The organism is Pseudomonas sp. Z2-11 (assembly GCF_054161305.1).
The window spans coordinates 3,359,757-3,417,427 of record NZ_CP096395.1; the positions used below are offsets into that span (position 1 = coordinate 3,359,757).

The 57,671-nt window shown below is 54.5% G+C and carries 44 protein-coding genes and 9 pseudogenes (2 of these 53 cut by a window edge); 37 read left to right on the forward strand and 16 right to left on the reverse strand.

Annotated elements, in window-relative coordinates; translation table 11 throughout:
- The 3 genes and pseudogenes from M1E16_RS14780 to M1E16_RS14790 form a co-directional block, all read left to right on the forward strand.
- Positions 1 to 422, forward strand: the end of a protein-coding gene (locus M1E16_RS14780; RefSeq protein WP_458127686.1) for a helix-turn-helix domain-containing protein. The gene continues 553 nt to the left of window position 1, outside the view; 422 of the gene's 975 nt are visible here — the last part of the coding sequence; its start codon lies beyond the left edge, outside the window; its stop codon occupies positions 420 to 422.
- Positions 423 to 1,409: 987 nt separating this feature from the next.
- Positions 1,410 to 2,441, forward strand: a pseudogene (locus M1E16_RS14785) (cache domain-containing protein); the annotation flags it as partial.
- A gap of 366 nt (positions 2,442 to 2,807) precedes the next feature.
- A pseudogene (locus M1E16_RS14790) lies at positions 2,808 to 3,347 on the forward strand (methyl-accepting chemotaxis protein); the annotation flags it as partial.
- A gap of 509 nt (positions 3,348 to 3,856) precedes the next feature.
- Here M1E16_RS14790 and M1E16_RS14795 read toward each other — a convergent pair.
- Positions 3,857 to 4,042, reverse strand: a complete 186-nt coding sequence (locus M1E16_RS14795; RefSeq protein ID WP_458127687.1) for a group II intron maturase-specific domain-containing protein — start codon at positions 4,040 to 4,042, stop codon at positions 3,857 to 3,859.
- 280 nt (positions 4,043 to 4,322) lie between these two features.
- Here M1E16_RS14795 and M1E16_RS14800 point away from each other — a divergent pair, with 280 nt between their 5' ends.
- From M1E16_RS14800 to M1E16_RS14810, 3 genes are all read left to right on the forward strand, one after another.
- Entirely contained in the window at positions 4,323 to 4,934 is a 612-nt protein-coding gene (locus tag M1E16_RS14800) for a hypothetical protein (RefSeq protein WP_458127688.1), read from the forward strand.
- Positions 4,935 to 5,412: 478 nt separating this feature from the next.
- Positions 5,413 to 5,541 carry a hypothetical protein gene (locus M1E16_RS14805; RefSeq protein WP_458127689.1) on the forward strand — a complete coding sequence of 43 codons (129 nt, stop codon included), beginning with the start codon at positions 5,413 to 5,415 and terminating at the stop codon, positions 5,539 to 5,541.
- Between the two features lie 30 nt (positions 5,542 to 5,571).
- Positions 5,572 to 6,051, forward strand: coding sequence for a molybdopterin-dependent oxidoreductase (locus M1E16_RS14810; protein WP_458127690.1), 480 nt, complete (start codon positions 5,572 to 5,574; stop codon positions 6,049 to 6,051).
- 473 nt (positions 6,052 to 6,524) lie between these two features.
- On the opposite strand, the gene ptrR is transcribed toward M1E16_RS14810, so the two are convergent.
- On the reverse strand, positions 6,525 to 7,406 hold the full coding sequence (gene ptrR / locus M1E16_RS14815; protein WP_458130332.1) for a putrescine utilization regulator PtrR: 882 nt from the start codon (positions 7,404 to 7,406) through the stop codon (positions 6,525 to 6,527).
- 101 nt (positions 7,407 to 7,507) lie between these two features.
- Here ptrR and M1E16_RS14820 point away from each other — a divergent pair, with 101 nt between their 5' ends.
- Complete coding sequence (locus tag M1E16_RS14820; protein WP_458127691.1) at positions 7,508 to 8,899, forward strand: aldehyde dehydrogenase family protein; 1,392 nt, start codon at positions 7,508 to 7,510, stop codon at positions 8,897 to 8,899.
- Between the two features lie 98 nt (positions 8,900 to 8,997).
- Positions 8,998 to 10,278, forward strand: a complete 1,281-nt coding sequence (locus M1E16_RS14825; protein WP_458127692.1) for an O-acetylhomoserine aminocarboxypropyltransferase/cysteine synthase family protein — start codon at positions 8,998 to 9,000, stop codon at positions 10,276 to 10,278.
- Between the two features lie 155 nt (positions 10,279 to 10,433).
- Here M1E16_RS14825 and M1E16_RS14830 read toward each other — a convergent pair whose 3' ends face one another.
- Both M1E16_RS14830 and M1E16_RS14835 read right to left on the reverse strand, forming a co-directional pair.
- Positions 10,434 to 11,294, reverse strand: coding sequence for a DMT family transporter (locus M1E16_RS14830; RefSeq protein WP_458127693.1), 861 nt, complete (start codon positions 11,292 to 11,294; stop codon positions 10,434 to 10,436).
- Positions 11,295 to 11,485: 191 nt separating this feature from the next.
- A complete protein-coding gene (locus tag M1E16_RS14835; RefSeq protein WP_250963332.1) occupies positions 11,486 to 12,373 on the reverse strand; it encodes a LysR family transcriptional regulator in 888 nt (295 codons plus the stop codon).
- A 585-nt stretch (positions 12,374 to 12,958) separates the two neighbouring features.
- On the opposite strand from M1E16_RS14835, the gene M1E16_RS14840 reads away from it, so the two are divergent.
- From M1E16_RS14840 to M1E16_RS14920, 17 genes and pseudogenes are all read left to right on the forward strand, one after another.
- Positions 12,959 to 14,215, forward strand: coding sequence for an acyl-CoA dehydrogenase family protein (locus M1E16_RS14840; RefSeq protein ID WP_458127694.1), 1,257 nt, complete (start codon positions 12,959 to 12,961; stop codon positions 14,213 to 14,215).
- A gap of 135 nt (positions 14,216 to 14,350) precedes the next feature.
- Positions 14,351 to 15,685 (forward strand): MFS transporter, encoded by a 1,335-nt coding sequence (locus tag M1E16_RS14845; RefSeq protein WP_122306040.1) that lies wholly within the window; start codon positions 14,351 to 14,353, stop codon positions 15,683 to 15,685.
- A gap of 111 nt (positions 15,686 to 15,796) precedes the next feature.
- Positions 15,797 to 16,447: a 3,4-dihydroxy-2-butanone-4-phosphate synthase gene (gene ribB, locus M1E16_RS14850; protein ID WP_122306041.1), complete on the forward strand. Its 651-nt coding sequence runs from the start codon at positions 15,797 to 15,799 to the stop codon at positions 16,445 to 16,447.
- 253 nt (positions 16,448 to 16,700) lie between these two features.
- Positions 16,701 to 18,047: an OprD family porin gene (locus tag M1E16_RS14855; protein WP_458127695.1), complete on the forward strand. Its 1,347-nt coding sequence runs from the start codon at positions 16,701 to 16,703 to the stop codon at positions 18,045 to 18,047.
- Positions 18,048 to 18,218: 171 nt separating this feature from the next.
- On the forward strand, positions 18,219 to 18,713 hold the full coding sequence (locus M1E16_RS14860; RefSeq protein ID WP_122306042.1) for a flavin reductase family protein: 495 nt from the start codon (positions 18,219 to 18,221) through the stop codon (positions 18,711 to 18,713).
- Positions 18,714 to 18,748: 35 nt separating this feature from the next.
- The gene (locus M1E16_RS14865; RefSeq protein ID WP_250963330.1) at positions 18,749 to 20,110 is read left to right on the forward strand and encodes an LLM class flavin-dependent oxidoreductase; all 1,362 of its coding nucleotides are present in this window, start codon (positions 18,749 to 18,751) and stop codon (positions 20,108 to 20,110) included.
- Between the two features lie 127 nt (positions 20,111 to 20,237).
- Positions 20,238 to 21,704 carry a flavin-containing monooxygenase gene (locus M1E16_RS14870; RefSeq protein ID WP_433861507.1) on the forward strand — a complete coding sequence of 489 codons (1,467 nt, stop codon included), beginning with the start codon at positions 20,238 to 20,240 and terminating at the stop codon, positions 21,702 to 21,704.
- A gap of 323 nt (positions 21,705 to 22,027) precedes the next feature.
- Positions 22,028 to 23,161 carry an AraC family transcriptional regulator gene (locus M1E16_RS14875; protein ID WP_458127696.1) on the forward strand — a complete coding sequence of 378 codons (1,134 nt, stop codon included), beginning with the start codon at positions 22,028 to 22,030 and terminating at the stop codon, positions 23,159 to 23,161.
- A gap of 292 nt (positions 23,162 to 23,453) precedes the next feature.
- Positions 23,454 to 24,854: an APC family permease gene (locus M1E16_RS14880; RefSeq protein WP_458127697.1), complete on the forward strand. Its 1,401-nt coding sequence runs from the start codon at positions 23,454 to 23,456 to the stop codon at positions 24,852 to 24,854.
- Positions 24,855 to 24,915: 61 nt separating this feature from the next.
- Positions 24,916 to 26,328, forward strand: coding sequence for an aspartate aminotransferase family protein (locus M1E16_RS14885; RefSeq protein WP_458127698.1), 1,413 nt, complete (start codon positions 24,916 to 24,918; stop codon positions 26,326 to 26,328).
- A 112-nt stretch (positions 26,329 to 26,440) separates the two neighbouring features.
- Positions 26,441 to 27,352: a DMT family transporter gene (locus M1E16_RS14890; RefSeq protein ID WP_122306048.1), complete on the forward strand. Its 912-nt coding sequence runs from the start codon at positions 26,441 to 26,443 to the stop codon at positions 27,350 to 27,352.
- A gap of 32 nt (positions 27,353 to 27,384) precedes the next feature.
- Positions 27,385 to 28,878 carry an aldehyde dehydrogenase gene (locus M1E16_RS14895; protein WP_458127699.1) on the forward strand — a complete coding sequence of 498 codons (1,494 nt, stop codon included), beginning with the start codon at positions 27,385 to 27,387 and terminating at the stop codon, positions 28,876 to 28,878.
- Between the two features lie 364 nt (positions 28,879 to 29,242).
- Positions 29,243 to 30,034 (forward strand): annotated as a pseudogene (locus M1E16_RS14900) (IS30 family transposase); the annotation flags it as partial.
- Positions 30,035 to 30,338: 304 nt separating this feature from the next.
- Complete coding sequence (locus M1E16_RS14905; protein ID WP_458127700.1) at positions 30,339 to 31,433, forward strand: carbon-nitrogen hydrolase family protein; 1,095 nt, start codon at positions 30,339 to 30,341, stop codon at positions 31,431 to 31,433.
- Between the two features lie 91 nt (positions 31,434 to 31,524).
- A complete protein-coding gene (locus tag M1E16_RS14910) occupies positions 31,525 to 32,796 on the forward strand; it encodes an MFS transporter (protein WP_458127701.1) in 1,272 nt (423 codons plus the stop codon).
- A gap of 697 nt (positions 32,797 to 33,493) precedes the next feature.
- A complete protein-coding gene (locus M1E16_RS14915) occupies positions 33,494 to 34,453 on the forward strand; it encodes a TRAP transporter large permease subunit (protein ID WP_458127702.1) in 960 nt (319 codons plus the stop codon).
- Positions 34,454 to 34,481: 28 nt separating this feature from the next.
- Positions 34,482 to 34,763, forward strand: coding sequence for a hypothetical protein (locus M1E16_RS14920; protein WP_259641049.1), 282 nt, complete (start codon positions 34,482 to 34,484; stop codon positions 34,761 to 34,763).
- Position 34,764: 1 nt separating this feature from the next.
- Here M1E16_RS14920 and M1E16_RS14925 read toward each other — a convergent pair whose 3' ends face one another.
- The 3 genes from M1E16_RS14925 to M1E16_RS14935 all read right to left on the reverse strand — a co-directional run bounded on the left by M1E16_RS14925 (position 34,765) and on the right by M1E16_RS14935 (position 39,665).
- The gene (locus M1E16_RS14925) at positions 34,765 to 35,991 is read right to left on the reverse strand and encodes a maltoporin (RefSeq protein ID WP_433861498.1); all 1,227 of its coding nucleotides are present in this window, start codon (positions 35,989 to 35,991) and stop codon (positions 34,765 to 34,767) included.
- A 295-nt stretch (positions 35,992 to 36,286) separates the two neighbouring features.
- The gene (locus M1E16_RS14930; RefSeq protein ID WP_458127703.1) at positions 36,287 to 38,254 is read right to left on the reverse strand and encodes a glycoside hydrolase family 127 protein; all 1,968 of its coding nucleotides are present in this window, start codon (positions 38,252 to 38,254) and stop codon (positions 36,287 to 36,289) included.
- Positions 38,255 to 38,273: 19 nt separating this feature from the next.
- Entirely contained in the window at positions 38,274 to 39,665 is a 1,392-nt protein-coding gene (locus M1E16_RS14935) for an MFS transporter (protein WP_458127704.1), read from the reverse strand.
- A 215-nt stretch (positions 39,666 to 39,880) separates the two neighbouring features.
- On the opposite strand from M1E16_RS14935, the gene M1E16_RS14940 reads away from it, so the two are divergent.
- Together M1E16_RS14940 and M1E16_RS14945 are read left to right on the forward strand one after the other, a co-directional pair.
- Positions 39,881 to 40,690, forward strand: a complete 810-nt coding sequence (locus tag M1E16_RS14940; protein WP_122306078.1) for a helix-turn-helix transcriptional regulator — start codon at positions 39,881 to 39,883, stop codon at positions 40,688 to 40,690.
- Between the two features lie 124 nt (positions 40,691 to 40,814).
- Positions 40,815 to 40,967 (forward strand): annotated as a pseudogene (locus tag M1E16_RS14945) (aldehyde dehydrogenase family protein); the annotation flags it as partial.
- On the opposite strand, the pseudogene M1E16_RS14950 reads toward M1E16_RS14945, so the two are convergent.
- Both M1E16_RS14950 and M1E16_RS14955 read right to left on the reverse strand, forming a co-directional pair.
- Positions 40,958 to 41,083: pseudogene (locus tag M1E16_RS14950) on the reverse strand (DUF4440 domain-containing protein); the annotation flags it as partial. The pseudogenes M1E16_RS14945 and M1E16_RS14950 overlap by 10 nt on opposite strands.
- Positions 41,084 to 41,187: 104 nt before the next feature.
- Positions 41,188 to 41,826, reverse strand: a complete 639-nt coding sequence (locus M1E16_RS14955) for a DMT family transporter (RefSeq protein ID WP_458127705.1) — start codon at positions 41,824 to 41,826, stop codon at positions 41,188 to 41,190.
- 462 nt (positions 41,827 to 42,288) lie between these two features.
- On the opposite strand from M1E16_RS14955, the gene M1E16_RS14960 reads away from it, so the two are divergent.
- From M1E16_RS14960 to M1E16_RS14980, 5 genes and pseudogenes are all read left to right on the forward strand, one after another.
- Positions 42,289 to 42,906 (forward strand): TetR family transcriptional regulator, encoded by a 618-nt coding sequence (locus tag M1E16_RS14960; protein WP_458127706.1) that lies wholly within the window; start codon positions 42,289 to 42,291, stop codon positions 42,904 to 42,906.
- Positions 42,907 to 43,087: 181 nt separating this feature from the next.
- Positions 43,088 to 44,395 carry a sulfite dehydrogenase gene (gene soxC, locus M1E16_RS14965; RefSeq protein WP_458127707.1) on the forward strand — a complete coding sequence of 436 codons (1,308 nt, stop codon included), beginning with the start codon at positions 43,088 to 43,090 and terminating at the stop codon, positions 44,393 to 44,395.
- Positions 44,382 to 44,957: a c-type cytochrome gene (locus M1E16_RS14970; RefSeq protein WP_458127708.1), complete on the forward strand. Its 576-nt coding sequence runs from the start codon at positions 44,382 to 44,384 to the stop codon at positions 44,955 to 44,957. Before soxC ends, M1E16_RS14970 begins: the two co-directional genes overlap by 14 nt.
- A 61-nt stretch (positions 44,958 to 45,018) precedes the next feature.
- Positions 45,019 to 45,408 carry a DUF2946 family protein gene (locus M1E16_RS14975; RefSeq protein ID WP_458127709.1) on the forward strand — a complete coding sequence of 130 codons (390 nt, stop codon included), beginning with the start codon at positions 45,019 to 45,021 and terminating at the stop codon, positions 45,406 to 45,408.
- Positions 45,409 to 45,480: 72 nt separating this feature from the next.
- A pseudogene (locus M1E16_RS14980) lies at positions 45,481 to 46,082 on the forward strand (TonB-dependent receptor plug domain-containing protein); the annotation flags it as partial.
- A 386-nt stretch (positions 46,083 to 46,468) separates the two neighbouring features.
- On the opposite strand, the gene M1E16_RS14985 reads toward M1E16_RS14980, so the two are convergent.
- From M1E16_RS14985 to M1E16_RS14995, 3 genes and pseudogenes are all read right to left on the reverse strand, one after another.
- Positions 46,469 to 46,618, reverse strand: coding sequence for a hypothetical protein (locus M1E16_RS14985; protein WP_458130381.1), 150 nt, complete (start codon positions 46,616 to 46,618; stop codon positions 46,469 to 46,471).
- 202 nt (positions 46,619 to 46,820) lie between these two features.
- A pseudogene (locus tag M1E16_RS14990) lies at positions 46,821 to 47,143 on the reverse strand (methyl-accepting chemotaxis protein); the annotation flags it as partial.
- Positions 47,034 to 48,344 (reverse strand): methyl-accepting chemotaxis protein, encoded by a 1,311-nt coding sequence (locus M1E16_RS14995; RefSeq protein ID WP_458127710.1) that lies wholly within the window; start codon positions 48,342 to 48,344, stop codon positions 47,034 to 47,036. The gene M1E16_RS14995 and the pseudogene M1E16_RS14990, both read right to left, overlap by 110 nt.
- Here M1E16_RS14995 and M1E16_RS15000 point away from each other — a divergent pair.
- Positions 48,265 to 48,725: pseudogene (locus M1E16_RS15000) on the forward strand (aromatic amino acid lyase); the annotation flags it as partial. The gene M1E16_RS14995 and the pseudogene M1E16_RS15000 sit on opposite strands and share 80 nt — an antisense overlap.
- 99 nt (positions 48,726 to 48,824) lie before the next feature.
- Here the strand turns inward: M1E16_RS15000 and M1E16_RS15005 are convergent.
- Positions 48,825 to 49,751 (reverse strand): AEC family transporter, encoded by a 927-nt coding sequence (locus M1E16_RS15005; protein ID WP_458127711.1) that lies wholly within the window; start codon positions 49,749 to 49,751, stop codon positions 48,825 to 48,827.
- Positions 49,752 to 49,934: 183 nt separating this feature from the next.
- A complete protein-coding gene (locus tag M1E16_RS15010; RefSeq protein WP_458130333.1) occupies positions 49,935 to 50,819 on the reverse strand; it encodes a LysR substrate-binding domain-containing protein in 885 nt (294 codons plus the stop codon).
- A 176-nt stretch (positions 50,820 to 50,995) separates the two neighbouring features.
- Here M1E16_RS15010 and M1E16_RS15015 point away from each other — a divergent pair, with 176 nt between their 5' ends.
- The 3 genes from M1E16_RS15015 (at position 50,996) to M1E16_RS15025 (ending at position 55,200) form a co-directional block, all read left to right on the forward strand.
- On the forward strand, positions 50,996 to 51,385 hold the full coding sequence (locus M1E16_RS15015) for a DUF2946 domain-containing protein (protein ID WP_458127712.1): 390 nt from the start codon (positions 50,996 to 50,998) through the stop codon (positions 51,383 to 51,385).
- Positions 51,386 to 51,493: 108 nt separating this feature from the next.
- The gene (locus M1E16_RS15020) at positions 51,494 to 53,575 is read left to right on the forward strand and encodes a TonB-dependent receptor (protein ID WP_458127713.1); all 2,082 of its coding nucleotides are present in this window, start codon (positions 51,494 to 51,496) and stop codon (positions 53,573 to 53,575) included.
- 650 nt (positions 53,576 to 54,225) lie between these two features.
- Positions 54,226 to 55,200 carry a GlxA family transcriptional regulator gene (locus M1E16_RS15025; RefSeq protein WP_458127714.1) on the forward strand — a complete coding sequence of 325 codons (975 nt, stop codon included), beginning with the start codon at positions 54,226 to 54,228 and terminating at the stop codon, positions 55,198 to 55,200.
- 41 nt (positions 55,201 to 55,241) lie between these two features.
- Here the strand turns inward: M1E16_RS15025 and M1E16_RS15030 are convergent, their stop codons facing one another.
- Both M1E16_RS15030 and M1E16_RS15035 read right to left on the reverse strand, forming a co-directional pair.
- A complete protein-coding gene (locus M1E16_RS15030; protein WP_458130334.1) occupies positions 55,242 to 56,108 on the reverse strand; it encodes an IclR family transcriptional regulator in 867 nt (288 codons plus the stop codon).
- 534 nt (positions 56,109 to 56,642) lie between these two features.
- Positions 56,643 to 56,789 (reverse strand): annotated as a pseudogene (locus M1E16_RS15035) (hypothetical protein); the annotation flags it as partial.
- A 171-nt stretch (positions 56,790 to 56,960) separates the two neighbouring features.
- Between M1E16_RS15035 and M1E16_RS15040 the strand changes: the two are divergent.
- On the forward strand, positions 56,961 to 57,671 hold the 5' portion of the coding sequence (locus M1E16_RS15040) for an MFS transporter (protein WP_458127715.1). The gene runs 639 nt beyond the window's last position; 711 of the gene's 1,350 nt are visible here — the first part of the coding sequence; its start codon is at positions 56,961 to 56,963; its stop codon lies beyond the right edge, outside the window.

The window sequence follows — 57,671 nt, forward strand, 5'->3', positions numbered from 1 at the left end:
AAAGCATGGTTGGATTTGTGCTATCAAATTTCAACAGTAATTACAGTCGCGCGCTCGATAGCGCAGTTGGGGTAGCCATTCCGACACCGTATGAAATAAAAAAAGCGGCAGAGTATATGACTGCAAATGCAGATCCCGAATTAACAGTCGGTGAAATCGCCATATTTGCTGGAATAAGCGTTAGATCACTGCAAACCGGTTTCAAGCGTTATAAAAACATGAGTCCAATTGAATTTCTTAGAAACGAACGATTGCTTAAAAGTAAAGAACTCATTTTAAAGGGAGGGGCTCTCGCTCGTCCGCAAGAGGTGGCTTGTCAGGTAGGGTTTTTGAATTACCATGTATTCTGTAAATACTACATGCAGGCGTTTGGTGAGCATCCTACCGTCACATTTCAGAAGTCCAAAAGATCGTTTTTATAAAACGACTTAACTGGTTTCTAGACTGATAGCGTGTGTTATCCGCAACCGGTACCGCGATGCATTGCTAGAAATGCTTAGCTGGAAGAAGTCACACACTGTACAGCAGCTCAGCTATAGCCCGTATTTTAGTTTATTTCGGCAACTTCTCAGGTCTGTTTCCCCCAGTGGTCATGGATCTGGTTGGTGCGCGGCCCCTACTTGCTCCTTGCACCATCGCAAACCTACCGCCACAACGTCGTATGAGCTACGGCAGTCTGATCACCCACCTTAGGCACTAGTTAACTCAATCAACGACCAAGCTACTGGCTTCACCCTTTTCTTCGGCCTTATCGACCAAAAATTTCATGATGTTTTCTCACGTCGATTCTCCTACATCCCGGTCCATGTTTACCCACAACATGCCTCGGCTTAGTATTTTCCCAGTTTATACATGCTGCACCAGACTGAGACGAATGGATGATGCAAGCACTATATTAAGGTCATCATTAATGGTTTTTGGGTTCGTACAAAAAAACTTGCGCTTTTCTTGAATGCTTGCGCTTTTCTTTACATGCTCTTCCTTCTTTGTGTACTCAATATCAATATCCTGATGATTAATTTTGGTGAGGTGCTCGTCAGATAGAGGTTCAACAGTTCATGCCATGTTGGCCTCTAAGCTTGACCAGTTCGCTAGTCATCTCATGACTAAAGTTTCACACATCGGCGCCGATGCGCTGATTAGATCTGGCGAGGCAAGGTATTGCGACTATCGCCCTCATTTGAATACCGACCGAGCGCATACTAATTATGCTTAACGCATTTTCCATTCGTCTTAGAATCGTACTGCTGGCTGGCCTTTGTCTGCTGGGCGTAGTCGGCTCTATCCTGGCCGTGAATATCTGGCAGACTCGCCAAAGCAATCAGTTGGTGGGCACCTCCAGCCAAAAGATGCTCGCCAGTAGTGTAGAGAAACTGCTCACCGCCAAGGCAGCCGAAAAAGCCGCCGTCATGCAAAAAACCTTCGGTGACAGCTTACTCGTAGTCACTGCCTTGGCCGACCAAGTTCTGGACCTGCGGAAGACCTCACTGCAGCGTAACGTTGCACCGGCCCTTCTGCGCGAAGATCTCAATCTAGCCCTGAAGACCGCGTTCGAGCGCAATAAAGGCGTGCTCGGCGTCTGGCTGGTATTCGAGCCCAACGCTCTGGACGGCCAAGACATCGACTTCGTCAACGAGGACGAGCACGCTTCCAACGAAACCGGCCGTTTCGCCAGCTACTGGACTCGTCCTGACGGCGACGCTCACAACGAGCAGATTGAGGAGCCGGACCTGAGCAAAGAGGACATCAGCATCAGCGGCACGCCCTACAACAGCTGGTACACCTGCCCCAAAACCACCGGGCAGACGTGCATGCTGGAGCCCTATATGGAAACCATCAGAGACAAGTCTAGTCTCACGATCACCACGTCAATGCCGATCCGCGTTGACGGCAAGGTTATCGGGGTAATCGGTATCGATACCGCGCTTGACTCTTTGCAGGCCGCTGCTATGGAAGCCCAAAGCGAATTGTTCGGCGGCGCTGGGCACATGATTATTGTTTCTGGCAACGGCATCATCGCGGCCCGCAGCAACGATGCAGCCAGCATGGGCAGCAAGATCGACCAGGTGATTCCCGGCGAGGCGGCGCAGATCAGCCAGTTGATCGCAAGCAACAAGCCCAGTGTGATTCAGCAAGGTGACATTATTCGCGCGGTTTATCCCGTTCCGTCGCTGCCGGGCAGCAAACCCTGGGGTGTGATCATCAACCTCCCACAGCAGGTCCTGCTGGCAGACGCGTTCAAACTGCAGGGCGTACTGGATGACGCTCAGGCTAGTGGAACGTTCAAGTCGCTGCTCGTGGCCTTTGTGGCCGGCCTGATCGGCTTGCTGCTGATCTGGCTGACCGCCTCGGGCGTCACCCGGCCAATCAATAGCGTGGCGGCCATGCTTAAGGAGATCGCCAGCGGCGATGGCGACCTTACGCAGCGCCTGAAGTACGCCAAACAAGACGAATTGGGCGAGTTGGTGAAGTGGTTCAATCGCTTTCTCGACAAGCTGCAGCCGACCATAGCGCAGATCAAGCACAGCATTACTGAAGCGCGCACCACCGCAGACCAGTCTTCAGAGATTGCTCGTCAAACCAGCGATGGTATGCAATTGCAGTTCCGCGAGATCGACCAGGTGGCGACCGCATCCATGGAGATGAGCGCCACTGCCCAAGAGGTCGCCAGCAGCGCTTCTAACGCAGCCACCGCAGCCCGTGGCGCCGATCAGTCGGCGCAAGATGGCATAAGTATCATCGAAAGGAGTACGCAGGACATCTCGCACTTGGCTGAGGAAGTGAGCAAGGCAGTCAAGGAGGTCGAAGTTCTGGCCGATAACAGCGAGAAAATCGGCTCGGTGCTCGAAGTAATTCGTTCGATTGCTGAGCAGACCAACCTGCTGGCGCTTAACGCCGCTATTGAGGCCGCTCGTGCAGGCGAAAGCGGCCGCGGTTTTGCCGTGGTAGCCGACGAAGTGCGTAACCTGGCCAAGCGCACCCAAGATTCGGTGGAGGAAATACGCTCGGTCATTGAGCGCATCCAGACTGGCACCCGGGGCGTGGTGCATACCATGCATTCGAGCCAGACAAAGGCCCACAACGGTGTTGGACAGATTCAGCATGCTGTGCAGGCGCTGAGCAGGATCGGCGAGGCAATCACTGTGATCAGCGACATGAATATGCAGATTGCGAGCGCCGCCGAGGAGCAAAGCGCAGTTGCCGAAGAAGTGAATCGCAACGTCTCGGCCATTCGACTAGTTACTGAAACTTTGACGGGCCAAGCGACCGAATCGGCGCAGGTAAGCAGCCAACTCAATGCCTTAGCCACTGAGCAGATGCGCTTGATGGATCAGTTCAAAGTGTAAGAAAAACGTACCAATAGAGCTGCTCTAAATGGCAGGCACGTGTGAGTCAACATGCCAGGTTCGAACACTCCAGACTGTACGATTATTGTGTCACTGTTCGAACCCGCTGCTGGGGCTCGCTCTGGTTCCTGCTCTCAGGCGGGTCAAGGAGCATAGGGGAGGCAAGCTGCCATAGAACGCAAAGAATGTTGAAGTCCCGACGAGATTAGTTGAAAGTCCGCTTACCCTAAATGGGCTGGTGCAAGATGTGTTCGGCAGACGCTTACAAACAGATTACGTAATCGCCATAGGGGGGCCTTCATAGGCCGCTTCCCTGCCACACCACCCTGCATGCGGGTCCGCAGCGGGCGGTTCGAGAGATTTAGGTTATGAGAGCCGCACTAGTCCCAGCCTGTCGAACCACGCCATATGCAACAATCGATTCAGCTCAAATCGGCCATTACGCCATCAACGATAAGAGTTGTCCGCCACTTCGGGCCGATTGGCTGCTGGCTTCCAGCACCTTCAGTTCACGGGTAGATCGTCGGTTCACGCCTCCATTGATAAAGCTGGATCGTACGCAGTCGGTGTTGTAGCCATTCATCAAGCTCTCGCCAGATTTTCGGTGTTTGTGACAACCCAAAGTAAGTTCTCCAGCCCAAAAGATAAGGGCGTAGATTTTCGACAACTCTCGCAAACTGCGACAGCCTGAGCACCGGTGGTCGTTAGTAAATAAAACAAAGTCATTAGCTTCTATAATTGAACCCGAGGTCCGCGAGCCAAATGAAGCTATGAATCGATTCTTAGCAGGATAGATTTCACGGCTCTGAGTCATCGCTGTGAAGAAGACTGTCGAGTTGCGCATAGGCTGATATCGCGTGCACGACTTCACTCCTGTCTATGCTAAACAGGAGCTGAGGATGGGGCATTTGGCATTGATATCCTTCAACACGCCTGCATGGGTATGATTGATCCCTAACAAGCAGGAACTGACTCATGGGAAAGAAAAACACCGCCTCTGTCGAACCCAATGAAAATGGCACCAAGGAGCGGATACTGAAAACCGCTGCGAAGTTGTTTTCGACACGGACGCGACCGGGATGGCCGAGCTGGAAAAGGCGATGGATGGGCCTTGGTCGGGGCGCGCTGTATTACCACATCGGTAGCAAGGAAGAGTTGCTATTCGAGATCACCAGCCGCTATCTGCGGCTGTTGATCGCTGAGGGCAGCCCTCTGTGTGAAAGCAATATACTCGCGGAAGACAAATTTCGCCAGTTCTCCACTATCGTCATGCGGACGATCGTCACCCATCTAGCAGAGATGACTGTCTGTTTCCGAGAAATGTATTCCGTCATTGGCACACGCCAAACCGAACTTCTCGACTTGCACCGTCAGTATGAAAGGCTCTGGTCACAGATCCTGAAGACAGGCGTCAGTGAGGGAACTTTTCGTACATCTGACTCGTTGGCCGTCAAGGCTATCCTTGGCATTCACCACTACAGTTATCTGTGGATCAAACCAGGTGGCCCACGCTCTTCCGACTCCATCGCAATGTTTTTTTGCGACACCATTTTGCCAGGACTCAAGACTACGCCAGCCCAGGCTTGACGATCATCCGCGGCGCGTCACATGCGCCGTCTGCGCTCTTATCACTTTTCACCTCGTTCTACATCGACGCTCTGTAGTCGTTCGTAACCCTGGACATCCGCCCTTTCCGCCCTAAGCTTAAAACCAGACAGACCGATCGGTCCACACATCAGTTGCCTGTTCCGATTAAGCTCCGGAGGAAAAACAATGAAAAAAATCTCATGGCTCGTGCAAAGCAAGACGTGTCTGAAGTGCCGATAGCCAGCAGAGATTTTCTGTTAAAAGCGGAGTATTAGTTGGCACTGCGGCATTTCTTCTGGCTGACAGTAAACTCGCCACGGCAGAGACCACCAATACGGCCAGCCTGGACCCGAATCTGCCCCTTGAAATCCCGCAATGGACTCGCAGCGTTGGCGCCCCGACGGCGAGCCCTTACGGAAAACCCTCAAAATTCGAAACCAAAGCAGTCAGAAATTTATACCCCGGTCTGAAAGACACGATGTCTGCCTACAACACCCCGCCGCTTCAAGAATTGGACGGCATCATTACCCCCAACGGTTTGTTTTATGAGCGCCACCACGCGGGGGTACCAGAGATCAATCCTGCGGAACATCGGCTGTTGATCTAAGGCCTCACTGAAATAGCGCTGATATTTACTATGGACGAAATTCGCCAGTTCCCCGCTGTGTCGCGTGTGCACTTCATGGAGTGCTCGGGCAATCCGTCGTTTCTTCCTCCGTGGGGTAAAACCGCAGCCGAAGTCAGTGGTTTGGTGAGTTGCGCGGAGTGGGCGGGCGTTGCCCTGAAAACACTGCTGGATGAAGCCAGTCTGAAGCCAGAAGCCAAATGGAACATCGCCGAAGGTGCTGATGGTGCCGCTATGACGCGAAGTATCCCCATCGAGAAGTGCCTGGATGATGTGATGGTCGTTTACAGCCAGAACGGCAAGCGTCTGAGACCGGAACAGGGATACCCATTGCGCCTGTTTGTTCCGTGCTACGAAGGCAATATTCACATCAGATGGCTGCGACGATTACACATCACCGACGCACCTGCCTACACCCGGGAAAAGACGGCTAAATACACTGACTTGATGGCCAATGGCAAAGCTCGGAAATTCTCCTTTGTCATGGAATGAAATCGCTTGTGACCTACCCCTCCGCACCAGAAACTCACACGTACATGAACAGCCGTGTCGCCTGTCATGGATTGAAACTCGAAGGCGGCGTCGGCCCAGCATTTGGCGGGAGGCGACGGGTCGCTGACCACTGACAAGCCGGTTAAGACAATCGGCAGCTATTGGCCCTACGCAACGACTCTTTTTGACTACATCCGTAGAACAATGCCCTTTCAGGCTCCACAGTCATTGAGTAATGAACAGGTATACGCAGTCACCGGCTATACATCCTGCACATGAGCAAACTGATTGAAGCCAATACGACCGTCAATGCATCGACATTGGCAGCGGTAAAAATGCCGAATCGAGATGTTTTTTTGCCGATGATCGACTCGACACCAAAGCGGTTGCCTGCATGACTAACTGCTTGAAAGTCCCCTGATAGAACCCTGCCTGACCGGGCAGTATTGCTAATCGATGGCGGTGCGATTCGCTCAAGTCAGTCGGCCCGACGCTACGCATCGCTCTTCGAGCAAACGCACGAACATGGTCAGGCTTTGAGACACCGTCCCCCGGCGCCACACCAGCCAGGTTCGCAAATAGCGAAAGGATTCCGACAGCGGCCACACACTCACCGTGGTGCAGCCCGGCATGCTTTCGAGCATGCTACGCGGCATAAGCGCCAGGCCAGCACCGGAGCTGACACAGGCCAGCATGCCGTGATAGGACTCCATTTCAAAAATCTTGCCGGGCACCGCAGCATCCTTGGCAAACCAACTTTCAAAGTGATGGCGGTAAGAGCAATTGGAGCGAAAGGCGTAGATGTTTTCGCCGTTCACGTCCTGCGCGCGGTGGATCGGCGAATGGTTGAGTGGCGCGATAAGCACCATCTCTTCCTCGAATGCCGGCACGCCCTCCAGTGCCGGATGCAGCACTGGACCGTCGACAAACGCAGCGGCCAATCGACCCGATAGCACGCCGTCGATCATGGTCCCGGAAGGACCAGTGGACAGGGCCAGTTCGACCTTGGCGTGCTTCTGGTTATAGGCGGCCAACAATTCAGGGATTCGCACCGCCGCCGTGCTCTCCAGCGACCCCAGGGGAAACGATCCTTGCGGCTCTTCCCCAGCAACCGTCGCGCGCGCCTCCTGGACCAGATCGAGAATGCGCCGGGCATAGTGGAGAAAACTCCAACCGGCAGGCGACAGCCGCAGGCGGCTTTTCTCGCGGATAAACAGGTCCACGCCCAGGTCCAGTTCCAATTGTTTGATCCGCGTGGTCAGGTTCGACGGCACACGATGGATGTGCTGGGCAGCGGTGCTGATGCTGCCGTACTCGGCAACCGCTTTGAAAATTTCGAGCTGCACCAGATCCAAAGTCATTCTCCATACATGAACGATACAGTCAGCATTATTCAGTTTTCAGAAACTAAAAGCCACCGTAGTCTGAACGCCTCTCCACCACGTAGGACGGTGCCATGACCAGTATTTCCAGCCTCACCCACGCGATTTCGATTAACCCCGCCAACGGCGAGCAGATCGGTAACTACCCTTTTGAATCCGAAGCGGCGCTACAAACCGCACTGTCACGTGCCGCGGCCGGGTTCCGTGCGTGGCGCGGCGCACCGGTTGCGCAACGCGCGCAACGGCTTATCGCCCTTGCCGAGGTCTTGCGCAACAAAGCAGAAACGATGGCGAACATTATCACCCTGGAAATGGGTAAGCCGATCACTCAAGCACGCGGCGAAATCGAAAAGTGTGCGCAGCTCTGCGAGTGGTACGCCGAACACGGCCCGGCCATGCTCAATGCGGAACCGACAATGGTTGAGGGCGGGAAAGCACGCATTGAATACCGCCCACTCGGCCCGATTCTTGCGGTGATGCCATGGAACTTCCCGATCTGGCAGGTCCTGCGCGGCGCCGTTCCGGTATTGCTCGCCGGCAACACCTACGTGCTCAAACACGCGCCGAACGTGATGGGTAGCGCTTACCTGTTGCTGGAAGCCTTCCAGCAAGCCGAATTTCCTGAAGGGGTTTTCGAAGTCATCAACGTCACGCCGCAAGGTGTTTCCACGGCGATCAAAGACTCACGTATTGCAGCCGTGACCCTCACCGGCAGCGTGCGAGCCGGCATGGCCATTGGCGCGCAGGCCGGTGCAGCGTTGAAAAAATGCGTCCTGGAACTGGGCGGTTCCGACCCCTTCATCGTACTCAACGATGCCGACCTCGACGATGCAGTGAAAGCCGCTGTAATTGGTCGCTATCAAAACACCGGGCAAGTCTGCGCGGCGGCCAAGCGCCTGATTGTCGAGCAAGGCGTTGTCGAGGAGTTCACGCGCAAATTCGTTGAAGCCACGCGCAAACTGGTGGTCGGTGATCCACTGGCCGCCACCACGTACATCGGCCCGATGGCTCGCTTTGATTTGCGCGATGAGCTGGATCAACAGGTGCGCGACACTCTGGAGGAAGGCGCTACGTTGTTACTGGGTGGCAAAAAGGCCGAGGGGGCCGGCAACTTCTACGAACCAACGGTTTTCGCTGATGTCACCGACCAGATGACCTCGTTCAAGCAGGAACTGTTTGGCCCGGTCGCTTCGATCATCACTGCACGCGATGCCACCCACGCCCTGGAACTGGCAAATGACAGTGAGTTCGGACTCGCTGCGACGATCTATACAGGCGACGTGGAACGCGCCCAACAAATGGCCGGTGAATTGGAATCCGGCGGTGTATTCATCAATGGTTACTGCGCCTCCGATCCGCGTGTCACGTTCGGCGGTGTGAAGAAGAGCGGATTCGGTCGTGAGCTTTCGCACTTCGGGGTACGCGAATTCTGCAACGCGCAAACGGTGTGGCTGGATCGGCATTAAGTGCATAGTATCCAGCACGGAGATGGGCGAATGTCAGCTTGATACAAACTCATAAACACAAAAATCCGCTACACCTGTACAGGAGGTTAATAACAATCATGAAAGACGCCACCATCGCGCTGCACCATGGTTTCAAGTCGGACCCGACCACCAAGGCCGTCACCGTACCGATCTACCAGAACGTCGCCTTCGAATTCGATAACGCTCAACACGGCGCCGACCTGTTCAACCTGGACGTGCCAGGCAATATCTACACGCGGATCATGAACCCCACCAACGATGTGCTGGAACAACGCATGGCCGCCCTCGAAGGCGGTGTCGCAGCCCTGGCCGTCTCGGCCGGCAGCGCGGCAATCCACTATGCGATCCAGACCCTCACGCGTGCTGGTGACAACATCGTCGCCACGCCACAACTCTATGGCGGTACCTACACCCTGTTCGCCCACCTGTTGCCGAGCTTTGGTGTGGATGTGCGTTTTGCCCGAGACGACTCCGCCGAGGCCATCGCCGAACTGATCGACGACGATACCAAGCTGGTGTACTGCGAAAGCATCGGCAACCCGGCGGGCAATATCATCGACATCGAAGCCCTGGCCAAGGTCGCCCATGCTCGTGGCGTGCCGCTGATGGTCGACAACACCGTGGCCACGCCGATCCTGTGCAAGCCGATCCAGTTCGGCGCCGATATAGTCGTGCACTCAGTGACCAAATATGTCGGCGGCCACGGCAACTCCCTGGGCGGTGTGATCGTCGACGGCGGCACATTCCCTTGGACCCAATACGCGGAAAAATTTCCCGGCCTCAACCAGCCCGAGCCGGCGTATCACGGCGTGGTCTATACCGAGAAGTTCGGCCCCGCCGCCTTCATCGCGCGCGCTCGCACTGTGCCACTGCGCAACACCGGCGCGGCGCTGGCGCCGATGAACGCGTTTCTGCTGCTGCAAGGACTGGAAACCCTGGCGCTGCGCATGGAGCGCCACACTGAAAACGCCATGAAGGTTGCGCAATTCCTGCAAGGCCATGCTGAAGTGGAATGGGTCAGCTATGCCGGACTCCCGGATCATCCGCACCACGCATTGGCGCAGAAATACATGCAAGGCAAACCATCGGCGATCCTGTCGTTTGGCTTGAAGGGTGGCTATGAGGCAGGCGTGCGCTTCTATGACGCTCTGCAGATTTTCAAACGCCTGGTGAACATCGGCGATGCCAAGTCTCTGGCCTGCCATCCTGCTTCCACTACTCATCGGCAGATGAACAAGCAGGAACAAGCCAAGGCCGGTGTGAAGCCGGAGATGATTCGCCTGTCGGTGGGCATCGAAGCCATCGAAGACCTGATCGTCGATTTGAAGCAGGCGTTGAGCTCAACCCCGACTCTGTGACCAGGCCGTAGGCGCGAAGGTACTCGAGTAACGGTGCAGGCATTCGCCACCATGGACATCCTTGGCCATGGCAAGAATGCCTGTCGTAACGAGATGCGTGGACGGGCCGATCCACTGATCCTTGATCACTGGATCAAATCCTGTCCTTGCGGCTATCAGCGTTTCTGTTTGCTGCCCAAGACCAACGCCACACCGCCGAGGACCGCCACAGACGCCACGACCAGCCGGAGGGAAAGGCTTTCACCGAGAAAGATAATGCCCGCCAGCGCCGCCAGGATGGGCACACTCAATTGTACGGTGGCCGCTTGGAACGATGCCATGTGGCGAACTGCGCTGTACCAGACCGCGTAACCGACGCCCGAGGCCAGCGCTCCGGAAAACACCGCATAAAGTAGACCCAGCGGATCCCACCGCAGCCCTCCCAAAAACCCCAGGCTTGCAATAAGTACCAGCGGAATCGAGCGAATGAAGTTGCCTGCAGTGGTCGCCATAGGGTCCGATACGCCTTTGCCAAGCAACGAGTACCCACCCCATGCGAGCCCCGATATCAGCATTATGAGAGCACTGTATGGATCTGGAGCCGTGGCACCGGGGAGCAGTAAACTGATCAGGCCACCAAGTGCTGACAACAGTCCGATTACCGCGGGTAGCCGCATACGCTCGCCCTTGCAAACGCCATAGAGAACCATGGTCAGTTGCACAGCACCGAAGAGCAACAACGCTCCCGTTCCCGTATCCAGGTTCAGGTAAGCGAAAGAAAAAGCGAATACATAAATGAACAGCGCCACTGCGCCCACCCAGCTTCCCTTTACCGGCGTTGAGGGACGTTTGAGGGCGCAAATAAGCCACAACACCAAAGCCCCACTTACCAGCCGTACGACGCTAAAGCTCGCTGCATCAATATCGGTGTGTTTAAGCGCCAGGCGACACAGCAAAGAGTTGGCGGCGAATGCGACCATGGCAAAACAGGTCAGCCCGATCAGCCTTGCAGAGGCAGGTGAGGTGGCGGTCTGCATGGGGTGAATGTTCATTGTTTTTGTTGGCTCCAATACCCGTGTGGGCTTTTAGATTTTCCTGCCGGCAATGCTTCACCGTGCCTGGATTGAGTTCCAGACGAATTTATAACGAATCTGTACCGACCGGTCAATACAAAATGGGCCGGTGATCATGGCGTCCCACGCCATCCAAATACGTACGACACCACTGATCAGTGCCGTTGGAAACTACTTGCTTCGTAGCTGAGATCCGCGATAGCTGCCAACAAGTTAGCTTCAGGATGGATGTCATAAACTGTAGTGAATGGCATCGCGTAGTACTCGGGTTCTGTTTTCAGAATCTTGAGTTCGCCGTCCTTGATGTAACTCTCGCAAGAAGAAATCGGCAGCAAGCTGATACCCAGACCACCACGAGCAAGTGAGATTATTGCGCCTAAAGAATTACAGGTGGCCGCTCGTTGCTTACGGCCTGCAGGCAACTTTAGAAGGTCATCAATCAAGTTGTTGGTATAGGATTCGGTGCCCTGATATAGGATTGGCCACTTTCGAAGTTCCTCCACAGACATTACATTGTTTTGTGGAATAAGAGAGTCGCTGGCCATCCAGGCAAACGGAACTGTTCCAAGTTCAAGTGAAACCAGGCCTGGTTCCGGAGAGAGACCCGCAACAACGGCGAGGTCCAGGTTACCACTTCGTATGCCATCCGAGAGAAAAGGATTTAATCCAACTTCATACTCTACTTGAAGGCTGGGATAATGTGCTCTGATAAGCGCCGCAAACTTGGGCAACCATGTCATGGCAACCAATTCAGCAACGCCAACTCGGACAATGCCGGTGAGTGAGGTCTTCGAGCCAACATTGTGCTTGATCTTCTCGGCCAACACCTCCATCTGTTGAGCATAGACGACAAGCTCCCTGCCTTTGAACGTGAGTTGGACATTACGTTGCGATCGGTCAAAAAGTTCGACGCCGAGCATTTGTTCCAGCTCGATGATTCTCGCCGAAATAGTAGACTGTGTTACATACAGCCGATCTGCCGCCGCAGAAAAACTGCCAAGTTCAGCGATTACCAAAAAAGTCTCAAGCTGGCGAAGATTCATATTATTATATTCCTCATATCATGACCGTACGCTTTATCGCGAGGATCATCACACGCCATCATGCCGGTCCAGTCAAGTAGGAGATCGAGCTTTCTCCCACCACCCGAATGCAGTCAAAGAAATGCTCTGAGGGAAGGACCATAGCGTCCGATCAGAATACGTCATTCCCTAGCGCTCTGGTGGTCAGCAGTCGTGAAATGTACTGCGCTGCCCCGCACAACCTCACCGATTCATAGGACCATCGAAAATATCGATCGACTTTTACAAAGTTTTTTCGTTTGATCTTCAAGCGCATTTGGCAAATTATCGGCCTGGAACTTTCGAGGCGCCGATACGCGTCTCAGATAAACTTAGAGATTAGGCGAATCTCATTCATGGAAAATTAACCAGTCCGAGGTGAGGCCTACAGCGCCCGACTTCGGCATCGCACAGTCTCAATCCATAGCGTGGCACGATAGTGCATGTTATATCGAAACACACCGATAACTCGACACATCAGGATTGCTAAAACGACTGATTTATAAAGTCTAGGCCGGACGTTTCACACCACTGCCGTACAATTTCCAATAATAATGGGTGATAGATGTGCTGAGCACTACGAGCGAACTTTCGACAGACCAACTGGCAACCAGTACTTGGGGCTGCCCGCCTTCACCTCGATACTCTTCACTTGTTGAAAATATCAGACCTCTGTTGGTTAAAATCAAGGATGGCGCGGCCGAGCGAGACTGCAATCGTATTTTACCTGGCCCAGAAATCAATGAACTGAAGGCGCTAGGTTTCGGTGCTATCCGGGTTCCTGCCGATTATGGCGGCGCGGCGGTCACCCTACCGGAATTCTTCGCGATGATCATTGAGCTGGGTGAAGCTGACTCAAATATCGCACAAGCTCTACGCGGCCACTTTGCCTTCGTGGAAGACTTGATGAGTTTCGGGGCAACGCCTTTTGCGGATCGCTGGTTGAAAATTGCTGGGCGTAATGAAACAGCATCCAACGCCATGGCGGAAATTGGCCCGGGTGCGATGCAGAAATCGTTGCTGACGAAGCTGATCGAGCAGGATGGGAATTTTTCCGTCACGGGATCAAAATATTATTCAACGGGAGCGATGTACGCCGATTGGATTGAAGTCAGCGCGGCAGATGCCGCCGGCGAATCAGTGCTAGCCATGATAAACAGGCACGCAAAGGGCGTAGAGATCATCGACGACTGGGATGGCTTTGGGCAAAAGCTCACTGCCAGTGGCACCGCACATTTCAGCAATGTGCAAGTGGCGGAAAATGATTTACGCAAGCACTCAACACGATTTGGTCACTCACTTCCGTATTTTCAACTGTACCATCTTGCTACGTTGGCAGGTATTGCGCGCGGCGTTGCTAATGATACTGCTGAATTTGTGGCGAAAAGAACGCGTGTGTATTCACATGGCGCCGCCAGTAAATCCTCCAACGATCCGCAGCTTTTGCAAGTGGTCGGCGCCGTAAGAGGGATGGCTTACTCCGCAGGGGCGCTTGTGATGGGCGTTGCGCAGAGCATGGAGAACGTCGTCAATCTATTAAGAGACGGCGATAAAGACGCTTACGACAGGGCATGTCCCCTCCTCGAAATCGAGACGTCTCAGATCCAATCGGTTGTTATCAATCTGGTTCTAAAAGCAACCACTCAGGCATTCGATGCAATGAGTGCTTCCAGCACCAAACAAGGCCTTGCACTTGACCGCTACTGGCGAAATGCGCGTACCATCGCATCGCACAATCCTCATATCTACAAACAGCGAATTGTCGGGGAGTTTGCCGTAAACGGTACGTTGCCGCCCGCTCGATGGACTGTTGGAGCTGTTTAGAAGCAGAGCTGATGGCTGACAGCGTTCGTAAAGAACGCTGACTACCATGTTGCGCGTTTATAAGAACAAGAACGCTCCTTCAATATAACAACTATAAGAATTCGACATCTTTACGAAAGTAAAGGGAGGATGAATATGAGCGATACAGCAGCGAATGCTCGACTGATTGATGTGGAGGAATCCCTTCTGTCCAACGGCGGCGCCCTGACGCTGGCCCAGCGCAGACAGTCATTGAAAGCGGCGGCGGCAGGGAACGTTTTAGAGTGGTATGACTGGACGATCTACAGCACTCTATCTATTTACCTGGCGGCAAACTTCTTCGAGAAAACTGACCCCACCTCTGCTTTGCTATCCACCTTGGCCATCTTTGCCGGCGGCTTCATCGCAAGACCTTTGGGCGGCTGGTTCTTTGGACGTATTGCCGATCGTCGAGGAAGAAAATTTACCTTGGTCGTTACGATGACATTGCTTGCGTTAGCAAGCTTGGGCATCGCGCTTCTACCCACCTATGAGACTGCTGGAGCATTCGCCTCCTTTGCCCTGCTCGTGATGCGGATCCTGCAAGGTTTCGCTCATGGCGGTGAGTCAGGGGTGTCCTACGTGTATGTGGCGGAAATCGCGCCAAGGGAACGGCGAGGACTCTGGACAAGCTCGGTATACGTCAGTGTGATTCTGGGTATCATGATTGCCACAGCCGTTGCTGCGGGTCTGACGTCGATTTTTACAGCCGACGTGATGAATGAATGGGGTTGGAGAATCGGATTCGGTGCAGGTTCGGTGCTCGGCCTGTACGTCATGTATCTACGTAAAAGTGCCCATGAAACAGAGGTCTTCAATGCAACTGATGCGGGCAAACTTCCGCCGGCAAGCGAAGCCTCAATCAAACCCGTAAGCATCGGTCGCATCATTATGACGGTGATGGTGATCAATGCGGCGATGAACGTTTGGTATTACACCTGGGTCGCCTTTGCTCCGGCAATGGCTATTACACAGCACGGCATGGATCCAAACAGCGCTTTCCTCTCGAGCCTCGGTGCGCAAGCTTGCATGATTGCATTCCTGCCTATTTTCGGATGGGTTTCGGACAAGCTGGGTCGGAGAATCAATTCAATGACATTCGCTGGCCTGGTCGTTCTGTGCGGGCTTCCGATTCAGGCGTTATTGTCTAGCGAGCCATCGTCGCTATTCATTGCGCAAAGCCTAGGTCTGTTTATCTATGCAATCGGTGTAGGGCATTACCCGGCTTTGATGGCCGAATTGGTGCCTGCTCGAATGAGGGGCATGGGCGTCAGCGTAATGACATCTTTGGCCGCTGGTCTTTTCGGCGGAACAGCACCCTATCTCAATTCCTGGTTGCATTCGATTGGCGAAGCCTGGGTGTTTTCCGCTTACGTGATGGCGCTCAACGTCATAATGTTTGTGGTCGTATATTTCATGCGAGAGACCAAGGGCATTGACCTGAGGCATTAATCGTCAAGGGGCGCGCATATACGGCGCCCTCTTCCATGTACGCGTCATGTACTGGCAGTGACCAGAACACTTCAGTAAAACAAAACTTAATTTAAAAGAGGTTTGATAGCTATGAAATTGGATAGCGTCGCCAGTGCGATTTATGCAATCAGTCGAGGTGAGATGGTCGTCGTGGTCGATGACGAAGATCGTGAGAACGAGGGCGACCTTGTCGTCGCCGCCGACCTGGTAACTCCCGAAACTATCGCTTTCATGATGCGTCTCGGACGAGGACTGATCTGTGTGTCCGTTCAACCGGAGCTGGCTGACCGATTGAATCTGCCGCTGATGGTGGCGGAGAACTCGGAGAGCTTTGCAACGGCATTCACCGTTTCAATTGACGGCGTACAGGATGTGACGACAGGGATCTCGGCAAGCGATCGCTCGAACACGATCAGACAAATGCTCGCCCCTTCTGCGAAGCCGCAAGACTTTCGCAGACCCGGCCACGTCTTTCCGTTGATAGCTCACCCACAGGGCGTGCTTGGCCGTGATGGTCATACTGAAGCGTCGGTTGAACTGGCAAAACTTGCAGGTTTGACGCCCAGCGGCGTTATATGTGAAATCGCCAACGATGATGGGAGTATGGCCAGACTCCCGGAACTTATGATCTTCGCCAAAAAACATGCCATGCCCATCGTTAGCATACATGATCTTATCGAATACGTAAGATACGATAAAATGCCCCATATGGGCATGACTCCAATGTGTATAGCGGTCTAGGGAATATTAGCAATGGGAATTATAAGCCTTGGATGTTTCATCGGCATGGCGCGTGAATAATTTCCGAAAAGTTTTAACCCTGTGAATTAGTACAATTATCACAGCGTGCGCTACCCGCAAACTCAAACCAACAAACCTAGACGTATACCAACATATCAAAAGTCCGGCATATCGGCGCTCCCTGCAAACGTGCTTCATAACAATAAAAAACTCGCGCCGACAGTACTCATTGTTGGCAAAAAGGAAGTGCACTATGTGGTCAAAATTTATTACCGTGGGGATGGCCGGCGCTGGTGTCTGCCTCAGCAGTGCAATGGTGGGCGCGGCAGAGTCGGGCAAGGGTTTTATAGAAGACGGTACGACTTCGGTGGGCTTGCGCAACTTCTACTGGAACGCCGACAACCGCAACGGTAGTTACCGCAATCCTGAAGGCGAGCGCCAAAGTTATCGCCAAGAGTGGGCGCAAGGGATCCTGGCCAAGTACAACTCTGGCTATACTCAGGGGTTGGTAGGCTTCGGCCTGGACCTGCATTACATGGGTGCGCTGAAACTCGACGGCGGTAATGGCCGGGTCGGCGATGGCATCGGTAATGGTGGCATCGTCTCGCGAGACAACCGGGGCGATCCGAAAAGCGGCTACTCCAAGGCTGGCGTCGCACTGAAGATGCGCGTCGGTCAAACCGAACTGGCGTACGGCGATCTGTTCCCCGATTCACCGGTGCTCAAGTACGGCGACATTCGTCTGTTGCCACAAACCCTCAGGGGCTGGAACGCTACGGACCGCTCGTTCGATGGCCTGACACTGAATACCGGGCGGTTTGTCGCCAGCAGCGATAGGGCGCAACCCAATCATGGCGGGAAATTGGGCACAGCCTATAGCGGGCGCCAGACTGACAGTGAGTTTGTCAGTTACTACGGCGGCAGCTACACCGGCATCAACAACCTAAAGATCAAACTCTTCGGTTCCGAACTGGACGATATCTGGAACCAGCAGTTTGCCTCGATTGACTACCGGCTGCCCTTGTACATCGGCGGCGTAATCAATACCGGGGTCAACTACTACCGCACGCGCAATACCGGCGCGGGCTTGTTGGGTGATATTCGCAACGATTCCTGGAGTACCCGCGTCGGCTATGCCCTGGGTGGACACAAGGTCGAATTGGCTTATACGCAGATTGATGGCGACCAGCCGTTTGACTATGTCTGGAACAGTTTCGATATCGAACTGGATTCAGCCGCTCAGGGCAGTGACTTCAACAGTCCCAACGAAAAAATCTGGAGCGCCCGCTACGATCTGGATGCCACGGTGCTCGGCGTGCCGGGCCTGACCTTCACCGCGCGCTACCTTCGCGGCACCAATATCGACGGCAGCGACGCCGGCGGCGCCTACTCTCGCTACCGGGCAGTGCGCGATGGCTCGCAATGGGAGCGTGACCTGTGGGTCAAATACGTCCTACAGAGTGGCCCCGCCAGGAACCTGTCACTGCGCTTGATGCACGCCTCAATGCGAACTGGGGGTGACTACGGCGCAATTGCCAACGACCTCGACCAGACCCGAATCATCCTCGACTACCCTCTGGATCTCAGTTTTCTGAAGTAGCTCAACGGGTGAGAGCAGCCGCAAATCGCATAGGCGTTCAAAGTCAAACCTGCGAAAAAAATCAGCAATTACATTCACATCGAAAAAATCGAAGTCAAACGTACAGAATAATTCGTTTGAATTGATGAGTGACGCTGCGCACTATCTCTTCAGGCAAACAGGAGAAACATCATGCAACTTGAAAATCAAAAAACGCCAGAGGTAGATCTGCGCAAATTCGCTGGCCAGTTTGCAGCTGGCGTATCCGTAATCTCAACTGCGGACGATGATGGTATCTGTGCTGGCATTACAATGACCGCCGTCATGTCACTCTCTCTTACACCTCCACTGTTCTTGGTGAGTCTCGATAATAGTTCCAAGACATTGAGTGCGATCCTCGACAACGGTCATTTTTGCATAAACTTTCTTAGCAAAGAACAAAGTACGGTCTCGCAATTATTTGCGTCGAAATCCGAAGCCAAGTTTGACCATGTAAACTTTTATAAAGGCATCTCAGGCAGCCCATGCATTGTGGGTGCTTTAGCGCATGGCGAGTGCGAGGTTCACGAATCTCATAACGGTGGCGATCACACCATTATAATTGGTCGAGTGATCAATACAACGATTAATGGTGGTGAGCCGCTTGTATACCATAGCGGCAAGTATGCAACTTTAGAGAATAAATAATTTTAACGCTTAGTTTGACCAACGGAATACACATAATGTCTAAAAAAATTCTATTTAATGCGTTTGATATGAACACCCCCGTGCATCAGTCCCAGGGATTGTGGCGTCACCCGGGTGATCGGTCGTCTGAGTACAAAACTATCGCTTACTGGCAGGAACTTGCGAAGACGCTCGAAAAAGGATTTTTTGATGGGCTTTTCCTGGCAGACGTTACTGGTGTCTATGATGTGTATGGCGGCAACTCCGACGCGGCATTGCGCAACGCTGTTCAAATACCGAGCCACGACCCGTTCGTGATTGTCCCAGCCATGGCTGCCGTCACCAACCACCTGGGCTTTGGCGTCACAGGTTCGTTGACTTATGAACCGCCGTATACCTTTGCGCGAAAAATGAGCACGCTGGACCATTTAACCAATGGTCGAATCGGCTGGAATATTGTAACGGGTTACCTCAACAGTGCAGCAAAAGCCAGCGGCGCGCAGGCACAAACAGGCCACGATACGCGTTACGAAATCGCGGAAGAGTACATGGAGCTCATGTACAAGCTCTGGGAAGGCTGCTGGGAAGAAGATGCGGTAGAGCGCAATGTCGAAACCGGCATTTATATCAATCCCGGCAAAGTTCACCCGGTCGATCACGATGGTCAATTCTTTAAACTCAAAGGTATCCACCTCAGCGAACCCTCCCTCCAACGGACGCCCGTTCTTTATCAAGCTGGCGCATCGCCAAAAGGGCAGGCATTTGCGGGTCGCCATGCGGAATGCGTATTCGCCAGCAGCCCAACGAAAACCGTGCTCGCGGCGACTGTAAAAAAACTCAGGGCTGCAACGGTCGCTGAAGGACGTGCTCGCGACAGTGTTGCTGTGTTTGGCATGATGACATTGATTGTTGGCCGAACTGACGCGGAAGCAGAGGAAAAACTAGCCGAATACAAGCACTACGCCAGCTATGAAGGCGCATTGACGTTAATGTCGGGCTGGACAGGTATTGACTTCTCTTCCTGTGATCCGGGCGATGCAGTCAAGCATATCCGCAACGACAGCATGCACACCGCAATTGATCGCTTCACCATTTCCGATCCGAACAGGGTTTGGACCGTAGGTGAGGTTGCCGAGCACATTGCTGTAGGCGGTTCTGGTCCATTGATCGTAGGCTCTCCTCAACGAGTCGCCGATGAACTGCAACAGTGGGTAGAAGAAACCGATATCGATGGTTTTAACTTGGCGTATGCCGTAGCGCCGGACACAATCAAGGACATCGTCGAGTTGCTAATTCCTGTTCTACAAGAGCGAGGAATCTACAAGACTGAATACACACCAGGGACGTTGAGGGAAAAACTCTTCAGCCAAAGCCGCTTGCTGCAATCTCCACATCCAGGGGCCACCTATCGAATCTAATCAAGCCCATGACAGGTATGGTCCCTTCGCTTCCAGAGCAAGTCGGGCCTTGAGTAGCCTGGCGAGTGCCAAACGCCGCAGCGAGCCGCCATAAATGCCATCTCTGCTATTTATCAGGAATCGAAACATGTTGAACACTGATCTGCAATCTTACGAAATCGTCATACTTGGTGCCGGTTTCGGAGGCCTGGGTATGGGCGCGCAACTGAAAATGCGCGGGATCGAGAACTTCATCATCCTGGAGCGCGGCGACCGAATTGGCGGTGTATGGCGCGAAAACAACTACCCCGGCGCTGCTTGCGACACTGAATCACACCTGTACTGCTACAGCTTTTATCCACACTTGCGTGTGAGCAAAATGTATGCCGATCGAGATGAACTGCTTCGCTACCTCGACGCCATGGCATCACGTTATGAGCTAATGGATCACATCAGCCTGGACACTGAACTTGTCCGAGCGCAGTGGAACGAAGAAGCGAACGAATGGGACTTTGAACTGGGCGATGGCCGCAGCTTGAAGGGACGGTTCTTTGTCCCGGCCTGGGGACAGCTCAACAGACCGGTTGTACCAGGCTTCAAAGGACTGGACAGTTTCGCCGGCCAATACTTTCACTCTGCACAATGGCCGGCCGATATCGATCTGGTCGGCAAGAAAGTTGCGAGCATCGGCGCTGCAGCTAGCGCGGTACAATACGTGCCTGAAGTCGCCAAAGTTGCCAGCCAGTTGACCGTGTTTCAGCGCAGCGCCAACTGGATCATGCCACGCAATCAGATCGTCTTTACACAACAAGAACTGGATGCCTTTGAGCGCACACCCGATCTGTTCATGCAAAGCCGCAATAAACTGCACGCGTTTCGGGAAGATGGCTATGCTCGCACCCGCCATGGCACCGACGCCCAAAAAGAAGGCATCAAGATGGCTATGGCGCATTTGGCAGCGCAGGTGCCAGACGAAGCGCTTCGGGCCAAACTGGTGCCGGATTACGAGTTCGCGTGCAAACGTATTCTACGCTCGGACGACTATTATCCAGCGTTAACACGCGAAAACGTCGCGCTCGAAACGGCCGCGGTGGCAGAATTCACCCCAGAAGGCATCGTCGACGAGGAAGGTAAACGGCACGCCTTCGACGTGGTGATTTTCGGTACCGGCTTTGCCAGTCAGGCCTTTCAAGGTGACCTTCAGGTGGTCGGCCGGGAAAAACAAACCCTGCACAGCCGCTGGGCCGAAGGCGCCGAAGCCTATCTGGGAATGAGCGTCCCCGGTTTCCCCAACATGCTCATGATCTACGGCCCCAATACCAACTTGAACCACAACTCGATCATCTCACTGCTTGAGATCCAGCAGAGATACATCATTCAGGTCATCGAAGGCTTGGCACACAGTCGGCAGGCCATCGACGTCAAGCAAGATAAATTCGATTCCTTCAATGACCGTTTGCAAACGAACATGCTGTCATCCGCCTTCTCATCCGAATGCTCCAGCTGGTACAAAAATGCTGCAGGGAAAATCATCAATAACTGGTCAGGCACTCTCGACGAATATGAAGTGCTCACAGCAAAATGGCAGAGTGATGACTACAACTATCTGTCCTGAGCAAAGACGTTCGTTACGTCGTAAGCGTAGCGCGGCAAGGTCGATGGGCCGAATAACAAAACGGTGAGTGCTGTTGACTTTGCATGAGTCAGGTCAAAAAAGGGGCGTTCACTCGATGGCGGGAGGTCGTTGCCGCGTTCAGGAAGGGAGCAAGCCGCACTGATTGCCCCAGCTGCAGCGGCTGCCAATCTATTTGGTATGAAAACTGCTTTAGCTCTACACAGCTACCGGAAATATGTTGAGCTCATGGTTTCCGGATTGGGGTATGAAAATCGGTAAACTTCGTACCCGTTTTGTGGCCGGCAATCCGCTCGAGGGCACCCATGCATCATTCACGACAAGTCGCTACCTCTCCCCCTGCGCACTTCAACAGCCGTCCCGCCGGCGTTAAACCGGCGTTGTCAGATCAAGCGAACGAGACAAGCCTGTTTCTTCGCTCTGTACATCCCGGCCAGATACCCGCAACGGCTCACGTCATCGCTTTGGTCATTGATCTTGCCCGACAGCGTGGACTGAGTGCAGAAGCGGTGCTGCATGACTGTCATTTACAGGTGGAGCACCTGCACTCCCCCTCAACCAGACTGACTCGAGAACAAGAGCTGAAAGTCTTCGAGAATCTCCTGGTACTGAGTGGCGATGCGACGTTAGGGCTTGAGATCGGAAAGCGTCTGCACGTTTCCTGCTTCGGCCTGCCGGGCTACACGATGTTGGTCAGCGCAACGATCAAGGATGCCATCCAGTGCCTGAGCGCCTTCCCATTGTTAATGGGCCTGTACTACAGCATTACCATCCGAGATGAGGGTGACCGGACTGCGATTGTTTTTGACGATTTCAACTACGCAAAGCTGCTCGAACCCATGTGCGCGGACATGATGCTGGCTTTGATCATGTCGATAATCGAGGATCTTACCGGGCGTCCAATACAGCCGCTCAGGGTCACTCTGCAATACGCTCGCCCCTCACACCATGAATCCTGCACCGAATTGTTTGGTCGTGAGGTTCAATACGGAGCCCCGGAGAACGCGATCTATTTCCCCAGTGATTTGCTGCTCGCTCCTGCTGCACTGGCCAATGCTGTCAGCGGCGAAGAGCATTACCAGCAATGCCTCGATATGGAGCGCGATTTGATAACGAAATCCTCCAAGGATCTTGTATCGAAGATAAACGAATTGATGTCACGAAATTTGAGTGAATTCGATACGCTGGGGCGTGTGGCCGAGCATTTATGCCTCACTGAAAGGACGCTGCGACGCCGCCTGAAATCGATTGATGTTTCCTTCCAGCAACTACTCAGCGGAGCTCGCCAGAAGCGGGCCGAGGATTTGTTACTAAAAGGAATGAAAATTGCCGAAATTGCCGAACTCCTCGGCTATAGCGATATCGCCAGTTTTCGCCATGCGTTTCGCCGCTGGACAGGTGTCTCGCCTAGCCAATACCGCCACCAGCCTGTCAGCTGATCGTGCCCGCACTCGCTTATCCCCTCCCCCGTTATGACCGTGGCCATAAAAGCCACCAAACGCCAAGTGAGACTTGTGAATCACTTGGCCTCCCCCTGCGCGCCGCGTTCATGAGTTAAAAAGCCTCCCGCTGACGAACGCTGGCAGCGAATCGTATTGTCCGGATTTATCCCCTGTTTTGTCCTGCTTGGCTCTGACTTCACTCGCCACTTCGGCAAGAGAATGAGTTCGCATGTGGCGACCCAGAAACCGCCCGTTCGTTGGACTTCAACCACGTACAGGAATAAAAATAATGAATGAGATAACCGTAAAGGGTGCCGCCCTTGATGATTTATCCAGCGCTGTCGACTTGTGCCAACGCAGTACGAAATCGACGCAACGCATGTCACGAGTCTTAGGGTTGCCCTCACTCGTTCTGTTCGGATTGGCCTATATGGTGCCACTGACCGTCTTCACCACTTATGGACTGGTTACCCAGACAACATCAGGGCATCTACCCGCTGCTTATGTTCTCACTCTGATTACCATGTTGTTCACCGCTTACGGCTACGGCCGCATGGCCGCTTCGCTACCTTATGCTGGATCGGCGTACGCCTATGCAACTTCCGCATTCGGCGGAAAGGTCGGCTTCATGGTCGGTTGGGTATTGCTGCTCGATTACTTGTTCATACCGATGATCTGTTACCTGGTTATCGGCATCTACATGGCCCAGTACTTCCCCACCGTGCCAATGTCGGTGTGGATTTGTGGCAGCATCCTCGGTGTATTGGTACTGAATGTCGTTGGCATTAAGTTATTGTCCAAGGTCAACTTCGGCCTGATCGGAGTCCAGATCGTATTTATCGTCGTATTCATCGCAGCTTCCGTTGTTTCCATCAGCGATGGCCCTCCGGTTTCCTTCTCCGCACCTTTTTTCAGTGCTGATATGAATTTTCAAGGGCTGCTGAGCGGTGCTGCCACGCTGTGCCTGTCGTTCCTGGGTTTCGATGCGGTGTCGACGTTGTCCGAAGAAACACGCAACCCAAAGCGCAACCTCCCACGCGCCATCATGCTGTGCACCTTGCTAAGCGGCTCGCTATTCATACTCGTTGCCTACGTTGGTCACGTGGCTTTTCCAGACTGGCGCACATTCAAGGACGTCGACTCGGCAAGTTTACAGTTAATGCAGCATGTGGGCGGTCAACTGCTTTCGGCTTTTTTCACGGCCATCTATGTCGCCGGGTGCTTCGCCTGCGCGATGGCCGCACAAGCCAGTGTCTCGCGGATTCTCTTTGCTATGGGCCGTGACGGTGTACTCCCTAAGCGCATCTTTGGCGTGACCAGCAAGCGATTCGGAACGCCTGTTTCAGCCTCCCTGGTCGTGAGCCTGCTGTCTCTGATTGCACTGGAGATCAGTCTTGACCTAGCCTCGACAATGATCAGTTTTGGCGCGTTGACCGCCTTCTCCTTTGTCAATCTCTCCGTGATCAAACACTTCCTCGGGGACAAAGGGTTGCGAGGACCTCAGGCCCTTCTGCGCTACGGCTTGATTCCGCTAATCGGCCTAAGCCTGACCCTTTGGCTCTGGACCAGTCTCTCTGTGACCACTTTCGAAGTCGGCCTGGCTTGGCTGGCTGGCGGTCTGCTCTACCTGCTCTGGCTGACGAAGGGGTTCCGCCGTCCCACGCCGCAATTGCATCAGCACGAAGCCTAGAACTTTCCATAACAGCACCCACACCAAGGTTGCTTCAACAATCTGAATAAGAGAATTTCACATGACTATTCTTGAGAACATTACGGCCCCATCTAATAAAAATGAAGAACTTCAGGCTCTGGCGAAGAAACACCTGCTCCTGCACTTCACCCACGCTGATTATTACGATAGCGCCCCACTGACGATTATGAGCCGTGGCGAAGGCTGCTGGGTCGAAGATGAGTCTGGAAACCGCTATCTCGATGGTTTGGCCGGCCTGTACTGTGTGAATATTGGTTACAGCCATGGGGTAGAAATTGGCGAGGCGGTAAAACGCCAAATGAGCCAACTGCCGTATTTCTCTAACTGGGGTTATGCCAACGAGCCCTCCATCCGCCTGGCGGCAAAACTGGCCTCACTGGCACCGCCGCAGATGAACCGTGTTTTCTTCACCTCCAGCGGTTCGGAATCCAATGAATCGGCAATGAAATTGGTCCGCCAGTATCACTTGGCTCGGGGCGATCATGCCAAAACCAAACTCATCGCCCGACGTGTTTCTTACCATGGCACCAGTTATGGCGCGCTTTCACTCAATGGTATGACCAACATTCGCAAGACCTTCGAGCCCTTGATGTCCAGCGTTCGACATGTATCCAACACCAAACGCTACAAGCGCCCGGAAGGTGAAAGCGAAGCGCAATTCACGGCATTCCTGCTCAATGAAATTGAATCACTGATCATTCAGGAAGGCCCGGATACTGTTGCGGGGATTTTCATCGAACCGATGCAAAATGCTGGCGGTAGCCTGACGCCGCCCGCCGGCTACGTCGAAGGGGTACGCCAGTTATGCGATAAATACGGCGTGCTATTAGTCGCCGATGAAGTCATCTGCGGCTTTGGCCGCCTCGGTGAGTGGTTTGGTTCGACACGCTACGGCCTCAAACCGGACATCATCACCTTCGCCAAAGGTATCGCTTCAGGCTATTTCCCGTTGGGGGGGATGATTACCAGCGATGCGGTGATGGAGCCAATCCTCAACGGCCCGCACAAAATGTTTCTGCATGGTTTGACCTATGGTGGTCATCCAGCTGCGTGTGCCGCGGCGCTGACCAATATCGAGATCATGGAACGTGAGGGCGTGCTCGAAAACGTGCGCAACAATCAGGATTACTTCCGGGTGAAGCTCGAAGCACTGAAAGTCCATGCCATCGTTGGAGACGTACGAGGTGACGGTTTCCACTACTCACTCGAGCTGGTCACCGATAAAGCCGACCGCACCTGGACATCGAGCGTACCGTCCACTGAGTTTGTCGCCACCCGCCTGGCGCCAGCCCTGTTCAAGTCGGGCTTGCTGTGTCGCGCTGCAGTTGACCATGAAGGGACGCCGCTTATTCAGCTGTCCCCACCTTTGATCCTCTCACGAGAAGAAATTGACTGGTTGGTTGCGCAACTGGATGCCGTGCTGACCCAACAAATCGAAATCGGCTTCGATTGACCGTCCTGATCGTTTAAAAATGTATCAGTCCTACCCGCCTCAATCAGATGGCAATGCTCGACCGTGCGCCTCATTGGCGCACGTGCCGGCCACCGCTGGGTTCACGCGCCTTATGAAGTCCGGATCGACCTACCTTGGGGTCTTTTGCCTGCTCGTGACCTCCACCGGTTGGGGGCTCAACTGGCCAGCAATGAAACTGCTGCTTCAGGAATGCCCTCCTCTGTTCGCGCGCGGCAGCGCCGGACTCTGCGCATCACTGTTGATGGCCGCGTTCGCTACATTCTGTGGTCAGTCGCTCAGCGTACCCAGAGATCAATACCGGCGGCTAGTGATAGCGGCCTTGTTCAATGTCACTATTTGGATGGGTTTTTCGACGCTGTCGATGCAATGGCTCAGCGCAGGCCAAGGCGCGCAACTGGTCTATACCATGCCTATCTGGGCGGTTTTGCTGGCTTGGCCAATCACTGGCCGGCGCCCATCCCCGGCCAGCCTGCTAGGTCTGGGACTATGCATAGCGGGGATTCTGATCCTGTTCGGTGCAGATAATGCTTTGCTGGGAATGAACAAGACACTGGGCGTATTATTTGCCTTGTCAGCAGCTATCCTGTTCGCCTTGGCGACCGTGGCGTTCAGGCCTCCGACCCTGCTTCCATTGGCCAATGCGGTTTGGCAACTCGGCATTGGCAGCTTGCCGATGCTTGCTTATGGCTGGCTGTTCGAAAGCGCTGACCTGGCAAAAATCACTGCGGTTGGTTGGTCAGTTTTTATCTACATGACACTGGTGCCAATGGGGATCTGCTACATCGCGTGGTTCTACGCGCTGAAAAAGCTGCCCCCCACCACTGCATCCATCAGCACCTTGCTGACCCCTATCGTGGGTGTGCTCGCCGGGGCCGCGATGCTTGGCGAACACATCGGCATAAACGAGCTCTCCGCATTGGCACTGACCCTGACGGGAGTGGCGTGCGCCTTGATAAAGCGCAGATCGCACCCGCCAGCGAACGTTCCAGTACACAAGCCATAATCTTCGAATACCAACAAAAAGGGAAATTCGCCATGTCTGACCTAACTCGTGCTAACTGGGAGCAACGTGCCCGGGACCTGAAGATCGAAGGCCGCGCCTACATCAATGGCGAATACACCGATGCGGTGTCGAATGCCACATTCGAGTGCATCAGTCCAGTCGATGGGCGTCTCTTGGCGCTTGTCGCCAGTTGCGATGCTGCTGACGCCCAACTCGCCGTAGAAAACGCCCGCGCCACATTTGATTCCGGCGCCTGGTCGCGCCTGGCGCCGGCCAAACGCAAAGCCACCATGATTCGTTTCGCCGGCCTTCTGAAGCAACACGCCGAAGAGCTCGCGCTGCTTGAAACCCTGGACATGGGCAAGCCGATCAGCGACGCCCTGTACATCGACGTTCCCGGCGCGGCACAAGCCCTGAGCTGGAGCGGTGAAGCGATCGACAAGATCTACGACGAAGTGGCCGCCACCCCGCACGATCAGTTGGGCCTGGTGACCCGCGAGCCGGTTGGCGTGGTCGCCGCCATCGTGCCGTGGAACTTCCCGCTGATGATGGGGTGCTGGAAACTCGGCCCGGCGTTGTCCACGGGTAACTCGGTGATCCTCAAACCGTCGGAAAAATCGCCACTGACCGCCATCCGCATCGCTGCGCTGGCCATCGAAGCCGGCATTCCGAAAGGTGTACTGAACGTGCTACCGGGCTACGGTCACACTGTCGGCAAAGCGCTCGCTTTGCATAATGATGTCGACACCCTGGTGTTCACCGGTTCGACCAAGATCGCCAAACAACTGCTGATCTACTCAGGCGAATCGAACATGAAGCGCGTCTGGCTCGAAGCCGGTGGCAAAAGCCCGAACATCGTGTTCGCCGATGCACCGGACCTGCGAGCCGCCGCCGAAGCAGCGGCCAGTGCCATCGCTTTCAACCAAGGCGAAGTCTGCACCGCCGGTTCGCGTCTGCTGGTGGAACGTTCGATCAAGGACACCTTCCTACCGCTGGTGATCGAAGCGCTGAAAACCTGGAAGCCTGGTAATCCGCTTGATCCGGCGACCAATGTTGGTGCATTGGTGGATACGCAGCAGATGAACAACGTGCTGTCCTATATCGAATCCGGCCATACCGATGGCGCCAAACTGGTGGCCGGTGGCAAACGCATCCTTGAGGAAACGGGTGGCACTTATGTTGAGCCGACGATTTTCGACGGCGTAAACAACGCGATGAAGATCGCCCAGGAAGAGATCTTCGGCCCAGTGCTGTCGGTGATTACATTCGATACCGTGGAGGAAGCAATTAACATCGCCAACGACAGTCCGTACGGCCTGGCTGCTGCGGTGTGGACTGCCGACATCTCCAAGGCACATCTTACCGCCAAGGCCCTGCGTGCCGGTAGCGTGTGGGTCAACCAGTACGATGGGGGCGACATGACCGCGCCGTTTGGTGGCTTCAAGCAATCGGGCAACGGTCGCGACAAGTCGTTGCATGCTTTCGACAAGTACACTGAGCTGAAGGCGACCTGGATCAAGTTGTAAAAAATCAGAGCCCAGCCGTCTCGTGCAATCCGAGGACTAGCGTTGCCCCAAGGCATGGTCGCAACTTGGCCATGCCTGTTTTTGACCGGTTCCCGGCACCAGCATTAATGAATACGCAAAATCTCACCCGCATTTGCCAATGGTCACATAGACGTCGACCGATTCTTTCATGATGACCAACACTGACAATTACATGCGCAGGACCTGCTAATGGGTGGCTGCGACATCGCTCAAATCAGTAGATCCGGCACTGCGCATCGCTCCTCGAGCAAACGCATAAACATGGTCAGACTCGGCGGCGGCAAAAACTGAGTGCAACACCTGACCTTTCCGGTACGGTGCTGCCCCTAGGTCTTATTCCTAACTCAGCGTTGAAGAACGCGCCACCATTCAAATCGGTCATGCCAAAGGCTTGAGCCTGAACAGGATTGCCTGCTTGATCGCCTTCGACCATCAGTCGGGGCTGCGCCGTAATCGACCTGCCTGCGGCGGCTACTCGGCCCGCATGGCCCAGCAGTAGATGCCAGGCCCGCCGACAGGCTTGTCGACCGTTGCGAACGTTGTTGCCGGGTAGCGAGCGATTCGAGTTGGTGACCCACATGCTGCGTGAGCGTTTGTCTCCCGAGCAGATTGCCGGCAAGCTGCGCAGTATGAACATGCCCAACCTTGGAGATGCCTACGTCTGTCGCGAGACGATCTACAACGCCATCTATGCCCTGCCGGTCGGATCTGTCTGCGCCAAAGCAAGACGACACGCAGGCCGCGATCTGGAGGGGTGGATTGGCGCGGCCAGATCCCCGAAATGGTCAGCATCCATGTGCGCCCGCAGAGATCGAAGACAGACTAATGCCTGGGCATTGGGAAGGCGATCTGATCAAGGGCAAGGCCAACGCGCGCGGCATGCTGAAATCACCCAACAGACCAGCGTGGCCATTTACCTCTGCGACCCGCACAGCTCTGGCAGCGCGGCAGCAACGAAAACATCAACCGTCTGATTCGTCAGTACCTGCCCAAGGGGATGGACTTGTCGGGACACAGCCGGGCACAGTTGGATACCATTGCGTTGCAACTAAAAATGCGCCCCCGTAAACGCTTCTATTTCAAATGCCCGATTGAAATGATGGGTGAGGTGATGCAAATGGCTGTAGTTGTGAAAGGTATGGAGACTTGTGACGCGTGCTATATCGAACTGGCTAATACTGCGTGGGCCTGTCAAAAATACGTTTGGCGGTTGCAGGAGCTGAGTGCAACACAGTTATTGAATTGAAGTGGGTGCATCGTGCCGCATACTTAGGGTAAAGACCGATCCCAACTATCGAATTTTTCGACAGGAGAGGATCGGTTTTTTTCATTTGATGTCGTGATTTTGCCGAGCGATATTACATTTCAATTACTGCCCTGAATTTTCATCCACTTCGATAACAAAAAAAACATCACTAAACAGATGCATGGGGGAAATCATGACGACAAACAAAATTAAGGCAGCAGTGGCTCAGTTGGAGCCAGTATGGATGGACAAGGACGCCAGCATTGACAAAGCAATCGAGTGGATTCAGAAAGCTGCAAAACAAGGCGTCCAAATCATTGCGTTTCCCGAGGTGTTCATCCCGGGCTATCCCGGATGGATCTGGCAAGGTCCGTTTACTTTCGGACTAAAATTTAGCCAGCTCTATCAGAGGAATTCGATTACACGAAACGGATTGGAAATACGACGCATAGCGGCTGCCGCACGCGCAAATAATATCATCGTTGTCATGGGTTTCTCCGAATATGACCGGGGCAGCCTCTACATGTCTCAAGCGACATTTGACGAAACGGGCGCACTTATTTCTGTTCGACGTAAGATCAAGCCTACGCACGTTGAACGTTCAATTTTTGGCGATGGGACCGGAGCAGACTTACAGGTACATCAATTATCTGTGGGAAGGGTTGGCGCCCTGAATTGCTGGGAACACTTTCAACCACTCTCGAAATACGCCTTGTTTAGCATGGGCGAACAGATCCATGTGGCAGCTTGGCCGAACATGTCGAACCACGCAAAACTGGTCGAATCCTTCGCTCCCGATGTCACGCATGCAGCCAACCGAACTTACGCAGTTGAGGGTCAGGTATTTGTCCTTGAAGCGCACAACATCATCAGTCAGGAAGGCGTCGATTATTTCACCTACGACGATATGAGTCGCGAGACCTTCGAAGTTGGCGGCGGATGCAGTCGAATCTGGGGACCGAACGGTGAAAGTCTCGGCAATAAGCTCGCTCTGGATGAGGAAGGTTTGTTAATTGCTGACCTCGATTTTGACCTGATCGATGGAGCAAAGTGCGGGGCCGATCCCGTTGGCCACTACTCACGCCCTGACATATTTCAATTGCACATCAACCGGACTCCGGCACGGCACGTAGTGGAGTACTGGCACGGAAGCACACCGGAGAGCGGCCCAGGGACTACACACCAACTCAACGGTATTCCGACACGGCCAGTCATCAATTTGCTATCCCAGGTTGAAGAGTCAACGCCAGACGAGCAGATCGATACAAAAGACCTTTTTAAAAAATAGGTCAATGCTCAAAAACTTGGCCACTTAGATCCGATACATATTCCTGCCCCCCCTAAATCGACCAATCGATGCTTATCGATAGGAGAGTCAAATGTCGGCTGTAACTATAGCTAACGGCCAGGTGGGGGCGGTTAAAGACCGACTCACCGCGTATCATATATGGGTCATGATCCTTGGCGTTTTAGGATACGCATCCGTTGCAGCGGACTCGGCCCTACTGCCTACGGCTTTTCCATTACTCAGCAAAGACCTAGGCCTGGACCTCACGACTCTAGGATATATCTATGCCGCTGGCTTTATAACTTGCGGGGTCATTGCGATGACGGTGGTTGGACGCGCGACTGATAAATGGGGCAGGAAGCCCGTTATGGTCGCCGCGCTCTCCATCACAGCAGTATTCACCATGCTATCCAGCTTAGCGTGGGACGTTGCTTCATTCACGGTCGCCCGCACGATCGCTACCGTTGGGTACGTGACGTGGGCAACCGCCGGAGTGTTAATTGCTGAGTCAGTTCCATCTAAGCATCGTGGGTGGATGGTCGGATGTATTCCGGCGGGCTGGGGGCTCGGGTTCGGGTTGTCTGCACTGTTTTCCGGTGAGGTTGCAACAAGCATAGGTTGGCGACCTACTTTCCTTCTTATTGGCGCGCTCCCCTTCGTATTAGCGCTGCTCGTAGCATTCACTATCCAGGAAACTCCCCGATTCTTGGCAATCAAGAGAATGAGTAGCGAGGAGCTCGCCGCCCTCCGACAGGCCAAACCGTCGATCAAGACTCTCTTCTCCCCTGGGCTGCGCCGCCGCACCATTGGGGTCAGTATGTTCTACTTTTTCGCTGTCTGGATAAACCAGCTCACGTCCTACTACTCGATTCCATATTTGGACACGCGCGGCATCGATTTCGTCACGGCAAATAATGCTATTACAATCGGAAGCTGGGTTGGCGTGGTGGCTACAGTCGCCACCGGATTGTTTACTGTTATGCGTGGCTCTCATTGGACGTTAATCACGCTGTCGATCATCAGCGGTCTGGCGTGCGTAGGGCTGCTAATGTCAGAAACCAACACCCTAATTCCTATCTTCATCATTTGTATGGTGTTAGCGCTGGCACTTTGGGGGGCTGCTCCCAATCTGAGCCAGGAAGCATTTCCAACGTGGGTTCGCGGCACGGGCAGTGCATTCGCCTCGGGGTGCGCGTGGGCCGGATTTGGAATTTCGTCCTTACTAATCCAGCCAATGGTAAGCACCTTTTCGTGGTCCACCATCTGGATCATTGTCGCGATTCCAATCACAGTGATTTTAGTCGTTGCTATATTATTCACTCCCCGACCGAATAGCCGGAACGCTGACTTGGAGGATTTCTGACAGCTTTCCTTAGTTAAAGCAACAACCGCGCGACTCGGATCACGACTGCGCGGTCTGCATCCAAAAGCGCGGTCTAGGTACCCGTCATCTCGACCGCTGACGATGGGTCTGTGTGCGGGCATTACAATGACCGCTGTCTCCGATCCGAACAGGGTCTGGACGGTAGGTGAAGTTGCCGAGCACATCGCCGTAGGCGGTTCTGATCCCTTGATCGTAGGCTCCCCTCAACGGGTCGCTGATGAGCTGCAACAGTGGATAGAGGAAACTGATATTGATGGTTTCAACCTGGCGTATGCGGTGGCACCCGACACGATCATGGACATCGTCGAGTTGCTTATTCCCGTCCTTCAGGAGCGGGGAATCTACAAGACTGAATACACACCAGGAACGTTGAGGGAAAACTCTTCAACCAAGACCGCTTGTTGCAACATCCACACCCAGCAGCCAGCTATCAAATCTGAGCCTTCCCCTCGCTTCGAGAGCACGTCACGCCTCGAGCAGCCTTGCGAGCAAAGCCGCATAAGCTGCACGCATTTCGGGAGGATGGCTACGCTGGCACCCGCCATGCCACCGACGTCCAAAAGGAAGTCTGCGTTCGGACGACTATTACCCAGCGTTGACACGCGACAACGTCGGCGCTGGAAACAGTCGCGGTTGCAGAGTTTACCCCGGAGGGCATCGTCGACAAGGAAGGCAAATGGACGCCTTTGATGGGGTGAGTTTCGGTGCCGCTGGCAAAATCATCAATAACGGGTCCTGCTCTCTCGATGAATACCATACGCTCGCAGCCAAATGGCAGAGTGCGTCTTGGCGTTCCACCCTGCATCGGTTTCGTAGTCCTGGGGGTCGCCTCCGGCTTGTCGATCACCAAATTGTTCCTGGCGGGGATCGCCCGGGGCTGATGATCGCCACTGCGCTGGTCATCACCTGGTGGCTTGTGTCCCGTCGCGACAACGACGTCCAGCTGAGCCCCAAGGCCTCTGGCAAGGAACGCCTCAAGGCCTTGGCTGACAGCACCTGGGCGCTGCTGTTGCCCGTGATCATCGTGGTCGGCCTGCGCTTCGGCATCGTGACGCCTACCGAGGCGGGTGCGGTGGCGAGCGTCTATGCGCTGCTGGTGTCGTCGCTGATCTACCGTGAGCTCAGCCTGAAGTCACTCAGCGAATTGCTGCTGCGCGCAGGAAAAACGACCGCGGCCGTCATGTTCCTGGTCGCCGCCGCCTCGATTCCGGCCTGGATGATCACCATCGCGGACATCCCAGAACAGATCATCGACCTCATTCAACCGCTCATGGACAACCCGAAACTGCTGATCGTGGTGCTCATGCTGCTGATCCTGCTGATCCTGCTGATCTCCATGGTCATGGACCTGACGCCGACGATTTTGCTGCTGGCGCCGATCCTCGTGCCTGTCGTGACCGCCGCGAACATCGACCCGATCTACTTCGGCGTGCTGTTCATGATCAATTGCTCCAGCGGCCTGATTACATCGCCCGTGGGTACGGTGCTCAACGTCGTCTGTGGCATCGGCAACATGCGCTACGAAGCGCTGCGCAAGGGCACCGTCCCGTTCCTGATCGCCGAAACCATCGTCCTCTTCCTCCTGGTGATCTTCCCTGACCTGGTCACTGTTCCAGCGCGATGGTTCGCCCACTAAAACAACCGACAAGAAAAAGGAAAAAACCATGATCAAGCATCTAACCGTCCTGGCTGCCCTGCTGGCCAGCAGTTTGAGCTTCGCCGCCGAGTACAACGCTCACACGATCAAGTTTGCCGCCACCAGCCCTAAGGGAACGCCGCCAGCCATTGGCATAGAGCTGTTTGCCAAGAAGGTCAATGAACGCAGCGGGGGCAAGATCAAAGTACGGACCTTTCCCAATGGCGTGCCTGCAGGGCTAAGCCGTGGCAACCGCCTCCCATCGATCTCACTTGGCCAGAGGGTTTCCTCAATCACCAGCATGCGATGACTTACCACCACTGCTCGATTTGAAGACCGATATTCGAACCATGTAAGTCATTGCCAAAGGTACCGGTAGTGGACAGTGTCGAGCCTGGATCAAACTGGTCCGCCGCGGCTTGAGCCGCCTTGTTCCAGACTGCATAGGTGTAGAACAACCTGAACTCCGGTCGCGACTTGAACTGCGGCCCCTTTGGCGACCAGGTCGGGGCCACGGTGAACTTGCTCAGCTTGCGGGTACCGCCCGAGGCCTGAACACTATCATGCCCCATTTCGGTAGAGACCTTGAACCGCTCGGAAAAACCGTAAACCAGGCGACCGCCCAGTGAGGTCCAGTGCAGATCGCTGCCGTTCGGACGCTTGTCACGTTGATATACCGCGGCGAGCTGGCCACCCCAGTTGCGGGTCAACTGCCAGTCGAAGTAATCCAGCACGCGATAGGAAACGTCAGCGTTGCTCAGGGTCGAATCGCCGGTGCTGCCCAGCGCCGTGCCCGGGCCCTGGCCTCCTTGCACAGCAAAAGTGTTCACCCCGCCCCACCCCATGAAATCGCTCTGTTTGTGCTGCAACGTCACAGCCACACCACTGTGGGCATTGGCCTGTCGGCTGGGTTTTTCGAGATAACTCAAACCAATCTCGAGCGCGCCCTTGGGGTTGGTTTCAAACCCCGCCACGTTAAAATCAATGCGACTCTGCACTTCTTTCTGGTTTTGGTTATCCTTGCGCGAAAAGGCCAGGCTGTACTTCAGGCCACCGACATTAACGTTCTCAAGGCCCACGCCGGTCGCACTCTGGTTCCAATAAAAAAAATCTGAAATATTGACGTCATTACGTTTGTAGTAGCGTCGGCCGGCCCATAGATTACCGCCGTTGAGCGCGGCAATATTATTCCAGTAACTGTAGGCCTGAACCGCGCGTATTTGCCCGTTGTCACCGTTGAAGGTCGGTGTTCGATCGTATTGATTGAGAAAGCCAACCATGCCATACACGCCGAACACCGAACCGTCGCCAAGGGTATATAAATCCTGCTTGAGGCCAAGTTCGCCATATTGCTCACACTCATTGCCCAAGCGATATTTTGATTGAGCGCCCTGCAACTTGAAACAGCGCATCGCGCCGGATCCCGAAGAGTTACCCAGCCCGCTACGCAGGTACCCGTCGGTTTCGAGTGCCTGGGCATCTTGATGAAAGACTATCGACACTAACAAAGCGGCTAGCAAGCCTGTGTTTATATTCATGACATATTCTCTAATTATTATTTTAAGGTGAAGCGCGCAGCAAAAACCAAGGTTTAAAAAACGGCTTTTAAAACACTGGCAGTTTAGATTCAAGCAACCTTAGTTACTCATATTGCTTTCATTCAGACGTCGGCATTACGCATAAACAATATCGCTGTTTTAACAACAGCCTTTCGTGCAGATGCCGCTCCTGCTTGCCGATTGCTCAAAGCCTCGGCAGCAGGAGATGTTTAGGCTTGTTTTTAACTGTGCTCAGCACACTCCGGACCACTGTTAGTAATCCGCGTTGGCGCGGCTATCGCTCGTCCACCCAGACCCGCATTTCGCCTTCTCCCCGATTGGCCCAAGCGAAATAAGGCGTGAAGGTCAACGTCTGCGCACTCGGCCTCGGGGCAGCGGCCTGGCTATACAAGCTTTGCGGCTGCTCTGGATCAATCGTCGCTAATCGTAGCCCTTCAGTTTTAAGTTGCACCATCCCCTCCAGCGCGCCCTGGCCATCGACCTCAGTGAAAACAGCCGTTTGCGCCAATGCCAATTGATGCAGCTCCGTACCGTTGTCAGCCTGTTCCAGGCAATAAACTATCGGACCGCGTTGCACGGCGACCTTGCCGGCTAATTTGCGTACGGCGGGATGGGCCCTGAGTCGCACAGGTGACATCGGCAGGATCACATCGACTCGATCCCCCTCACTCCACTCTCGTTCTACTCGCAAGTAGCCCGCAAGCATCGACGCCTCTGACTCGAACCGTTCGCCGTTTACCCAAACCTCCGGAGCAGCACACCAGTCCGGCATACGCAGGGCCAGGGTTAGGCTTACGCTTTCATGCCCCCTGAGGGTGAAGCTGATTTTTCCCTGCCAAGGATAGTTGCCACGCTGTTGCAGATGCCAAGTCTTACCAGCAACCTCAAACCGCAAATCGCTGCCTATATACAGGTTCACATAGAGGACGTCCTGGCGCAGAAGGTAGATGTACTGATCCAGCGCGCCCAGGATGCGTGCAATATTCGGCGGGCAGCAGGCGCAGCCAAACCAGCGTTGGCGTACCGCTTTGACGTGATCGTAGAGATGGTTGCCCGCCAAATCCGACGGGTGCACTTCAAGGGGATTGACGTAGAAAAAGTGCCGACCGTCCAGGGCCATGCCGGCGAGTACCGTGTTGTACAGTGCGCGCTCCATGACGTCGGCGTAGCGCGCTTCTGGCGTCAGCTCAAGCATGCGCCGGGCGAACATTACCAGGGCAATCGAGGCGCAGCTCTCGGCATAAGCGGTGTCGCTGGGCAGATCATAATCGCTGGCAAGGGCCTCGCCATGGCTTTGCGCGCCGACGCCGCCGGTCACGTACATCTGGCGCTGAGTCAGGTTGTCCCAGATGCGATGGCAGGCCGCGGCCTGTTGCGTATCGTTACTCAGTCGCGCCAGATGGGCGACCCCCGTATAAAGGTAAAGCAAGCGAACCGCGTGCCCCACCGCTTTTGTCTGCTGGACGATGGGCTCATGCGCCTGGCTGTAGGCCCTGTCTTTGATCATCCACGCGGGCCCGTGGCTGTGCCAGTAGAAGGTGTGTCCTCGGCGTGCATATTCCTCATCATAGAAGTGAGGTGTCCGCCCACGCTCCTCCACGAAAAAACGGCACAGATGCAAATAACGCTCCTCGTTCGTGACCTCGTAGAGACGCGTCAACGCCAATTCGATCTCAGGATGACCGGGGTAACCTCGCAATTGGCCCGGTGCCGGACCGAAGACGTGATCGATGTGGTCGGTCAACCGTCTCGCGATTTCCAACAACGCAGTTTTCCCTGTGGCCTGGTAATAGGCTACCGCTGCTTCGATCAAGTGCCCGGCACAGTACAATTCGTGACATTCGGCCAGGTTGGACCAGCGGTCTGCCGGCGCCTTGACTGTGAAATAGGTATTGAGGTAACCGTCTTCCTGCTGTGCGGCACCGATGAGCTCGACCACCTCGTCAACGATCGCCTCATAAATTGAATCGCCGGCCCCACTCAATTGATAGGCGACCGCCTCGATCCACTTGGTGACATCACTGTCCTGAAACACCATGCCATGGTGTTCTCCTTGTTGCCGACCCGCCGCGATACGGAAGTTCTCGATCGCATGACTAGGCTCGGCTTCATCAATGCGATCATTCAACGCGTCCCATTGGTAGGGAATCACGACGTCCCTGACCAACTTCTGGTAGGTCGTCCAAAAGCCATCCACGACTTGTGCACGTGTGTTGCCGATGCTGTTGTTGTAATCAGACATGAAATATTTTCCTTTGGGATCAAACAGTCTTCAATTCTGCGGATATGCGTTTTAGTAAAGTTCGATCCAACTTGCAGTAAGCCAGCACTGCGGCCAGCAGCAGATGAAATGCGGCGGGAATCAGGGTTTGCAGCAGAGTAATGCCACCCAGGGAGGCGGGGGTCTGCGCAGCCTGGCCCGGCTGGTAGGCCACTAGGGTGAAGAGAATGCTGATAACCAAGGCGCCGGAGGCCCACGCCAACTTGATGCAGAACAGATTGGCCGCGAAGTTCATGCCCGACGAGCGAATTCCGGTTTTCCAGCGACCATAATCATCGGCGAAGGCCATGAAGGAAAAATGCAAAGGTAATGTCATGCCCTGGATGAGGCACGTGATGAATATCAACGCTAGCCACAGACCTGCTTGGTTTTCGGAGGCTGGGACAAAATAGAGCCCGGCGCTCCAGAGCGCCAAGCATAGGTTGATCCCTAGGTACAGTTTCAATGGATCGATGCCGCGCGACAAAATCGGCACTAGAAAGGCTCCCAGAATGGTCGCCACAGCCACCATGCCGAAAAACAGCGACGTATAGGCCGTATCGCCGTGCAAGACATAGGTAATGAAATACAGATAACCGCCGCCGCGAATATTGAGCACGTTAATCAATAGAAATGACAACGCCAGCATCAACATCAGTTGATCGTTCTGGCGCATGCCCGCCAAGTGCTGGCGTAGGCTGAAGGTACCCAGTTCGGTCAGCGTGATGCGTTCGCGCACGCTGAAGAAGCACCATAGAAACATGGCCACGGCCACGCCACAGAGTATCGTCACGCCCCAGTGGTAACCTTTTGCGATGTCGCCCTGCCCAAGCATGTCGACCATCCACGGCAGCCCCACCGACACCAGGAAACCGGAGACGCCACAGAGCATGAAGCGCCAGGTCTGGCAAGACATGACGTCCTGATGGTCCTTGGTCATGGTGCTGATCAGCGCGCAGTACGGTACGTTGATTGCGCTGTAGCTCAGCGACAGTATTAGGTAGGTGATAAAGGCGTAGGCGATCTTGGCCGTAACGCTCAACTCAGGCGTGCTGAAGGTAAGAATGCCAGCCAAGCCTATAGGCAAGGCAGCCCAGAGTTGCCAAGGGCGAAAACGCCCGAAACGGCTATTGGTGCGGTCGGCGATGGCGCCCATTAAGGGGTCAGCGACGGCGTCCACGACGCGCAACAACAGAAATAACGTGCCCACAACGGCAGGGGTCAGTCCAAAGACGTCGGTGTAGAAGAACGTGAGGAAGTTGGCAATCAAGCAGGTGATGATCGTGCCTCCCGCATCACCCAAGCCATACCCAAATTTTTCCGAGCGGGATAATGTTGTAGGCTGCGATTGCGTCGAGGCCGCAACCGCGGACGCCAAGGCTGACGTAGTCATGCAATGCTCTCCAATTCTTGTAATTATTAGCGCCTGGCTGCATAACAGGCGTTTGGACGGTATTGCGCTTGAAAACGCAGTCCGTGTGGTCAGTATGGTGGCACCTGCTCGAGCCTCTCCTCAAGAGAGCTAAACGGTAGAAGAGCGGGACGATTCCGACTTTCCTTGAAGGTTTACACGGTAAGTACGTCAGTTGGCTATTGGAGAGCGTTCTTATGTTGGCTTTGAAATTCGCAAGTCCAATCGTGGCGCAGAACGGCGGCTATTTCATTTCGCGCGGGGTGGGTCGGCATCCGCGAAGGGTCATCGACTCTTACGAGTTGATTTACGTGGACAAGGGCAGTCTTGCTTTGCGCGAGCAAGACGAAGACTTCGTGTTGGGTGCAGGCGAAACCCTACTGCTGCAACCCGGACAATTGCATGAAGGAATCACTGATTATGACCCCGCATTGCGTTTCTACTGGTTGCATTTCGAGCTGGCGCACACTACCGCTCCGGAGAGCGGGTCCTTTGTGGTGCGACGCCGAACTGCAGTGACAGAGCCTGAGCGATTCGTGGCCCTGCTCAGGCTTTTTCTCGGTGAACAGGAAGATGGCGCACCGCCTGAAACCTTAGGGCTGCTAGTGCTCCTGATGCTGCAGCGGCTGTCCCGTCATCAGGAGAAAACGGGCATTGCCGAGCGAGGCATGGCCTTGGCCTACCGTGCCCGACAACAGATTGGCATCCGGTTCGGGGATGAGCTTGGCGCGTCGTCGCTCGCTGAATTGCTTCGTTGCAATGCCGACTACCTTGGACGGGTATTTCGCCAGGCATTCGGCGTCACCATCACAGAGGCGATTCATCGCCAGCGAATCACGGCAGCGGAGCGAATGCTTTTGAGAAACGACTCATCGATCGCGGTCATTGCGCAACGTTGCGGCTTCAAGGACAGCGCCTACATGCGCCGTCTTTTCATACGCAAGGTCGGTATGACGCCTGCCGTTTACCGAAAGTTATATTGCAAGGAACATGTCAATTTTGAATGATTCACCCGGCGGTCTATCCTTTTATACGCGGGCTTGCTCGATCGACAACTATTGGCCGATTCTGTTGAAAAAATCGGATTTTCAGCTCACCTGAACTCAGCACACCCAATGAAGCCGAAATTGCCCTGAAATTCTCAAGGGCAAGTTCAGCCGCAACGCAGGCCCGAGTATCGATGCCTGGTCTCACTTCCAACCCATCGGTGTGGTAGCGGACATTACACCCTTCAATTTCCCAGCCTTGGTCCCGTTGTGGATGTATCCATTGGCCACTTGTGGGTGATAGAGCGCGAGTATCGCCTCCAGGTCGCGGTGCTTCCAGGCCATGTGATAGCGCAGCACCACCTCAAGGGTGAGCTTTGTCTGTTCGGCGGTATCTGACGGGACAAGGAGCATGGATTGGCGGGCCTTATGACTGGGCGGCACCAGTCCAGTCCTTAAGTGGTTGAGCGAACAAATTCAGGCACGCCCAGGCGCACATGATTGAGCGAGCGGAGCCTCTAGCTGCCTGTGGCTCTGCCATGCTTGCCATCCAGCACCAACGCAACGCCGCCCAGTACAGCGACGGATGCCAACACCATTCTTACGCTCAGGCTTTCTCCCAGAAAAACGATGCCCGCCAACGAAGCTAGAATGGGCACGCTCAGTTGCACCGTCGCGGCTTGAAACGAGGCAAGATGACGCACCGCGACGTACCAGACCGCGTAGCCGACGCCTGACGCCAGCGCTCCGGAAAAAACGCCATAAAGTACCCCCAGCGAGTCCCAACGCAGCCTCGCCAGAAACGGTAAGCTTGCCATCAGGACCAGCGGAATGGAGCGGATGAAGTTTCCGGCAGTGACCGCCAGAGGATCACCGACACCTTTACCAAGCAGTAAATAAACTCCCCATGTCAATCCCGACAACAGCACTGTGAGCGCGCTAGCGGGGTCAGGGGCGGCTGCGCCTGGAAGCAGCAGGCTGACCAAGCCAGCAAGCGCCAATACAAATCCAGCGATTGCCTGCGTGTGCATCCGCTTGCCTTTGAGCATGCCGTACAGAGCCATGCTCAGTTGAATCGCCCCAAACAGCAGCAACGCGCCCGTCCCGGTCTCCAAATGACGGTACGCCAAGAAAAAAGCGAAAACGTAAACGAACAAAGCTGCGCCCCTTCCAACTGCCTTTGATCGTTGTTGAGGACCGTCTCAAGGTACACATCAGCCATAACACCACGGCCCCGCTGGCCAGCCGGACAATACTGAAACCCGCGGCATCGAAGTCGGTGTTTAAGCGCCAGGCGGCACAGCAGCAAGCTCGCGGCAAAGGCGAACATGGCGAAACAGGTCATCGCTATCAATCTTGCCGATGCTGACGATTTGAACGCCCGAGTGAAGTGTTTGCTCATTGTCATGGTCGATCCCAATGCCTGGGTAGGCACTCAGAACTCTCGACGCCACCACGCCCTTTGAAACACGTTCAACTACGGTGGGCTTATAGACGTCCCTGTACCGATTCGGTCAATACAACTATCTTCCTGCGACTATAGGATGAGCTTCTCCCGTCTGTATCCTTCAGCGCGCACGCATGGGTATGATTGACGCTCAACCGGTTGGAATTGACCCATGGGAAAAAAGAACGCCGTCGTCGCTGCTGAACCTGCTGAACCAAGCACCAAGGAGCGGATACTGAAGATCGCTGCGCAGTTGTTTTCGACGCGCGGGTTTCACGCGACCGGCATGGCTGAGTTGGAAAAAGCCACTGGACTGGCTCGCGGCGCGCTGTATTACCACATCGGCAGCAAGGAAGAACTGCTGTTCGAAATCACCAGCCGGTATCTACGGGTGCTCATCGCAGAAGGCACGCCCCTGTGCGAGAGCGATTTGGCTGCGGAAGATAAATTTCGCCACTTCTCGGCCATCGTGATGCGCACGATTGTCACCCACCTGGCCGAAATGACGGTGTGTTTCCGCGAAGTGTATTCCGTCATTGGCGAGCGCCAGACCGAGCTGCTCGATCTGCACCGACAGTATGAAAAGCTCTGGTCGCATATCCTCAAGGCCGGCGTGAGCGAGGGGACCTTCCGCACATCGGACTCGTTGGCCGTGAAAGCTATCCTTGGTATTCATCATTACAGCTACTTGTGGATCAAACCCGGAGGCCCGCGCTCGCCGGAATCCATCGCGACGTTTTTCTGCGACACCCTCCTGCCCGGACTGAAGGTTGAGCCACCCCTGGCTTGACTGTCATCAGCGGCGCCTCAAATGCGCCGCCGCCCTCGCCCCTCATTCACGCGCCATCACCGATGGTTGTCCTTGCGACTGGACCACGCGCGTTTTTCGTTCTAGTCTACCTACAGACCGATCGATCGGTCTATAGGCTTGCCGTTGGGTCCATCCCGACAAAGAACCAGAGGGAACAACAATGACAAAAAAATCCATGGTCCCCACCAAGCAAGACACGTCTCAGACATCTTTGGCTCGCAGGGATTTCCTGATAAAAAGTGGGGCCGTTATTGGCACTGCCGCCTTTGCTCTGGGTGATAGCGCCCTGGTCAACGCAGAGACGACCAACATCGCCCCGCTTGATCCGAGCCAGCCCCTTGAAGTTCCGCAATGGACCCGCAGTCTTGGCGCCCCGACGGCAAGCCCTTATGGCAAACCTTCAACGTTCGAAACCAAAGCCGTCAGGAATCTGTATCCCGGCCTGAGGGACACGATGTCCGCCTACAGCACCTCGCCACTTCAGGAGCTGGACGGCATCATTACCCCGAACGGCCTATTCTATGAGCGTCATCACGCGGGCGTCCCACAAATCGATCCGGCGCAACATCGGTTGGTAATTCACGGCCTCACCGAAAACGCCTTGATCTTTACCGTGGACGAGATACGCCAGTTCCCCGCCGTGTCGCGAGTGCACTTCATGGAGTGTTCGGGCAACCCATCGTTTCTACCTCCGTGGGGCAAAACCGCCGCCGAAGTCAGTGGCCTAGTCAGCTGCGCTGAGTGGACTGGCGTTACCTTGAAGACACTGCTGGATGAAACCGGGCTTAAACCGCAAGCCAAGTGGATCATTGCCGAAGGTGCGGACGGCGCGGCAATGACGCGCAGCATTCCCATCGAGAAATGCCTGGACGATGTGATGGTGGTCTACAGCCAGAACGGCGAGCGTCTAAGGCCGGAACAGGGCTACCCGCTGCGCCTGTTTGTTCCCGGCTATGAGGGCAACACCCACATCAAATGGCTGCGCCGACTGCACGTCACCGATGCGCCCGCCTACAGCCGGGAAGAAACCGCCAAATACACCGACTTAATGGCCGACGGTAAAGCTCGGAAGTTTTCCTTTGTCATGGAATGCAAATCACTGGTGACCTACCCTTCCGGCACCCAGAAACTGACACGCAAGGGCCTGCATGAGATGCGTGGCATCGCCTGGAGCGGCCACGGCAAAATCACCCGTGTCGATGTCTCCGTCGATGGCGGCAATACCTGGACGCAAGCCAGGTTACAGGAGCCCATTCTGACCAAGGCGCTGACCGCCTTCAGGGCGCCTTTCGAATGGAACGGCCAAGAGTTGATGATCATGAGCCGCGCCATCGACGAGACCGGCTATGTACAGCCGATGCTGGAACAGCTGATCGATGAACGCGGCAAGGTCTCTTTCTACCACAACAACTCGGTGCAACCGTGGCGCGTGTCCAGCAGTGGGGAGGTGACCAATGGACGGGCTTAAAGGTGGTTCGTTATTCATAGGTTTGCTGTGCGCCTGTGCGCTGACTCATGCCTCGGCACAATCCCAATACGGTTTGGGCACCAAGGCTACCGAAGCGCAGATCGCCAGTTGGAACATCGACGTGGCGCCCGACGGCAAGGCTTTGCCTCCAGGGCGCGCAACGGTGGCGGACGGGGAAAAGGTCTACATGAACAGTTGCGTCAGCTGTCATGGGGTGAAACTGGAGGGCGGCGTCGGTCCTGCGTTGGCGGGCGGCGAAGGAACCCTGACTACTGACAAACCGCTCAAGACAGTCGGCAGCTATTGGCCCTATGCAACGACGCTTTTCGACTACATCCGCAGAGCCATGCCCTTCCAGGCGCCACAGTCATTGTCCAACGAACAAGTCTATGCGGTGACCGGCTACATCCTGCACATGAACAAGCTGCTGGACGCCAACGCGACCGTGGATGCATCGACCTTGGCGGATGTAAAGATGCCGAATCGAGACGGTTTTTATACCGACGACAGACCGGACAGCCAGGCGGTTGCCTGTATGTCGAACTGTTTAAAAGCTCACTGACGGATCAAAAAATGTAAAATCCGCTCGCCGATAAACCGTTCCTTCTCAACGAGCTTTGCTGATGAAGCTGGCCAGCCGCGAAAAATCGATGATTGCCTGGGTGCTGTACTTCAGCATCCTATTCGGTTCGTTGCTGTGCGCGATGGGGCATGGACAAATGGCCGGCTTGCAATTGAGCGGTTTGGACGGCGGACTGTTTTGCTCTACTGACGGCGGGGCAATATTCGAGGGCCTGCAAGATGTGCCCGCCCCTTTGCTGCCCGTCGTCGCTGATTGCGTCATTGCGAGCCTGTTCGGTGCGATCCTGCTGGCGGCGTTTTTCGGGCTGCTCGCCCTGCTTGCCGGCGAGCCAGCCAAGCCCTTGCCCGCACAACCGACCCGTTGCCTACCCAGGCAGCGATGGCCCTTGATCAATCCTCGCGCCTCCCCCGCCCTGCTTCCCGCGCTCTGACATCTTCACCACCCGCCGCTGCATCAAGCGCGGCGGGGTGTGTGCTCATCGAATTAAGCCAGGAAGCTCTTCATGTTTCGCTTGACCACTTTAGCGCTGCTCGCGGGCAGCACCTGCGCGTGGGCGCAAGACACTGCCCTGAACTTACCCACCAGTTACATCAATGCCTCGGCCGACCAGCCGAAACCGGCCACCCGCCTGGACCTGGATACCCCCATCGAAAGCGGCTCGCGCCTGAATCTCAGTGCCCGGGAAAATCCCGCCTCTGTAAGCGTGGCCGATCGCAAGACGATGGAACGTATCGGCGCGCGCAACTTTCAAGACGCGGCGAACGCTCTGCCTGGGGTTAACGCTTCGACTACAGCCGCACCAGCAGCAACGGCTACATAGATCGCCAGGAGAACGGTGCGGGCAACCTGGCCTTCTCGCTGCTCAGCGACATCAACGACCGACTCTCCCATACGCTGGCGATCGAGTACCTGGAGGAGAAGGAAGACAGCCCCTACTGGGGCACGCCGGTGCTGCAACCGCTGACCGGCAAGCTGCAGATCGACAAGCGCAACCGCTTCAACAACTACAACGTCGAGGACGGTCGCTACGAGCAGCGCACCCGCTGGATACGCTCGATCACCGACTACCAGCTGGACGACAACACCCAATTGCGCAATACCTTCTCGTACACTGTCTATGGTTTGTCCATGACCCACGATCTGGACAAACACGTACAGGTCAGCGCGCGCCTGCGCAACCTGACCGACGAGGTCTATGCCTGTTTCATCCACCAGAGCAACACCCAGTATTACGGGGGCGAGCCGCGCAGTCTGGAAGTCGCTGTGCAGTGGAAGTACTGACGACCCCGAACGGAATGCAGCACACGGTCTGGCGACCTGACAGGTCTAATCATGATTCGGAGCGCAGTCCTTCCCGCGTTGATCAGCCTTTGAATGGCCCGTTGGAAGGGACCGCCAGGGACGGCGGCTTTCACTGTATTTTCTCTGGGCTCAATGCTCATGGGGCTTACCCTCTAATGCGGCAATTGAGCGCCCATTGTTCGTACAGATTAAAACTTGAAGCGCCCGACCAATCCTTGAAGCTGGCCAGAAATGGCCGTCATTCGCCCCGATCCGGCATGGGCTGAATGCCCAAACTCTTCCACCATCTGCGCATCGGCATGGATCTGCGCAATGTGCCGATTGATCTCCTCCGCCACTTGATGCTGCTCCTCTGCCGCCGTGGCGATCTGGGGTGTTCTGGTCGCGAATCGAGTCCACTGAAGCGTGGATCTTGTCGAAGCTGTCGCTGGCCCGCTGGATCCGCTGCACGCTAGCCTGGGACGCTTGCAGGCTGCTTTGCATCTGCTGAGTGACTTCCTGGGTGCGGCGAGCGAGGTTACCCAGTAGGCTGTCTATTTCGCCGGTGAGGTGCGACGAGCCAGGGCGCAAACTTCATCCGCGACCACTGCAAAGCCACGCCCTTGATCACCCGCGCGAGCGGCCTCGATGGCGGCATTGAGCGCCAGCAAGTTGGTCTGCTCGGCAATCGAGCGAATGGTGTCGAGAATCGCATTGATGTTATTGCTGTCTTGCTCGAGCAGTTGCATGGTCTGGGTCGATATCTGCAGCTCCTCACTGAGCTTGAGCACGCTGCCGGTGGCCTCGCTGATTTCCTTCTGGCCGTCCGCGGTAGCCTTCGTCAACGCTCGACGTCGCGGCACTGCAGGAGCGCGCGACCTCATTGGCTGTGGCGAGCATTTCATTGAAAGCGGTGCTTACCAGTTCCACGGCCTCGCGCTGGCGGCCGGCAGCCAGGTTCATGTTATTGGCGACTTCGTTGGTGTCGGCGGCAGCGGTTTGCAGATCGGACGACGCATTGCCGATACGCTTCACCAACTGAGCGATCATACTTAAGAACTGATTGAACCAATCGGCCAGGTTCGCAGTTTCGTCCTTGCCCCGTACTTGGAGTTGACGTGTAAGGTCACCTTCACCTTCGGCAATCTCTTGCAACCCATCAGCCACGCCACGAATCGGGCGCACGATCACGCTGGCAAAACCAGCACCAACGATGGCGAACACCACGGCCAATGCAACAGCGATGGCTGCAATCAACCAGGTCAGACTCATGGCGTCGGCCATCACTTCATCACGCTTGATCAAGCCAATAAAACGCCATCCCAGGCCATCGGAACTCAGGACGTTGACCATGTATGGCACACCATCGATCTCGACTTGAGTCACCCCATCAGCGCTTTTGGCCAATTCGGCATAGCCGGGTCCTAGCTCACCTAACGGCTTGAAATTGTTTTTGGCATTTGCGGGATCGACCAAGACATTGCCATTGGCCTCGACCAACATCAGGTAACCACTCTTGCCCAACTTGATGGCTTTGACCAATTCAGTCAGTTGCTTGAGCGATACGTCCACGCCAACGACGCCCACCGGGGCACCGCTCGCGTCATTGATCGTGCGGACCGTGCTGACCAGCACCATGTCATCGGGCGCCCGGTAATACGCGCCCGTCCGTACGGTTGAGCCTCGTACGGCTTCCATGGCCGCCTTGTACCAAGGTCGCACCCGTGGGTCGTAGCTGGCCATTGTCTGGTCATCGGGCCAACCTGCAAAACCTCCGTCATTGAGTCCAAGGGAAATGGAAGCCGTGGTTGGGTGAGTTTCTGCGAAACTGTCGAATACCACCTGGATCTGTCGATCGACCTTCGTCACAGGCGTTTGCGGGGCGTCACCGGCCGTATAGTTCTTCAATCCCTGAACGTTGGCAATCCGAGGGTCTTTGGCAAGGTATTCGTCGTTTTGGCGGATGCTGTCGAAAAACTGCCGCATCCCGCGGTCAATCTGCCTGATTTCGTTGATGATGGACAAACACATGTCACAACTGCCGCCGTTCCTGGTAGCCAATGGCGGCGTGAACTCGGGCTTCATGATTTCTCAGGTGACAGCAGCGCTGGCCAGCGAGAACAAGGCGCTGGATCCCCCCATTCCGTAGACAGCCTGCCCACATCCGCAAATCAGGAAGATCACGTATCGATGGCACCCGCCGCCGGGAAACGGTTGTGGAAAATGGCTGAAAACATCCGTGGAATCCTGGCTGTGGAGTGGCTAGCGGCCTGCCAAGGTCTGGACTTGCGTGACGGCTTGAAGACGTCGCCCAAGCTGGAACTGGCCCGGAACAGTCTGCGAAGTAAAGTGGCCTATTACGAGAAGGATCGTTTCTTCGCGCCGGATATCAATGCGGCCAGTGAGTTATTGGCTTCCGGCTGCTTGGACGACTTGGTATTGAATAAGTTGTTGCCCAGCATCTGATAGATGATATCCGCCATGAACAAATGATGACTGCGTTAGGCACAGCGTTTTATGGGCTGTGCCTAACGCGCGTAGGCGATCGCCTCGAAATACTGACACTCAAATCCACCGGGCCATCACAAGGATGACTGCTGGAAGTGCTAATCCTGCCAGCATGGTCTGGCAAGCGATGATCCCAGCCATAAGGGGGGCGTCTCCCCCTAATTGCCTTGCCATGATGTAGGAGGATGAGGCTGTGGGCAGTGCCTGGAATAGAAGTGCTGCAACTGCGGCCTTTCCTTCAAGTTCGAATAGGTGGCACGCCCAAAGCGCAACCAGTGGCATGATTAAAAACTTGGTCAGCGACGAGTAACCTACCGGGCGAAACCATTGCCTTATGCTTCCGAACTCAAGCGCAGCACCAACACAGAGCAATCCGAGCGGCAGTGATGCTTGTCCCAATGCCTTGAGCATCGGCTCAATACCGACAGGCAGTCCCCAGCCCGAGATCTGGATCAATCCGCCGGCGAAGCACGCGAGTATCAGTGGGTTCAATGCCAACTGCTTGAGGACTTTGCTAAATGGCATCCTGCCGGCTGACCCGTACTTCGCGAATACCATTACGCACAGGATGTTCACGCTGGGCACTATGGCCGCGTTCGCGACCGCTGCCAGGGCTATACCCTGCACACCGAACAAGCCCGCGGCTGCCGACACGCCTACGTAGTTATTGAAACGTATCCCACCCTGAAAAACCGAAGTGAACGCAGCATCGTCCATGGTGATCAGCGACTTCGCGCCCAACAACATTAGCGATACCACCACAGTCGAGAATACGAGCACCGAAACCATGCTTTGAAAGGGCACGCCATCAAGGTTGGCGGTCGCCAGTCCGTGAAAGAAAAGAGAAGGCAGCAACACGTAATACGCCAAGCGCTCTGCCTGTGCCCAAAAAGTATCCGTCAGAAATTGACGACGCTTAAGCCACGCGCCCAGCACGATCAGTAGTGCGATGGGCAACAAGGCAGTCAACAGGGAGAGGGTCATACGCGTGCCTTGGTTTTTTGTGGCGACGGTTCACATCCCACAATCAGTCGGCTCATCAGCGGCATGTCTACGGTAGGTCCAGTAATCATGGTGCCCTCAAGAACTCACTTGTACGAGGACCACGATAAAAGGTCGGACTCCGAAATAAAAACGTTTTAAACTTCAGCAATCAACAAGTATTTTTCATGGTTTATCGTGCAAGACATGCGCTTTCACCGCGTTCGCCAGGGCTGCCGCCAGTCGCCCAAGCGGACGATCTTCGCGCTCCAGCAATACCACGCGCCTGGTTTTTTGAGGCATGCCGAACGGCTCGACGGCCAGTGTCGTCAGGCTTACGACTTGATGTTTGGAGAGTGGAATGATGGATACGCCCAGCCCGCTTGAGACCATCTGGATAATCGCATCCTGGCTATCCAGTTCCATGCTGGTCTGCACGCGCAGCCGCATAGCGCGAAGCTCTCGCTCAATCGTTCGACCTGCCCAGGCGCGACGATCAAATCGAATGAACGGCTGGCTTTTGAGTAGAAGCTTCAAGTCCTCATGCGCATGAGACACCGGCGCGATGATCCAAAACCCTTCCTCGTAAAGTACCGTGCTTGCCAGGCCGTAAGGGTGTGGCTTCATCGGCTCCGTGGTGATCGCAACGTCAAGCTCGCCCGCCTCCACGCGCGTGACCAACTCAGCGGACATTCCGGACACAACAGTGATGCGCAGGTGAGGATGCTCAGTACGCAATGCCGACAGCGCGAGGGGCAAGACGCTCGCCAGCGCTGTATGAATGGCACCGATTCTAAGCCTGCCGCGCAACTCAGTTTCGCCTCCAATGTCGGATGAGATACCGTCGTATAAGGCTAGAATTTCTCGCGCGCGCTCAACGGCAATATGGCCTGCATCCGTCAGCACCGGCAACCGTCGTGAGCGGTCAAACAGACGTGTATTGAAATCCTCCTCCAAAGACCGAACATGAAGGCTGACCGCTGATTGGGTCAGATGCACGGCGTCCGCTGCTCTAACAAAAGAACCGTATTGGGCAACGGCAAGCAGTGTTCGAAGTGCGCGTAGAGATATAGCCTTCATCCAATAAGTTGATGAGCAAGCTTACCAGTTGGTGCAGGCGTCTTGTTTGGACGCAGACATCTACCCTGCGAGCCAATATGACCTGTGGCGAAATAGCGCACCCCAGGGAAATTTACTTCACTCTTTAATGCGGGCTAAATAGCCGCCCCTTCGCGGCGATTTCATTTATGAGTTCGTTGAAACGCATCCGTCCCTGGATTGCCTGTCTGGCAGTCCTGCTCAATCTGTTCGCCATGCCGATGAGTCGTGCGATGCAGATGCCGGACGTGCGCCTGATGCTTTGGGGTGGCTTTTGTTCGGGCGGGGACTTGAGCGCCCTTCCTGCAGACCTCGGCAAGGCTATTGATGCCTTGCAGCTGCCTCAGTCAAAACCTGTCATGCAGCACGGCGACTGCTGTTGCGGTCATGCAGGACTAGCAGCCTTACCGTCTAACTATTACCGGCATTACCTACCGCAATACACCTCCAATACCGCCCTCGAAAATCCTGTACTGCCGACGCTGCATCCAAGAATTCGTTGGCCAAGCCTGAGTCCACGCGCGTCCCCTTTCGCCTGATCACAACACCGCTGCCCCGTGCGGTGCTGCTCTCTTTAAATCCTTTTAGCGGCCTGCGAAGGACGCTGAACGCCCTTGAAGTTTCTTGATCATCAGGAAGTGCGTGCTATGTCTGCCTCAACTACTTTGCGCCACGCAAAGCGAATTTCTGTGTCCCTTCCCTTATGGCCCTTGTTTTCAATAAGCGTGCTCGCGTTGAGCCCGCTGTCATTGGCATTAGCTGAAGCCAGCAGAATCGAAAATTCAACCCTGACCCTGGGTGCGGTCAGCATTCAGGGCTCGGCAAGCGGCCCTTTGAGTACCAGCAGTGTTCTCAGCTCGGTGGATATTCTCGGAGGAGACATCCTCGAAAAAATGCCAGTAAATTACAGCTGGGAACTGTTCAGCCGCGCACCGGGTGTGATGCTGACCGAGTTCAATCAAGGCACCACCTCCGGCAAAATCTCCTTTCGAGGTTTCAACGGCGAAGGCGAAGTGAACGCGGTCAAATTGCTGATCGACGGCATCCCCAGTAACAGCAATGACGGCAACATGCCGTACATGGACATGATTTTCCCCATGGAGCTGGACAGCATTGAGGTGGTGCGTGGCACCAGTGATGCACGCTATGGCCTGAACAACATTGCCGGCAACGTTAATATGCTGACCCGCACGGGTGGCGACTACAACAAGGCGCGGCTGCGTTACGGCAGCTTCAATACCCAAGAAGCACAACTCGCCAAAGGCATTGAGGGCAGCAACTGGACTCAGAACTACTTCTTCGCCTATCAAAAGTTCGATGGCTACCGAGATCATGCCGGAGCAGACAAGTTCTCGATGTCGGGCAAATGGTTCTACACGCCGGACGATGACAGCTACCGTATCGGCCTTATTGCTCGTCACTACGAAACAGAGGCTGAGGAGCCAGGTTATCTAAGTGAAGAAGATGCACGTCATCATGCGGAAATGACCAACAGATTCAACGCTACTGACAAGGGTACTCGTCGTATGACCCAGGCCAGTCTGCATTTCGATACAGACTTGGCTGATACCCTCGCTTGGTCAGCGAAGACCTACGTCAACACCTTCGATGACAGGCGCTGGACACAATACTGGAGTACAAGCGCTCAGCAGGAACGCGACGCCTACGAGACGCAATATGGCGCCCTCACCTCCCTGACCTGGCGACCGGAAGTCAGCTGGCTTTACGACTTCGCCTTGGAAGGTGGTGCAGACGTACAACAGCAGCAAAACAAAAGTGAGCGCTATCGCACTAGAGGCCGTATGCGTCTAGCTACCACCCGCGACCAGCAGTTCGACTTCGACACCTACGGCGCTTATATCCAGGCCGAAATCAAACCCTTCGAATCACTGAAGATCGTACCGGCCTACCGGGTCGATAAGATCCAGGGCGACTTCACTAATGAAATGACCGGCAAAGATTACGATATTAACGACTACGGGCTGATCAAGCAGCCGAAGATCAGCGTTGTCTATTCTCCGTGGGACGTTGCCAGCTTCTATGCGAACTGGGGACGTACCTTTCAAGTGGGCACCGGGGCGGCGGCTTACAAGATTCCACCCAGAGATACTGACCTAGCCCCTTCGATCAACGAGGGCTGGGAAACAGGCATCAAGTTCACGCCGGCTGACTGGGTGGATGGACGCGTCGCCTATTGGCAGCAAGAGGCCTCGGGGGAAGTCAGTCGCCGGCTGAACGACCCGAGCGGCGAATCCGATAATGTCGGAGAAACACGGCGCTGGGGTTACGACTTGCAGATGAACCTGTATCCGAATGAACGCACCAATATCTGGATGGCTTACTCCTGGCAGTATTCAAAAATACTCCAGCCGAGTGCCACGTTGCCTAACAGCAAAGGTGAGGAAATCGACCACATCCCGCACCACCTTTATAACGCCGGCATCAGCTATGACGCGACCCCCGCACTTCAGCTGACCGCGTGGATGAACGGCCAGACTAATTATTACCTGGAGCGGGAAAACAAGAAAGGTACTTATGGCGGTTACGTGTTGATGAACCTCGGTGCAACCTACAAAGTGACGCAGTCAGTGAGCGTCGACCTACAGCTGAAAAACCTAACCAACCGATATTATGAATACGTCTGGTACGACCCGGACGGTGCGCAGGCATCACTGCATTCGCCTGGTGATGGTCGCGCATTTTATACCGGAGTGACTGTGGAATTCTGATGTGGGAGATTGCTGAGGCCTATTTGGCTCAGCATTTCAAAAACCTGAGGTGCCGAACTTGTTATACTTGATCATCTGAAATGACAAGTAGACTAACTAAGCGCCTCCAGAAAATCTAGAGCATCAGACTCATACACTCCCGCATTCAAACACAATTTTACGGGATCGAGAAGCTAACAGACCTATCAAATTCTGCAGTTGACATGACAAAAAATGGGCATGCATTGCCTGTTGATCGTGCCATAAACACTCGATTATCCAACGATTTGGTTCGGAAATATTTTTTAACTCGCATTTGACGACACCCGACGAATTGCTTATCAACAACTCAAGAATAGTAGAAATCCTGTGCTCAAAATCATCATCCATGTTCACTTCGAATCCCATAGCGCTCTTCATAAGACCCGACATAAAATGAACCTCCACGCTGACATAAGTTAATGAAGCTGGGCAAACTGTTAACCAGACATAAGGATAGTAAGTGCCACTAAAAACCTCACATGTGACATCTGGCTATCCTGCATACCTGCATAGCTTTAGATAAGCCTAACAATAGACGGAAATCGGTTAGAAAAATGACAAAACGTTGATGATTCCTGCCAAGATCCCCCCAGTCCACGAAGTGCTCTCTAAGAAGGGTTTAATCCAAAATGCCTAGCAAATCTGTTCAGATCATTACCTACCCTGAAGTCAGCCTGCTCGACTTAGCTGGCCCTCTAGACGTGTTTATCGCGGCGAACCATTTCGCGCATCCCGATAATCCGCCTTACTCTTTATCCATTCTATCGTTGAGTCGCACGACGGAGATTTTCTCCAACTTCTCGCTAAACGCCGCTATTTTGGAAGCTGAAACACCGGCAGCGCACACGCTGATCGTGCCAGGCGGGCCTGGGATTCTTAAATTTTGTGACCATCCAAAATTTTTTACACAATTTGTAAGACATTCTGAAAAAGCTAAGCGTCTAGTTTCCGTATGCACGGGCATATTTGCGCTAGCGACTGCCGGAAAACTAGACGGGCGAAACGTGACGACTCACTGGTCTGCCTATGACAAGTTGGAACTTGACTTCCCTCTCGCAAAAGTAAGGCGCGGGCCTATATTTATTAACGATGGAGATCTATGGACTTCGGCTGGCGTTACGTCAGGCATCGATCTAGCTCTTGCAATAGTCGAAGCAGACTTGGGGCATGCTGCGGCACTAGAAGTTGCACGACATTTGGTTGTTTTTCTGAAGCGCCCTGGAGATCAGAACCAATTCAGTTCATCATTGACTCTACAATCCAATAGCAGTCAATTTTCAGACCTACACGCATGGCTTTACACCAATCTTAGTGGCGATTTATCGGTATTTTCGCTAGCCAATTTCATGAATATGAGTGAGCGAACATTTGCTCGGAAGTATCGTGAGGCCAATGGCTGTACGCCTAGCAAAATGGTAGAGCAAATTCGATTGGAAGCTGCTCGTCATATGCTGGTCACGTCACGTACGCCACTCAAAACGATTGCACACAAGTGTGGCCTAGGTAATGAAGCAACCTTGATACGCTGTTTTATGAAAAACTATGCTGTAACACCTGGTGAGTATCGCGCACGCTTCAAGTCTAATGAGGAAACAAGAAAATGAAGCGCCCAGAATTCTTTCACAAGCAAGCAGCTCGTAGGTTATTACTGAGCTTTGAGGCCTAAAGACAACAAACGCTCAATCCTACCTGTTGATTCACGCATTAGGTTAATGAGCGTCGGCAAGTCGCGCTCATCTTTGCGGTATTGAGGAATAGTTGCGGAAATAGAACCTCGAATTTTACCATCGACAAAAAAAGGCACTGCTAAGCCAAAAGCCCCTAGCACACGCTCACCTTCACCAGTTGCCCAACCACGTTTTTTAATAGTTAACAGATCCTCCTTAAGTGCCTTGCGGCAGGTAATGGTAGCATCCGTGATTTTTACAAGATCAAGAGAGTCAACTAAGTGTGGATCGCAGTGAGCCAATACAGCCTTCCCGGCAGCACCGGCATAGAGAGGGACATTCACGTTGATTTGAAGCTTGTATTGGATTGGTCTCCATCCCTGTATGACGTCAAGAAACTCGGCTTTTCCAGTCACATCATCGAATGAAAGAAGCGCAATTGTTTCACCGGTCTCTTGGACTAATGAAGACAATATTTTCTTGGTAATATCAGCAAGATTACGATGGGCGGAGTTCATCTTTGCCGCCCATTGGTAAAGCCTTGGGCCAGGGAATAAAGTACCCCCAAACAAGCTGACCAGTTCAGCCTCAACACCAGACTGTATGAGTCGCTTGGCCGTGGCCGCATTGCAAAGAAGATGATCATTTAAGTGAGATGACGTAATTATGCCGTCAGGAAAGGCGCAGGAAAGCAGGAGAAGCCTCTCAAGACGGTTAACTGTAGACTTACTATCTTTCGTAGAGATGCAGGGATGGGCCTGAAGATTTTGAAGGCTCTTCGACTCAATGTCAGACATTATCTGTCCAATGACTCGTAGCACATCTGCATCCAACTGCTGTTGCATTTTTGAGTATGCATTTCCAGCGGAGTGGAGAGAGACTGATACGATAAGTCCGTTCGTTGCACTTCCTACGCGGATGGACAAAGCGCTGGGGAACTCAGGCTCCGATAACTGCCCTAGGGCATCATTCGTCCGAAAGATGTAATCTACATCACCCTTCTCATCTCGCGGGCTTAAACGTGAAGCATTGGTCTCTAGATATTTAGCAAACTGTCTACCAATATCTCCAAACGTAAGTGGGTACACCACGCCTAGCTGAGGCCTGAAGGTAAGTGTTGCATTAGCTTCGCTACATGCAGCTATAAAATAGCCCCTACTTTGCGGGCAGTAGACAGAGACAAGAGCTGTGCACTTTGAGGCATCAGCGAGCTCACTGAGCAATTCACCGTTCCGGCCAAGAAGCACACTTGAATCGCTGAGCGCTTTCGTCAGGACGTCGATTCTGGGCCCTACGCTGTACTTACCAACTCCTAACTCACTCGCTAGGCCGATCTCAACCAACGAGACCAGAATCCGATTAACGGTGCTCCGGCTCTCTGAAAGCTCTGCCGCAAGCTCTCGCACGCCCCACGGCTCCCCGCCAGTTCGCCTCACGAGTGCATCGACAATCTGAATCAACCTGGTATGGCTGGACGCCGGGGCAACAGCCAATGACGTTGGAATAGAGCGATTTGATTGAGACATCACGAGTCATATCAAGGGTTCGGACCCCCATTCTGGGGTCTAACGCTGCCCAACGGCAAATCACATCCTCGCTGTTGACAACAGGCCCAGCGTTCTAGAAGCTAGACAAACAATAACAGGACGATGTCCCATTTTTTGAATGAGGCCTATGTCCCATAACCCGAGGTGCCCATGAACAACAATAACGTTATGGCCGAGCCCGTCGTGCAGACCGTCGAAGAGACGGAACAGACAAGAAAGGCCAAGAAAGCAACGCGGGCTGCTGTATTTGGTACATTTGTCGAGTATTACGATTTCAGCGTCTACGGATATGTAGCCGCGACCCTCGCAGCGGTTTTCTTTCCCTCGGACAATGTGACAACCGGCCTGCTTAACACTTTCCTTGTATTCGGGTCCGCGTTTTTGGTGAGACCACTTGGGGCTATCGCTTTCGGCTGGCTAGGTGACAAAGTAGGCAGACGCTTCAGTCTGATCGCTAGCATCACCCTGATGGGTGCCGCGGCTACGCTCATTGGTCTACTACCAGGCTACGCGCAAATCGGTGTATGGGCCCCTATCCTTTTGGTTGCGTTGCGCATGCTTCAGGGGTTCTCTGCCGGTGGCGAGATCGGTGGAGCGGCGAGTTACATTCGCGAATGGGCACCACCTAAACGCCGCGCCTTGTACATCTCTTTTCTTCCTTCCATTGCACAGTTCGGTAAAGGCTTGGCGGCAGCGATTGCCGGTTTGGCAGCGGCCTATCTCACAGATCCTGAAATGCTAGCTTGGGGCTGGCGTATCCCATTCCTTCTAGCTCTGCCGCTCGGGATTATCGGTCTTTACATGAGACTGTCCATTGAGGACAGCCCTGAGTTTGCCTCTAAGAAGAACGATGCTGAAGTC

Coding starts and splice junctions, on each gene's coding strand:
- M1E16_RS14800 (WP_458127688.1), top strand. CDS start 4,323: ATGGGAAAGAAAAACACCGCCTCTGTCGAACCCAATGAAAATGGCACC.
- M1E16_RS14805 (WP_458127689.1), top strand. CDS start 5,413: ATGTCTGCCTACAACACCCCGCCGCTTCAAGAATTGGACGGCATCATT.
- M1E16_RS14810 (WP_458127690.1), top strand. CDS start 5,572: ATGGACGAAATTCGCCAGTTCCCCGCTGTGTCGCGTGTGCACTTCATG.
- M1E16_RS14820 (WP_458127691.1), top strand. CDS start 7,508: ATGACCAGTATTTCCAGCCTCACCCACGCGATTTCGATTAACCCCGCC.
- M1E16_RS14825 (WP_458127692.1), top strand. CDS start 8,998: ATGAAAGACGCCACCATCGCGCTGCACCATGGTTTCAAGTCGGACCCG.
- M1E16_RS14830 (WP_458127693.1), bottom strand. CDS start 11,294: ATGCAGACCGCCACCTCACCTGCCTCTGCAAGGCTGATCGGGCTGACC.
- M1E16_RS14835 (WP_250963332.1), bottom strand. CDS start 12,373: ATGAATCTTCGCCAGCTTGAGACTTTTTTGGTAATCGCTGAACTTGGC.
- M1E16_RS14845 (WP_122306040.1), top strand. CDS start 14,351: ATGAGCGATACAGCAGCGAATGCTCGACTGATTGATGTGGAGGAATCC.
- ribB (WP_122306041.1), top strand. CDS start 15,797: ATGAAATTGGATAGCGTCGCCAGTGCGATTTATGCAATCAGTCGAGGT.
- M1E16_RS14855 (WP_458127695.1), top strand. CDS start 16,701: ATGTGGTCAAAATTTATTACCGTGGGGATGGCCGGCGCTGGTGTCTGC.
- M1E16_RS14860 (WP_122306042.1), top strand. CDS start 18,219: ATGCAACTTGAAAATCAAAAAACGCCAGAGGTAGATCTGCGCAAATTC.
- M1E16_RS14865 (WP_250963330.1), top strand. CDS start 18,749: ATGTCTAAAAAAATTCTATTTAATGCGTTTGATATGAACACCCCCGTG.
- M1E16_RS14870 (WP_433861507.1), top strand. CDS start 20,238: ATGTTGAACACTGATCTGCAATCTTACGAAATCGTCATACTTGGTGCC.
- M1E16_RS14875 (WP_458127696.1), top strand. CDS start 22,028: ATGCATCATTCACGACAAGTCGCTACCTCTCCCCCTGCGCACTTCAAC.
- M1E16_RS14880 (WP_458127697.1), top strand. CDS start 23,454: ATGAATGAGATAACCGTAAAGGGTGCCGCCCTTGATGATTTATCCAGC.
- M1E16_RS14885 (WP_458127698.1), top strand. CDS start 24,916: ATGACTATTCTTGAGAACATTACGGCCCCATCTAATAAAAATGAAGAA.
- M1E16_RS14890 (WP_122306048.1), top strand. CDS start 26,441: ATGAAGTCCGGATCGACCTACCTTGGGGTCTTTTGCCTGCTCGTGACC.
- M1E16_RS14895 (WP_458127699.1), top strand. CDS start 27,385: ATGTCTGACCTAACTCGTGCTAACTGGGAGCAACGTGCCCGGGACCTG.
- M1E16_RS14905 (WP_458127700.1), top strand. CDS start 30,339: ATGACGACAAACAAAATTAAGGCAGCAGTGGCTCAGTTGGAGCCAGTA.
- M1E16_RS14910 (WP_458127701.1), top strand. CDS start 31,525: ATGTCGGCTGTAACTATAGCTAACGGCCAGGTGGGGGCGGTTAAAGAC.
- M1E16_RS14915 (WP_458127702.1), top strand. CDS start 33,494: ATGGACGCCTTTGATGGGGTGAGTTTCGGTGCCGCTGGCAAAATCATC.
- M1E16_RS14920 (WP_259641049.1), top strand. CDS start 34,482: ATGATCAAGCATCTAACCGTCCTGGCTGCCCTGCTGGCCAGCAGTTTG.
- M1E16_RS14925 (WP_433861498.1), bottom strand. CDS start 35,991: ATGAATATAAACACAGGCTTGCTAGCCGCTTTGTTAGTGTCGATAGTC.
- M1E16_RS14930 (WP_458127703.1), bottom strand. CDS start 38,254: ATGTCTGATTACAACAACAGCATCGGCAACACACGTGCACAAGTCGTG.
- M1E16_RS14935 (WP_458127704.1), bottom strand. CDS start 39,665: ATGACTACGTCAGCCTTGGCGTCCGCGGTTGCGGCCTCGACGCAATCG.
- M1E16_RS14940 (WP_122306078.1), top strand. CDS start 39,881: ATGTTGGCTTTGAAATTCGCAAGTCCAATCGTGGCGCAGAACGGCGGC.
- M1E16_RS14960 (WP_458127706.1), top strand. CDS start 42,289: ATGGGAAAAAAGAACGCCGTCGTCGCTGCTGAACCTGCTGAACCAAGC.
- soxC (WP_458127707.1), top strand. CDS start 43,088: ATGACAAAAAAATCCATGGTCCCCACCAAGCAAGACACGTCTCAGACA.
- M1E16_RS14970 (WP_458127708.1), top strand. CDS start 44,382: ATGGACGGGCTTAAAGGTGGTTCGTTATTCATAGGTTTGCTGTGCGCC.
- M1E16_RS14975 (WP_458127709.1), top strand. CDS start 45,019: ATGAAGCTGGCCAGCCGCGAAAAATCGATGATTGCCTGGGTGCTGTAC.
- M1E16_RS14995 (WP_458127710.1), bottom strand. CDS start 48,344: ATGAAGCCCGAGTTCACGCCGCCATTGGCTACCAGGAACGGCGGCAGT.
- M1E16_RS15005 (WP_458127711.1), bottom strand. CDS start 49,751: ATGACCCTCTCCCTGTTGACTGCCTTGTTGCCCATCGCACTACTGATC.
- M1E16_RS15015 (WP_458127712.1), top strand. CDS start 50,996: ATGAGTTCGTTGAAACGCATCCGTCCCTGGATTGCCTGTCTGGCAGTC.
- M1E16_RS15020 (WP_458127713.1), top strand. CDS start 51,494: ATGTCTGCCTCAACTACTTTGCGCCACGCAAAGCGAATTTCTGTGTCC.
- M1E16_RS15025 (WP_458127714.1), top strand. CDS start 54,226: ATGCCTAGCAAATCTGTTCAGATCATTACCTACCCTGAAGTCAGCCTG.
- M1E16_RS15030 (WP_458130334.1), bottom strand. CDS start 56,108: ATGCAACAGCAGTTGGATGCAGATGTGCTACGAGTCATTGGACAGATA.